General features: G+C 37.3%; 56 protein-coding genes and 1 riboswitch (2 of these 57 cut by a window edge). Of the genes, 26 read left to right on the forward strand and 30 right to left on the reverse strand.

Annotation, left to right across the window (positions count from 1 at the left end):
* The 4 genes from CKK03_RS09410 to CKK03_RS09425 all read right to left on the reverse strand — a co-directional run.
* Positions 1–388 carry the beginning of a TIGR04053 family radical SAM/SPASM domain-containing protein gene (locus tag CKK03_RS09410; protein ID WP_099362340.1) on the reverse strand. Its footprint begins 737 nt before the window's first position, so only the first 388 of its 1125 coding nucleotides appear in the window; the start codon lies at positions 386–388; the stop codon falls past the left edge of the window.
* 140 nt (positions 389–528) lie between these two features.
* Complete coding sequence (locus CKK03_RS09415) at positions 529–822, reverse strand: DUF5316 domain-containing protein (RefSeq protein WP_099362341.1); 294 nt, start codon at positions 820–822, stop codon at positions 529–531.
* A gap of 167 nt (positions 823–989) precedes the next feature.
* The gene (locus CKK03_RS09420; protein WP_180271209.1) at positions 990–1595 is read right to left on the reverse strand and encodes a molybdenum cofactor guanylyltransferase; all 606 of its coding nucleotides are present in this window, start codon (positions 1593–1595) and stop codon (positions 990–992) included.
* A gap of 151 nt (positions 1596–1746) precedes the next feature.
* A complete protein-coding gene (locus CKK03_RS09425) occupies positions 1747–1977 on the reverse strand; it encodes a DUF2249 domain-containing protein (RefSeq protein ID WP_099354248.1) in 231 nt (76 codons plus the stop codon).
* Between the two features lie 207 nt (positions 1978–2184).
* Here CKK03_RS09425 and CKK03_RS23660 point away from each other — a divergent pair, with 207 nt between their 5' ends.
* From CKK03_RS23660 to CKK03_RS09455, 7 genes are all read left to right on the forward strand, one after another.
* Positions 2185–2322 (forward strand): hypothetical protein, encoded by a 138-nt coding sequence (locus CKK03_RS23660; protein WP_180271210.1) that lies wholly within the window; start codon positions 2185–2187, stop codon positions 2320–2322.
* Positions 2323–2480: 158 nt separating this feature from the next.
* Entirely contained in the window at positions 2481–3170 is a 690-nt protein-coding gene (locus CKK03_RS09430) for a Crp/Fnr family transcriptional regulator (protein WP_099362343.1), read from the forward strand.
* 120 nt (positions 3171–3290) lie between these two features.
* On the forward strand, positions 3291–3530 hold the full coding sequence (locus CKK03_RS09435; RefSeq protein WP_099362344.1) for a DUF2249 domain-containing protein: 240 nt from the start codon (positions 3291–3293) through the stop codon (positions 3528–3530).
* A complete protein-coding gene (locus tag CKK03_RS09440) occupies positions 3530–3736 on the forward strand; it encodes a DUF2249 domain-containing protein (protein WP_099362345.1) in 207 nt (68 codons plus the stop codon). Before CKK03_RS09435 ends, CKK03_RS09440 begins: the two co-directional genes overlap by 1 nt.
* A gap of 14 nt (positions 3737–3750) precedes the next feature.
* Positions 3751–4992, forward strand: a complete 1242-nt coding sequence (locus tag CKK03_RS09445; RefSeq protein ID WP_099362346.1) for a heme-copper oxidase family protein — start codon at positions 3751–3753, stop codon at positions 4990–4992.
* A 15-nt stretch (positions 4993–5007) separates the two neighbouring features.
* Positions 5008–5307 (forward strand): metal-sulfur cluster assembly factor, encoded by a 300-nt coding sequence (locus CKK03_RS09450; RefSeq protein ID WP_099362347.1) that lies wholly within the window; start codon positions 5008–5010, stop codon positions 5305–5307.
* Between the two features lie 90 nt (positions 5308–5397).
* Positions 5398–5706, forward strand: coding sequence for a metal-sulfur cluster assembly factor (locus tag CKK03_RS09455; RefSeq protein WP_099354254.1), 309 nt, complete (start codon positions 5398–5400; stop codon positions 5704–5706).
* A 46-nt stretch (positions 5707–5752) separates the two neighbouring features.
* Here CKK03_RS09455 and yjfP read toward each other — a convergent pair whose 3' ends face one another.
* A complete protein-coding gene (gene yjfP / locus CKK03_RS09460) occupies positions 5753–6520 on the reverse strand; it encodes an esterase (RefSeq protein ID WP_099362348.1) in 768 nt (255 codons plus the stop codon).
* A 153-nt stretch (positions 6521–6673) separates the two neighbouring features.
* Between yjfP and CKK03_RS09465 the strand changes: the two genes are divergently transcribed.
* The 3 genes from CKK03_RS09465 to CKK03_RS09475 all read left to right on the forward strand — a co-directional run bounded on the left by CKK03_RS09465 (position 6674) and on the right by CKK03_RS09475 (position 7953).
* Positions 6674–7495 carry a Cof-type HAD-IIB family hydrolase gene (locus CKK03_RS09465; RefSeq protein WP_099362349.1) on the forward strand — a complete coding sequence of 274 codons (822 nt, stop codon included), beginning with the start codon at positions 6674–6676 and terminating at the stop codon, positions 7493–7495.
* Positions 7496–7604: 109 nt separating this feature from the next.
* Positions 7605–7754 (forward strand): competence protein, encoded by a 150-nt coding sequence (locus CKK03_RS09470; protein ID WP_099354257.1) that lies wholly within the window; start codon positions 7605–7607, stop codon positions 7752–7754.
* Position 7755: 1 nt separating this feature from the next.
* On the forward strand, positions 7756–7953 hold the full coding sequence (locus CKK03_RS09475) for a DUF3813 domain-containing protein (protein WP_099354258.1): 198 nt from the start codon (positions 7756–7758) through the stop codon (positions 7951–7953).
* Between the two features lie 59 nt (positions 7954–8012).
* Here the strand turns inward: CKK03_RS09475 and CKK03_RS09480 are convergent, their stop codons facing one another.
* Positions 8013–8894 carry a BsuPI-related putative proteinase inhibitor gene (locus tag CKK03_RS09480; RefSeq protein WP_099362350.1) on the reverse strand — a complete coding sequence of 294 codons (882 nt, stop codon included), beginning with the start codon at positions 8892–8894 and terminating at the stop codon, positions 8013–8015.
* A 49-nt stretch (positions 8895–8943) separates the two neighbouring features.
* Positions 8944–9786 carry a YitT family protein gene (locus tag CKK03_RS09485; protein WP_099362351.1) on the reverse strand — a complete coding sequence of 281 codons (843 nt, stop codon included), beginning with the start codon at positions 9784–9786 and terminating at the stop codon, positions 8944–8946.
* Positions 9787–9943: 157 nt separating this feature from the next.
* Here CKK03_RS09485 and CKK03_RS09490 point away from each other — a divergent pair, with 157 nt between their 5' ends.
* Both CKK03_RS09490 and CKK03_RS09495 read left to right on the forward strand, forming a co-directional pair.
* Positions 9944–10807, forward strand: coding sequence for a DegV family protein (locus CKK03_RS09490; protein ID WP_099362352.1), 864 nt, complete (start codon positions 9944–9946; stop codon positions 10805–10807).
* Positions 10808–10871: 64 nt separating this feature from the next.
* Positions 10872–11003, forward strand: a complete 132-nt coding sequence (locus CKK03_RS09495; protein WP_099354262.1) for a DUF3941 domain-containing protein — start codon at positions 10872–10874, stop codon at positions 11001–11003.
* Between the two features lie 41 nt (positions 11004–11044).
* Here the strand turns inward: CKK03_RS09495 and CKK03_RS09500 are convergent, their stop codons facing one another.
* Entirely contained in the window at positions 11045–11908 is an 864-nt protein-coding gene (locus tag CKK03_RS09500) for a CvfB family protein (RefSeq protein WP_099362353.1), read from the reverse strand.
* A 169-nt stretch (positions 11909–12077) separates the two neighbouring features.
* On the opposite strand from CKK03_RS09500, the gene CKK03_RS09505 reads away from it, so the two are divergent.
* On the forward strand, positions 12078–12569 hold the full coding sequence (locus CKK03_RS09505) for a YajQ family cyclic di-GMP-binding protein (protein ID WP_099362354.1): 492 nt from the start codon (positions 12078–12080) through the stop codon (positions 12567–12569).
* 34 nt (positions 12570–12603) lie between these two features.
* On the opposite strand, the gene CKK03_RS09510 is transcribed toward CKK03_RS09505, so the two are convergent.
* The 8 genes from CKK03_RS09510 to CKK03_RS09540 all read right to left on the reverse strand — a co-directional run bounded on the left by CKK03_RS09510 (position 12604) and on the right by CKK03_RS09540 (position 19342).
* Positions 12604–13044, reverse strand: a complete 441-nt coding sequence (locus CKK03_RS09510; protein WP_099362355.1) for a YtoQ family protein — start codon at positions 13042–13044, stop codon at positions 12604–12606.
* A 47-nt stretch (positions 13045–13091) separates the two neighbouring features.
* Positions 13092–13601, reverse strand: a complete 510-nt coding sequence (locus CKK03_RS09515; protein WP_099362356.1) for a GNAT family N-acetyltransferase — start codon at positions 13599–13601, stop codon at positions 13092–13094.
* A gap of 388 nt (positions 13602–13989) precedes the next feature.
* The gene (locus CKK03_RS09520; RefSeq protein ID WP_099362357.1) at positions 13990–14193 is read right to left on the reverse strand and encodes a hypothetical protein; all 204 of its coding nucleotides are present in this window, start codon (positions 14191–14193) and stop codon (positions 13990–13992) included.
* A 16-nt stretch (positions 14194–14209) separates the two neighbouring features.
* Positions 14210–14356, reverse strand: a complete 147-nt coding sequence (locus CKK03_RS23665; RefSeq protein WP_180271211.1) for a hypothetical protein — start codon at positions 14354–14356, stop codon at positions 14210–14212.
* A gap of 13 nt (positions 14357–14369) precedes the next feature.
* Positions 14370–16085, reverse strand: a complete 1716-nt coding sequence (locus tag CKK03_RS09525; RefSeq protein ID WP_099362358.1) for a M56 family metallopeptidase — start codon at positions 16083–16085, stop codon at positions 14370–14372.
* A gap of 9 nt (positions 16086–16094) precedes the next feature.
* A complete protein-coding gene (locus CKK03_RS09530) occupies positions 16095–17171 on the reverse strand; it encodes a LolA family protein (protein WP_099362359.1) in 1077 nt (358 codons plus the stop codon).
* Between the two features lies 1 nt (position 17172).
* Positions 17173–18636 (reverse strand): HAMP domain-containing sensor histidine kinase, encoded by a 1464-nt coding sequence (locus tag CKK03_RS09535; protein WP_099362360.1) that lies wholly within the window; start codon positions 18634–18636, stop codon positions 17173–17175.
* Positions 18626–19342, reverse strand: coding sequence for a response regulator transcription factor (locus CKK03_RS09540; RefSeq protein WP_099362361.1), 717 nt, complete (start codon positions 19340–19342; stop codon positions 18626–18628). Before CKK03_RS09540 ends, CKK03_RS09535 begins: the two co-directional genes overlap by 11 nt.
* Before the next feature lie 155 nt (positions 19343–19497).
* Between CKK03_RS09540 and CKK03_RS09545 the strand changes: the two genes are divergently transcribed.
* On the forward strand, positions 19498–20364 hold the full coding sequence (locus CKK03_RS09545; protein WP_425432852.1) for an SDR family oxidoreductase: 867 nt from the start codon (positions 19498–19500) through the stop codon (positions 20362–20364).
* Between the two features lie 38 nt (positions 20365–20402).
* Here CKK03_RS09545 and CKK03_RS09550 read toward each other — a convergent pair whose 3' ends face one another.
* Complete coding sequence (locus CKK03_RS09550) at positions 20403–21788, reverse strand: alpha-amylase family glycosyl hydrolase (RefSeq protein WP_180271212.1); 1386 nt, start codon at positions 21786–21788, stop codon at positions 20403–20405.
* A gap of 212 nt (positions 21789–22000) precedes the next feature.
* On the opposite strand from CKK03_RS09550, the gene CKK03_RS09555 reads away from it, so the two are divergent.
* Both CKK03_RS09555 and CKK03_RS09560 read left to right on the forward strand, forming a co-directional pair.
* Positions 22001–23371 carry an MATE family efflux transporter gene (locus tag CKK03_RS09555; RefSeq protein WP_099362363.1) on the forward strand — a complete coding sequence of 457 codons (1371 nt, stop codon included), beginning with the start codon at positions 22001–22003 and terminating at the stop codon, positions 23369–23371.
* 138 nt (positions 23372–23509) lie between these two features.
* Positions 23510–24073 (forward strand): DUF2777 domain-containing protein, encoded by a 564-nt coding sequence (locus CKK03_RS09560; protein ID WP_180271213.1) that lies wholly within the window; start codon positions 23510–23512, stop codon positions 24071–24073.
* 38 nt (positions 24074–24111) lie between these two features.
* On the opposite strand, the gene CKK03_RS09565 is transcribed toward CKK03_RS09560, so the two are convergent.
* The 3 genes from CKK03_RS09565 to CKK03_RS09575 form a co-directional block, all read right to left on the reverse strand.
* Positions 24112–25545, reverse strand: coding sequence for a putative bifunctional diguanylate cyclase/phosphodiesterase (locus CKK03_RS09565; RefSeq protein WP_342744905.1), 1434 nt, complete (start codon positions 25543–25545; stop codon positions 24112–24114).
* Between the two features lie 129 nt (positions 25546–25674).
* Positions 25675–26034, reverse strand: coding sequence for a YisL family protein (locus CKK03_RS09570; protein ID WP_099362366.1), 360 nt, complete (start codon positions 26032–26034; stop codon positions 25675–25677).
* Positions 26035–26170: 136 nt separating this feature from the next.
* On the reverse strand, positions 26171–27076 hold the full coding sequence (locus CKK03_RS09575; protein WP_099362367.1) for a fumarylacetoacetate hydrolase family protein: 906 nt from the start codon (positions 27074–27076) through the stop codon (positions 26171–26173).
* Positions 27077–27306: 230 nt separating this feature from the next.
* On the opposite strand from CKK03_RS09575, the gene CKK03_RS09580 reads away from it, so the two are divergent.
* Positions 27307–27474, forward strand: a complete 168-nt coding sequence (locus tag CKK03_RS09580) for an aspartyl-phosphate phosphatase Spo0E family protein (RefSeq protein ID WP_099362368.1) — start codon at positions 27307–27309, stop codon at positions 27472–27474.
* A gap of 14 nt (positions 27475–27488) precedes the next feature.
* Here CKK03_RS09580 and CKK03_RS09585 read toward each other — a convergent pair whose 3' ends face one another.
* Positions 27489–28685, reverse strand: coding sequence for a DUF418 domain-containing protein (locus CKK03_RS09585; protein WP_099362369.1), 1197 nt, complete (start codon positions 28683–28685; stop codon positions 27489–27491).
* A 226-nt stretch (positions 28686–28911) separates the two neighbouring features.
* Between CKK03_RS09585 and CKK03_RS09590 the strand changes: the two genes are divergently transcribed.
* The 6 genes from CKK03_RS09590 (at position 28912) to CKK03_RS09615 (ending at position 30914) form a co-directional block, all read left to right on the forward strand.
* Complete coding sequence (locus tag CKK03_RS09590) at positions 28912–29133, forward strand: spore germination protein (RefSeq protein WP_099354279.1); 222 nt, start codon at positions 28912–28914, stop codon at positions 29131–29133.
* Between the two features lie 14 nt (positions 29134–29147).
* A complete protein-coding gene (locus tag CKK03_RS09595) occupies positions 29148–29366 on the forward strand; it encodes a spore germination protein GerPB (RefSeq protein WP_099362370.1) in 219 nt (72 codons plus the stop codon).
* Positions 29367–29433: 67 nt separating this feature from the next.
* Positions 29434–30060: a spore germination protein GerPC gene (gerPC, locus tag CKK03_RS09600; RefSeq protein ID WP_180271214.1), complete on the forward strand. Its 627-nt coding sequence runs from the start codon at positions 29434–29436 to the stop codon at positions 30058–30060.
* Positions 30057–30236: a spore germination protein GerPD gene (locus CKK03_RS09605; protein WP_099354282.1), complete on the forward strand. Its 180-nt coding sequence runs from the start codon at positions 30057–30059 to the stop codon at positions 30234–30236. The genes gerPC and CKK03_RS09605 overlap by 4 nt, the downstream gene beginning before the upstream one ends.
* A 5-nt stretch (positions 30237–30241) precedes the next feature.
* Positions 30242–30625 (forward strand): spore germination protein GerPE, encoded by a 384-nt coding sequence (locus CKK03_RS09610; RefSeq protein WP_180271215.1) that lies wholly within the window; start codon positions 30242–30244, stop codon positions 30623–30625.
* A 70-nt stretch (positions 30626–30695) separates the two neighbouring features.
* Positions 30696–30914 (forward strand): spore germination protein, encoded by a 219-nt coding sequence (locus tag CKK03_RS09615; RefSeq protein ID WP_099362373.1) that lies wholly within the window; start codon positions 30696–30698, stop codon positions 30912–30914.
* A 1048-nt stretch (positions 30915–31962) separates the two neighbouring features.
* Here CKK03_RS09615 and CKK03_RS09620 read toward each other — a convergent pair.
* The 4 genes from CKK03_RS09620 to addB form a co-directional block, all read right to left on the reverse strand.
* Positions 31963–35349, reverse strand: coding sequence for an AAA family ATPase (locus CKK03_RS09620; protein ID WP_099362374.1), 3387 nt, complete (start codon positions 35347–35349; stop codon positions 31963–31965).
* Positions 35346–36530, reverse strand: coding sequence for an exonuclease SbcCD subunit D (locus CKK03_RS09625; protein ID WP_099362375.1), 1185 nt, complete (start codon positions 36528–36530; stop codon positions 35346–35348). The genes CKK03_RS09620 and CKK03_RS09625 overlap by 4 nt, the downstream gene beginning before the upstream one ends.
* Positions 36531–36660: 130 nt before the next feature.
* Positions 36661–40422, reverse strand: a complete 3762-nt coding sequence (gene addA, locus CKK03_RS09630; RefSeq protein WP_099362376.1) for a helicase-exonuclease AddAB subunit AddA — start codon at positions 40420–40422, stop codon at positions 36661–36663.
* Positions 40415–43903 (reverse strand): helicase-exonuclease AddAB subunit AddB, encoded by a 3489-nt coding sequence (gene addB, locus CKK03_RS09635; protein WP_099362377.1) that lies wholly within the window; start codon positions 43901–43903, stop codon positions 40415–40417. Before addB ends, addA begins: the two co-directional genes overlap by 8 nt.
* A gap of 218 nt (positions 43904–44121) precedes the next feature.
* Between addB and CKK03_RS09640 the strand changes: the two genes are divergently transcribed.
* Positions 44122–46788 (forward strand): cation-translocating P-type ATPase, encoded by a 2667-nt coding sequence (locus tag CKK03_RS09640; protein WP_099362378.1) that lies wholly within the window; start codon positions 44122–44124, stop codon positions 46786–46788.
* Between the two features lie 102 nt (positions 46789–46890).
* The gene (locus CKK03_RS09645) at positions 46891–48042 is read left to right on the forward strand and encodes an MFS transporter (protein WP_245864078.1); all 1152 of its coding nucleotides are present in this window, start codon (positions 46891–46893) and stop codon (positions 48040–48042) included.
* Here the strand turns inward: CKK03_RS09645 and CKK03_RS09650 are convergent.
* From CKK03_RS09650 to CKK03_RS09660, 3 genes are read right to left on the reverse strand one after another with little or no spacing between them, the layout of a single operon-like run.
* On the reverse strand, positions 48039–48494 hold the full coding sequence (locus CKK03_RS09650; RefSeq protein ID WP_099362379.1) for a flavodoxin domain-containing protein: 456 nt from the start codon (positions 48492–48494) through the stop codon (positions 48039–48041). The genes CKK03_RS09645 and CKK03_RS09650 overlap by 4 nt on opposite strands.
* Positions 48495–48496: 2 nt before the next feature.
* Positions 48497–49543 (reverse strand): ribonucleotide-diphosphate reductase subunit beta, encoded by a 1047-nt coding sequence (locus tag CKK03_RS09655; protein WP_099362380.1) that lies wholly within the window; start codon positions 49541–49543, stop codon positions 48497–48499.
* 15 nt (positions 49544–49558) lie between these two features.
* Complete coding sequence (locus tag CKK03_RS09660; protein ID WP_099362381.1) at positions 49559–51847, reverse strand: ribonucleoside-diphosphate reductase subunit alpha; 2289 nt, start codon at positions 51845–51847, stop codon at positions 49559–49561.
* A gap of 143 nt (positions 51848–51990) precedes the next feature.
* Positions 51991–52188, reverse strand: a riboswitch (cobalamin riboswitch).
* A gap of 219 nt (positions 52189–52407) precedes the next feature.
* On the opposite strand from CKK03_RS09660, the gene CKK03_RS09665 reads away from it, so the two are divergent.
* Entirely contained in the window at positions 52408–52818 is a 411-nt protein-coding gene (locus tag CKK03_RS09665; protein WP_099362382.1) for a VOC family protein, read from the forward strand.
* Between the two features lie 33 nt (positions 52819–52851).
* Here CKK03_RS09665 and CKK03_RS09670 read toward each other — a convergent pair whose 3' ends face one another.
* Both CKK03_RS09670 and CKK03_RS23985 read right to left on the reverse strand, forming a co-directional pair.
* Positions 52852–53391: a GNAT family N-acetyltransferase gene (locus CKK03_RS09670; RefSeq protein WP_099362383.1), complete on the reverse strand. Its 540-nt coding sequence runs from the start codon at positions 53389–53391 to the stop codon at positions 52852–52854.
* 138 nt (positions 53392–53529) lie between these two features.
* On the reverse strand, positions 53530–57671 hold the 3' portion of the coding sequence (locus tag CKK03_RS23985; RefSeq protein WP_245864080.1) for a 5'-nucleotidase C-terminal domain-containing protein. Its footprint extends 2881 nt past the window's final position; 4142 of the gene's 7023 nt are visible here — the last part of the coding sequence; its start codon lies off the right edge, out of view — the gene reads right to left on this strand; it ends in the stop codon at positions 53530–53532.

Consider the following 57671-nt stretch of genomic DNA (forward strand, 5'->3'; position numbering starts at 1 on the left):
GGAAATGGTCATGAATTTCAGCAGTTGGACCATCTAAGCTAAATGCCCAACGAGCTAATCCTACTTCTTTCGCCTTTTGAATGGCTTCTTTTGTAACATTGGGTGTTGCACTTGGTGTCATGGAGACGCGCACACCTTTTTTAATTGCATATTCGGCAATATCATAGACGTCAGGTCGCATTAATGGGTCCCCACCTGTGAACACAAGCATTGGATTATTCATCTCATATATTTGGTCGATTAGCTTTTTCCCCTCTTCAAAGGAAAGCTCTCTAGGGTCTCTTTTATACTGAGCTTCAGCACGGCAATGTAAACATTTTAATTGGCAAGCCCTTGTAAGCTCCCAAATCACAATAAATGGATCTTGGTTATAGTCTCTTTCAAACATGAGGCAGACCTCCTTTATTAATGTACACATTTTAGCACTATAGAATAGTGAGCAATGTGAGGTACATCACAGAAAACGGAGGTGTTTAAAATTGTTCACAAATATGGAACTATAATGAGGTAATCACTTGATTGAAGAAATTAAATGTAATTGAGGGTTAACACTACAGCTACAAGTAGGTTTGGAGCCCCCAAGAGGAAAAACAAATAGGAATATCGAAATCTTTTTTTGCGGTCTTTTTTGCTTTCGGTGTAATAGTTCGCTCTTGCCCGATCGCCACTTATAAAGGTATCAGATACAATTCCTGCAAGCAAAAAGCATATTATACCCAGGGTCCCAGAAATAACTGAATATGTTTCAAATTGACGAGTAGACAAACCAATTATTAGTAGAAGTCCAGAGGTTACTGTACCTAAAATTAAGCCTACTCTCAAACATAAACCCTCCTTCCAGATAACTCTATATTCCTATTTTATCACATTTTTCTGAAAATTATGAGTGATAGGCTTGAATTATAAAAGCAAAAACCTTTCGTTATTTGAGGAAAAAAGACGTTGCCACGTCCAATGGAAACGTCTTTTTGACACATATCATGTGGTCCTCAAATTGGCTTCTGCTTTATTTTTTCATATTCAGTTTTGTTATTGATATTCTCAAATTCCATACCTTGAAGCTGAAGGTCTTGATCGGTTATAAATTTAACGTTGCAAGTGTCTAATAACTGGCTCATTTTTAATTTATTTTCTTTAAGTAATTGTTCTATTTTATTTGCAACCCTAGCATGATACACGGCAATTAATGGTTGTTGTCTGTCATTGATAATAGGTACGATTGCATCGATACGTTGATCCTTGGTAAAAGAAATAAGCTGCTTAACTAGTTTGTCTGTAACAAAAGGCGTATCACAAGGTAAAATTACATACCACTCTGAGGAAGTTTTTTGCATGACTGTGAAAATACCAGCAAGTGGTCCATTTCCCCGAAATTCAGGTAAATCCTGAATAATAGAAACCGTGGCTTCGTTTCGAAATTGCTCTGCTATTACAGGATGGCTCACAATATAAAGTTGGTCCACGTTATCTTTTAATGCATCAATTGCATATTCGTAAAAATATTTATTTTGAAATTGGGCAAATGCCTTAGGGCTTCCAAATCTCCTTGATTCCCCACCAGCCAAAAGAACACCTAAGATTGTCGGTATTTTCATCATTAAACACCCTTTTGCTTTTTTCTTCATAGTAGCATGATTGGAACACCCTACCAAACGAAAAATCAAAGTGAACGATAAAAAAAGCGTAGGCAAAGTCTTTAAAGACGATGCCTACACTATGTGAGAGATCGGAATCTGTGATTGATTATTACTTTTTACCGATAGCAACGCGCCATACTTCTGGGCCTTGTTCAAGGTATTCCCAAGTGAATGCATCACCGCGCTCCATCATAAACTGATATTGGAGTGGTCTTGGATCATGGTCATTTGATAGTTCCATGATTTCACCTGGTTGTAAACTATCAAATGTTCTAAATATTGTTGGGTGCTTATCCTTCGGTGCATAATCTGGTGCGTTTACTTTCGCTGCAAATACCATATTAATATTCCTCCCTTTTGATTTATGGGTCCATTGTACCCGAGTCTTTTTAGATCATGTAGTGAAGCTAATCACTAAGTACGTATGTTTTTTATCATATGTGCCGAAAACTATGCGATAATTAGATTGAACATGAATATCCCACGTAAACATCTTGTCATTCTTCATGATTGTGGAGTTTAAAAGAAATAACGGGGTGAAGAATATATGAAGGAATTTGTAGGAAAATGTAAGGAATGTGAAAAAGAAATTTATTGTTTAGATGGTTTTATAAATGGTGTTGTATTAGATGATAAAAATGGGATACTTTGCTTTGATTGTGCTGAAGAAAAGCAAGCTAACTAAGCTAGGAGTTTTGCTCCTAGCTTTTTTGTGTCCATTTTTCGAACATTGATTGTCATTCTCACCGACTATGATTTAAATCACTGTCTTAAAAAGTGGAATTGTTACACTAAATGTTGAGTAACCGCATCTATAGTTTATTTGAACAAGGAGTGAGACAGATGGGACTACCATCGATTCGTGAACAATTGAAAGGAGTACCCTTGTTTCGGGAACTAACATCAGAAGAACTCGACCCAATTGTAGAAATTTCACAGTCACGATTATATAGACAAAAGATGTTTATCTTTATGCAAGACGATCCACTTGATCGTGTATTTTTCATCCAATCCGGAAAAGTAAAAATTTATAAGTCTGATATGCACGGGAAGGAACAAATTGTTTCCGTTCTAGAAGCAGGTGAAATGTTTCCTCATGCTGGTTTTTTTCGAAAAGGCGGATATCCCGCACATGCCGAATTAATCGAGGATTCAAATATCATCTTCACCCCCATTGATAAGTTTGAAGAGATATTGCTAAAGAATCCTGAGCTTTGCATTAAAATTTTCAAAGTGCTTGGTGAAAAAATCATAGACCTTCAAAAACGTCTAGAAGAACAAATTTTATTAAGCACCCAAGAACAAATCATTATGCTTTTACTTCGTCTTTGTAGGAGTAATGGTGAAAAGACTGGAAATCGCTTTAAACTTACAACTCATTTTACAAATCGAGAACTCGCTAATATGATCGGAACAACACGTGAATCGGTAAGTCGAACGATCTCTGTATTGAAGAAGAAACATATTGTTGACCTGACTACTGATGGTTATTACTTATTAGATCATATGAAATTGCATGATGAAATTTTCTGAGCTAATTCCAGCCTGATGGACAATCCTAAATAAAATTTGCGTTTGTGATTCATGTCACAACGTTTCTCATTGAAAATGATTATCATTAGGTTATAAACGTTAGATAAGGGGGACTCTCAAATGGAATCAAAAATAGTAGAAGTAGATGTTAGGGAAGATCTTAAAAATAAAATTGAGCCTTTTCAAAAGATTATGGAAGCCGTTAAACCTTTACAGGATGGGGATACCTTCATATTACACGCACCTTTTAAACCAACTCCTTTATTTCCTATTTTAAAGGCAAAAGGATTTTCAAACGAGGTAGAGCAAATTGATAAAAAACATTGGAAGGTTACCTTTACTAAACGAGGTGACAAATAATGCAATTAGATAATCGAGGTCTTGAGCCTCCTACACCAATGATGAGAACATTAAAGGCTCTCGAGAAACTAAACAAAGGTGAAACATTGACGATTATTAATGATCGTAGACCCATGTTTTTATATGAACAGCTTGAAGAACTTGGCTACAAGCACATAACAGAACCACATCCTGAAGGCGGCTTTCAAATCGAGATTACAAAATAAGGAGCTGCTTGATAATGATACCTCAATTATCAAATGAAACAAATATCAGGCTACCGCTTTCATTCATTATTTTTAGTATTGTGGCATTGGTATCATCCCAAGTCATCCTCCTATTCAATGGACATATGGTGATTGATGGGATCTTTAGAACCCCTGCCATCCTATCATCAGCTCATTTACTCATTCTTGGTTGGGCCTTAATGGTTGCGATGGGGGCAATGTATCAGCTTGTACCGGTAGCCTTTCTAACTCCGATTTGGAGTGAAAAATTCGGATTTATTCAATTTTGGATAACGGCAATTGGTTTTGGTGGATTTGGTATTACTCTATCTTTTTCACCTACCATTTCTATTTTTACAGGTTCACTTGCTGTAATTGGAATTTTATTATTTCTTGTTCAAATGTTTATGACAATAAAAAAACAGGCAAAGAAAAACATTCTAACGGCATTCGTTGGTAGTGCTCTAATTTGCTTGCTAGTCACTATTTCACTAGGAATTCTATTAATCGTTAATTTAGGAGCTGGAATAGCACACCTAGACCATTTTGCTGTTCTAAAAAGTCATATGCTACTAGGTGTGGCAGGATGGTTTACATTTTTAATTTTCGGCTTTTCCTATAAAATGGTCCCTATGTTTTCGTTAGCACATGGATTTTCGATGAAACTATCAAGTTGGGTCTATACTGTTTACGCCATTGGACTAGTCGTAACCACTTGCAGCTTTATTACTGAAGTGAACTTATTGTTACAAGTTGGTATGGCCTTGCTTTTTGCAGGTTTCGCCTTATTTTCTTACCATATTTCCACTATCATCAAGGTTAGATTAAAGAAAAAGCTTGATAAACCATTTATTTTTTCATTAATTGCCATTTGTTTTGGCTTAGTTATTCACTTTTTCGGAATGGTTCTCGCATTCCTACCAGGGCATTACGAAATTTATGGCGTCCTTGTCTTTCTTTATATTTTCTTGTGGATTGCGGGTAGCATTCTTGGCTATTTATATAAAATTATTCCTTTTCTTTGGTGGACACATAAATATAGCAAACTGATTGGTAAAAGTGATGTGCCTACTTTAAAACAAATGATTGATGAAAAAATGGCAATTCCCATTTTTATAGGTTTCGTTACTGGATGTGTTGTCGTAATTTTAGCCATTGCAACTAGACAATTGCTTATCTTTTCGATTGGTCAAAGTATTGTTGTCGCTTCAACCTTCTTTTTCAGTTACAGCATTATTAAGGTTCTATTTAAATAAAAGGGGAGAATCACAATGGAATTAAATGAGAAAATTCTTGAGCAGTTAAAACAAGTGATTGATCCTGAATTAAATATTAATGTTGTTGATTTAGGACTTATATATGAAATCAATATTAAAGAAAATAATAATGTATATATTGAAATGACGCTAACTACTCCCGGTTGTCCACTACATGATAGTATTACCAGTGGAGTGAAGCATGCAGTTGCCTACCTTGAAGAAGTAAATGATATTGAGGTTTTAATGGTCTGGCATCCTGCTTGGTCTCCTGAACGCATGTCTGAAGCTGCCATGAAGCAACTCAGAGGTTAAACTTTATTCAGCAAAATGCAGAGGATTTCACATTCTTAGTTTGTTTCGTTATACTTTAAATAAGCTATTTCTCGAAAGGAGAGGTTTTAGATGGATGAAGCTTTAAAGGAAAATATGTTGGGGGCACTTGAACAAGTTGTTGACCCTGAATTAGGTATTGATATTGTTAACCTAGGTCTTGTCTATGATGTGGATATGAATGATGAGGGTGTCGCTCAAGTTTCGATGACGTTAACATCAATGGGATGCCCACTTGCTGGAACGATTGCAATGGACGTAAAACGCGTTCTTACTGAATTACCAGAAGTAAAAGACGTAGATGTTAACATTGTTTGGAATCCACCTTGGAACAAGGATATGATGAGCCGTTACGCAAAAATCGCTCTAGGAATTAGATAAAACAAATGGAAAAAGAACGTGTCGACTATGACACGTTCTTTTCTTTTTATAGGTGCTTTTTAAACCATTCAACTGATGCAAGTAGTCCTTCTCTTGTCACTTTATGATCTGCTCGTGTGTCAGCAATAAAAGCTAGATTCTCCTCTTTTCCCTTATACAGTGGTTTAATTTCTTGGTAAAATTCATACGTGTATTTGAAAGGAACCATCCTGTCTTTTTCACCATGCCAGAAAAACAATGGTCTTCCGTTTACTTTTTCAGGTTGCATGCTTAAATCATATTTCCGTAATTCTGCATATTTTTCTTCCAACTCAGCATCTGAGAAAGGAAGTTCAATGTCATGTCGCTTCAATTCCTCAATTTGCCCCCGACAGAACTCCTCATAATATGGACTCCCCATTAAACTTACTGCAGCCTTAATCCAAGGATATTGGGTCAATGCCCCTAACGTCACGATACCTCCCATTGAAGTACCTGCCACACCGATTCTTGCCTCATCAATTTGGCCTTGGTTTTGTAGTTCGTCCTTAATGATTTGAAGTTCTTTAATTTCATTGACAACGATATCCCAAAACTTATAATCCATTTCATGATTATCTATGCCCTTATCTCTTTCACCATGATAGTCTGCTTCGGGCAATACTACACGAAATCCTTGTTCTGCATAAAGATAGGCATAGTGTAAATTATGTTCTTTCGCACTACCAAATCCATGAACAAAGAGGATCAACGGCAACGCTTCGTCTTTTAACTGATTTTTAACAATATGTAATGCTGGTATTTCTGCATATTTCTTATTTTCAATAATAATCATCTTTTGTATGTACTCCTTTTATGAAAACTTTAGCCATCCTCTAGTGTATCATTTGTTGGAAGTTTATTGAAAAATATTGACTTTTCAATTGACGATTATTTTAATATCTGTTTAAGTTAAGGAAAAAGATAATAGGTTCACAAGGAGATTGATATGACTAAACAACACTTAATTGCACTTGACCTAGACGGCACTCTACTAAAAGATGATAAAACGATCTCAAAAAGAACAAAAGATACGATTGAAAAAGCCAAAAAAGCCGGCCATATGGTGATGATTGCAACAGGAAGACCTTTCCGTTCGAGCTCAATGTATTATCAAGAACTTAGTCTTACAACACCAATCGTTAACTTTAATGGGGCCTTTGTCCATCACCCACTTGATCAAAAATGGGGAGTGTACCATGATACACTCGATTTAAAAACGGTAAAAGAAATTGTTAATGTTGCTGATGAGCTCCGTGTAAAAAATATTTTAGCGGAAGTAATAGATGATGTGTATTTTCATTTTCACGATGAATCGATGTTAGATATTTTTGGAATGGGAAAACCAAATATTGAAACGGGTGATTTACGAAAAATTTTAAAACATGATCCAACTTCACTACTCATTCACCCTGATGAAGAAATAGCAGATAAAATCCGAAAGTATCTTTCTGACATGCATGCTGAAGTAGTCGATCACCGCAAATGGGCCGCCCCTTGGCATGTGATTGAAATTGTTAAATCAGGATTAAATAAAGCTGTTGGTATTCAAAAAGTCGCTGACTATTATCAGATTCCAAAAGACAGAATTATTGCTTTTGGAGATGAAGACAATGATTTGGAAATGATTGAATACGCTGGTCACGGGATTGCCATGGGGAACGGGATTGACGAGCTAAAGAGTATTGCTAACCATGTAACAATGACTAATGAAGAAGACGGAATTGCTCTTTATTTAGAGGATGTTCTAAAATTGGAGAAAAATAAGTAGGTTGGTTCAGAAATAATTACCTGATATAACCCAAACGTAAAACTCAAACAATATAACTAGTGCTACAAAGAAGCACTTCTTTTAAAGCTGTTAAAGGGGGAATTTACGGATGGGTAGTAATAAATCAAAACGATTTGTTCATCAAGGTGCAGATGCTGTTCAACAACATGCTCAGCGCTTTCCTTACCGTTCCACTCTAGCTGAAGCAGAAGCAAAGAAAAAAGCGAATGTCGAAAACTCATCACTTGGAGGAATTTAATATGGGAAACCGTTTATTCCAAAAGGCTCGTGAAACCGTAGAAGTTGCGAAATTAGCGAGTGCGGGCCAAAGTGATACATCCTTACAGGATGCCGTTTCGGTTGCTAAAAATGCACTTTCTTCTGCATATGCTAACTCTACAACAGCCGAAAAAGAACAACTCCGCGAATTGCAAAATGAATTAGACCAACTTCAATGACCTTTGGCTAATTCAAGAAAAAATAGGGTCAGACTTAACGTCTGACCCTTCCCCTATTTTTATTGGAATTGCTGTAGTTTTGCATGATAAAGATTTGTGATCGAACCGTCTTTTGCACTTCTTTCATATAAATGAAGAATCAACGCTCCATTTGTTGGAATTTTATCCTTAGGAATTGAAATGTTAATTTCAAATGGTGCCCATGCTGGTGCACCCTCTGATGCCGTTTGAAGTGTTTCAGGAATTACATAATCATGCCCATCCTCTACAGCATAGAAGAAGGTTGCTTCAAATACTCTTACTTCCCCAGTTACCGTATATTCACCATTTTCACCAAGTACCTGAACATTACGAAATGCTGTATTTCCTTCTTCAGGAATTGTAAAACTCTCTTCTGCCTGTAATGCATTGTTTTCAATTTTTTGTCCATTAACTTCTGATGCTGTTATGAAAATATGTGCTTTGTATTCTCCAGGAGCAAGCCTCGTTCCATCATTTGATGTGTAATCCCATGGCTCTTCCCAAACCTTTTCTTGACCAGGCTTTAATTCCATTTCCTCTATTGACTGGATAAACATTTTATCAATTGAATAGCTGTAAACTTCCTTTCCATCTGCATTCTTCACAATAATTTCATATTTTTGACCAGATGGTATCGTCAGTTTTACTGAATTGTCGCTTGTGTTTTTGATTGTAATAGTAAAGGTTGCTTCGTTTTCTCCTGTTTTAATTGAAAGGTCAGTTTGCAGTTTTTCAACCACGTTCTCTTCACCTCCAGGTTCTTCACCCTCTTGTGCTGGTGGTGTTTCTTTTTCTGTATCTACTTCTTCACCACCACCAGAATTTACTGGAAGAGCCTCTTCGGTTTCCGTTGAGCCACATCCTGTGATGATAAATAGACTCATTACAAATACTAAAGTCACTAGAAGCCATTTTCTCATGTTTGTCACCCCTTTACTCTATTTGTCGAAGTCTCCTACTAAAAAGTTACTACTCTTTGCGAAATAATCCATAAACGCCAATTGTTTGTACAATATTTGTAAATGCATGAGGGTCAACTTCTTTTATGATACGCTCTAAATCATATAATTCATATCTTGTTAAAACAATCATTAACATGTCCTTTGTCTCACTTGAAAATGCTCCTTTGGCAGGGATCAACGTAATTCCTCTTACTAAATTTGAATGAATTGCACTTTTCAATTCGTCCGCATTCTTTGTAACAATCATCGCTGTAACCTTAACATGACTTGTATGAACTGTATCGATAACCTTAGTCAACACATACAAAGCAACAAGTGTATATAATGCCTTTTCCCAACCAAATAAGAATCCTGCAGTAATTATGATTAGCCCGTTAAGTGTAAAAATATAGGTACCAATTGGCTTATCTTTTGATCTTGATAATACAAGCGCTATTATATCAAGACCACCTGTAGATGCTCCCCACTTTAAGGTAAGTCCGATTCCAATGGCTTGAATTACAGCACCAAAGACAGCATTTAGTAAAATATCATTAGAGATACGTTCGAGTGGGATAATCGCCAAGAATAAAGTTGTCAACGCAACTGAAATAAAGCTATAAAGGGTAAATGACTTACCTACCTTCTTCCATCCCAAAATCGCAACGGGTATGTTTAATAATAGTAATATTACACCTGTTGAAATATGAATTGGCGTGTAATCTCCAAGGATTCTAAACAACAGCTGCGATATGCCGGTAAAGCCAGAAGAATAAACATCAGCTGGAATTAAAAAAAGATTTAGGGCCGCAGCATTTAGTAGTGCACCAAAAGTCACAATCAATATTTTTTTCACTTCTCTATTCACCATTCAAATAGTCCTCCTGGAACAACATTCTTCAATCCTAGTAGTAAATTAGTAGTCATACAAAATTTTTCCTCAATTGTTGTATTTTTATCCAATTCTCGCTACACTTACGATAGGCAAGTTTGTTTCAAATTTGACCAAAGAAAAGAAGGTGAGACTTTTGACCGTTAGAATTCTTACTGATAGCGGTAGTGACCTACCACTTCAATTTTTTAAAGAAAATAATGTTACATTATTCTCCTTAGGAGTTCATCTAGATGGGCAAGATTACGAAGATATTGCAACGATTAACCCTGTAAAAGTATTTGAAGCGATGCGAAATGGAAGTGCTCCAAAAACATCCCAAGTTCCTCCACACCGTTTTAAAGAGGTTTTTACTGAAATTGCAAAAGAAAAACAATCTGCTGTCTATATTTCCTTTTCATCACAATTGTCAGGAACCTATCAAACAGCAGTAATGATGAGCGAGGAAGTAAGAGAAGAGTACCCAGACCTTGACTTAACAATTGTGGACACAAAATGTGCATCCCTTGGCCAGGGTCTTGTTGTTAAAGCTGCTGCTGAGCTTGCTAGCAAAGGTGCTTCAAAGGATGAAGTTGTGAACCTTGCGAAATTTTACAGTACTCATATGGAGCATCTTTTCACTGTGGACGACCTTGAATATTTAGCACGTGGTGGAAGAATTAGTAAAGCATCCGCTTTTGTTGGTGGACTCTTGAACATAAAGCCACTTTTAAATGTTGAAGATGGAAAGCTTATTCCACTTGAAAAAATTCGTGGTAAAAAGAAAGTGTATAAACGAATCGTTGAGTTGATGGAAGAGCGCGGGACTGATTTATCAAAGCAAACGATTGGAATTAGTCACGGAGATGTAGAAAATGAGGCACTTGAGGTAAAGAAGTTATTTGAAGAAAAATTCGGATGTAACTCCTTCTTCATTAATGTAATCGGTGCTGCGATTGGTTCTCATGCTGGTCCAGGAACGATTGCAATTTTCTTCTTAGACGAATTGCCAAATAGCTGATCTTACATAGTTTGAAAAACGACTGGATATCCTAAATTTGAACGGATTGAAGGGAGTGTTATTTATGCCAAAAACAAGTGACAATGATAAAAAAGCAAAAGATAACAATGCATTACGCCATGAAAAGAATATGATGAGAGAAAAGAATCGTCAGGCGGGCAAACATCAATATTCAAAGAAAACAGATCATCTTTAAAATGAAACGAAACGCATCGGTAACAGCCGATGCGTTTTTCTTTACTCTTCTTTTTTAAAATATGTCCAACCATCCTCTTGGTATACTTTTCCTTCTTTCATTAGCTTACCAATTGCTCGTTTAAACGCTGCTTTACTCATATCAAATCTGGCTGAAATATCTTCAGGAGAGCTTTTATCCCAATATGGCATAGCCCCACCACGGCTTTCCATATACTGATAAATTTTCCCAGCATCATCATCCATTATTTCATGACTGCGGCCCAGTAGCGACACATTTACAGTCCCATCTTCCTTTACGTCAATAATTCGCCCTTGCACCTTTTCTCCGACTCTTGGTTCCCTTATTCTTTGAGACTCGTGGATAAAGCCGAGGAACCCTTCCTCTGAAATCATAAAAGAGCCAACCATTAATAATCGGTACACAGTTCCAGATATGTTTTTATTAAAATCTTTTCTTGTAGCTGGTTTTGAAATAGAACGAATGACATCTTCAGTTGCAAGCTTTCCAAAGAGTCGTCCGTTTTTATCTGTTCGCAATGAAATATATAGTTGATCGCCTGGCTCGGGCCAAAGATCCCACACCTCATGCAAATCATCCTTTGAGACTAATATATCCTTGCTAATCCCAATATCAACAAAAACGCCCAATTCACGTTTGACTTCAACTACACTGGCCCAATCATAGGAACCGATTTGAATAGTCGGTATTGTCATAGAGGCTGCTAGTCTTCCTTGATGATCTTGAAAAAGAAAAACAGTTACGTCCTCTTCCGGATCGAATCCATCTATAATTTCATTTTCATGTAAAAGCACATCTTCTTCACCGTTTGTTAAAAAATAGCCAAACGGAGCGTCTCTATCCACTCGTAAAGTTACAACCGTACCCGGTATTAATTCATTCATTTATTAAAGCCCTCTTTCTCATGTACTTAGCTTATCTGCTATTGCTATTGTCTTACATAGTATAGACGTTTACGACCATCATTTACTAGTATTGTTTTGGAAAAAGTTGTCCTAATTGCTAAGATTGACTATAATCAAGGGAAATAAACTATTTTTTTGGAGGTTGGCAATGGCAAAGGAAAGCTCATTCGATATTGTGTCAAAGATAGATTTGCCTGAAGTAACAAATGCAATAAGTATTGCAAAAAAAGAGATTCAAACTCGGTATGATTTCAAAGGTAGTAAAAGTGACATCACGCTTGATAAGGAAGAACTCGTTTTAGTATCTGATGACGAGTACAAACTGGAGCAACTGAAGGATGTCCTGATCAGTAAAATGATTAAGCGTGGGGTTCCCACTCGTAATATTGATTATGGAAAAATTGAAAATGCATCTGGTGGAACCGTACGTCAACGCGCGAAACTTATTCAAGGCATCGACAAGGAGAACGCGAAGAAGATTAACACCATTATTAAAAACAGCGGCCTAAAAGTAAAGAGCCAGGTTCAGGATGATCAAGTTCGTGTAACCGGAAAAAGCAGAGATGATCTTCAACAAATTATCAACGCCATCCGTGAAGCCGATTTACCGATTGATGTGCAGTTTATAAACTACAGATAATAAAAATGCAGCGGACTAAACCCGCTGCATTTTTTTATTCAAATATGTAAGTTAACACTTCTAATGCTTGATCAACCGTTTCGACAGTGACGTTGGCCTTATTTGATAATTCCTTTAATGGATGAATCAGTGATGGTGGTCTAACAATAATGGTTGGTTTATTCATCGTAATGGCTGCACTCGCATCCATGGCTGTATTCCACTGTTTGTACTTTTCCCCGAACAAAGCAATGACCACGTCAGATTTTTGCATTAATACTTGTGTTCTGAAATTATTAATCGCTGATGCTGCATCGTCCTTGTAATAATTACCAGGTTGTTCGCCCAAAATTTGTTCTCCAATATCATCAGACTTATCATGGTCTGTTTGTGGTCCAACAAATGTTAACGGAAGATTTTTTGATTTCGCTTTATCCTTAATTTCCTCTCGCCAATTGTCATGAATTTGCCCAGCTAAATATACTGTCAGTTCCATGTTTTCTCCTCCTATTACCTTTTCATTATCTTATCATACATCTATAGTTATTTTACAAATTTATACATTATGATTTCATCTTCATAATGTGTATCACTAAATTTAACAAACTTAACTTTTCGCCCTTCCTCTTGGAAGCCAAATTTTTTATATAGATGGATTGCTCTATGATTATGTGAAAACACCTCGAGACATACCTTTTCAAGTCCAGGCTCTTCCTGTGCCCAATCAAACAAATAACTCATTAGGTTGCTGCCAATTCCCTGATTACAATATGCTTCTTGAATACTAATTCCAAAGTAACCTAAATGAGAGAGACGCTTCCGTTTCGATGTCTTGAAATTTAAATTGCCAACAATTTTTCCATCCTTTTCGGCTACTATAATTAAATTCCCTGGTTTTGAATGCTCCTCAATCCATTTTTCCTCATCCTCAATACTGGAATTAAATTCTTCAGGTGACGTCAGCATGTATGTGGATTCATTAAGAATGATTTTTGTATGTTCAATTAATTGAAATGCATCCGCTTCTCTAGCATGTCTAATATTAATTCCCATAAAAACCTCCATCTCGAATCAGTATTTATTATCTATTTCTTTAAATATAATGGAATTCCTTTTTATTAAAGGGGATTTCGAAAACATTGTTGTTTGAAGTGAATGGTTCGAGCCTTTGAATATGAAATGGATATCGAGGAAAAGTAAAAAATCTTTGTTTATGGTTGGACTTTTAGAAGTTTATGGAAATACATATTGCATAAACACCTTTTATGATTGTACTTTTGGTTGATTCTGGAAAAGTCCATGGAATAAACATCACTTATAAATAGACAGTTGGATTATTATGGAAAAACACATTGCATAAACGCCTTTTTTGACCTATTGTACTCTTTCCACAAAGCAATAAAAGAAGACCTCCCCTTGAGGAAAGTCTCCTGAATTAAACTTAGTAAAAACCAACAACTTGCAAAACAATCACGCCTACGATTGATACAATACTGCCTGTAAAAAGAACTATAAGAAGAGTTTTTAATTTCCTTGTATCTATCCAAACGACGCCACCAACCAAAATTGTAAACAGCAATCCAAAAAAGAGAGATGCATATGGACTTGTTGGAGTTATCCAATCGTTAAGACTTAAGAAATCCATTTTCTCAACTCCTACTCTATGATTGTATAGCAGGTGTACTCAAGAAAACTGTAAGTCCCGCTGCAATCGCCAAAACCACTCCAACGGGGGTATATGACGATAAATAAATACCTAACGGAAAAACAAGCGCCCCAAGGACAAATAATACCTTTGCGATTTTCATAACCTCACCTCTTCTATCTAGATACTGACTCCTTTAAACGATCAACCATCCAGCGATTTCGGATTTTTCTCCCCCAGCCCGCTTTGTTTTCTCTTAAGGACTGGACTCTCCAATACATCGGTGGGTGAAGCATGAATTGAAATTCAACAAACCTCCATAAAAGTGAATCTCGCTCAATTGATGACTTTGTCTCATCTTTCTCGCCCTTTAGAACCGTACTATATGAGAGTGATTTATTAATCGCTTCGTCCTGTTTCTCTGCTAAAGCGATCAAACTGGTTGACATTTGCTCACTTCCCCCATCCAGCAGCGATGCTCCAAGGTGATCTGCACGGACTTCCATCCACTGCGAACAAAAAGATTGGATGATCGGGAATAGAATCATTAAAATCCATATTAATAAAAAAATAGGAATACTATATTCTTCAATGTTTGCAATATATTCTTGAATGGCTAAAACCACACCAAGAACGATTAGCAAATAACCTAGTCTCCAAAGTTGACCCCACAACACATCTCGCTTTTTGACATGAATTGCTTCATGGGCAAGGATACCTTCTATTGCTGCAGATGGTAGTTTTAATGTAGCACTAGTTAGGGTAACCATCGCTTTACCAATATTCATACCTGTCGCAAGGCCATTATACTCGCTGCTTTCGGTTTCATAGAGTCGGATATTCGGAATACCGGCCTTTTCAAAAATCCGTTGAGATATTTCGATTAGTTGTGGATTCGTAGTCTCCTTTGCATCCATTGCTACTTTTAAAACCTGATCCGAAATATAGAGATTAAAAAGCCAATAGGCTAAAATGACGGTAACCATAATCCAAGGCGCAACTTCGAAATAATATAAAAGGAGAAGTAAACCTGTGTAGGCTGAAATACCTTTTACTGTTGTTGCAAAATAGAGCTTTCCAATTAATCGTTTTACATTTTTTCGATGCCAAAATGGTAAAACGATTTGTGGCTCTTTCACAATTTCCTCAAACTTGGTCATTTCCTCGAACGTTCTTTTCCATTTTTCCGGTTCTAAAATCGTTAAATAAATTGTTTCACCAGGTAAAGATAGACGTAATACCTTCTGAAAGTTTGTTGTTAAATCAGTATTAGAAGAAAACATTGTAAATAATGGATGAAGCTTTAACATGTCTACATTCGTTTCTAGCTTCACTTCCTCCAAATCATCTATTGGAATTTTTCGAGATTCAAAGCGTGAGGTGAGATATAATTGCTTTCCTTCTAAGTCGAAAAATATTTTTACAGTTGCATAACTGCCTATTCTTTTTATAACTTCTGTAAATGTACTGACCAGTCCGAAAACAATAATGTATTTTAACGGACTATATTCAGGACCAAAGATGTAAAACATGATACCACCAAACACAACTAATCCAGTCATTAATATATCGGATGCAATTCTCCTCAAATTACGTTTTAAAGTGATTTCCTCCACCACTATCTGACGTAATTCTTTTTCAATTTCAATACGTTTTTCATCTCCTGTAGTTAGCGAGATTGCAAGAAAATAGCCACTTGAAATAAACGCGATATAGATGAACCCATTCATAAAGGAAAATTGATAAAACACAAATCCTATCGAAAGTAGACCCAGGATTATTTCAATTGTCGTACCTACTTTTTTATTTAACTTCCCGAAAATCAAACCTATGATTTGGATTCCGGCCCCTACTAATATATACAATACGATCAAATTCCAACTTGGTAGCAAAGGCCCCACCTACATTTCATTATTGAGTACCATTTTTTCCGTCATTTTGAGAATATCTTCCATAGCAAGATCAGGATTTTGAATGAGAATTGTATAACGCAGTCCGTTCTCATCCCAGCTTAAGGCATCAATAAAATCATCATATTCTGCATTCTGGCCCCGCACTTGCCATTTTCCAGGTTTAATTTCCGTTCCTGCTTCTTCTGGAGTTGGAAAGATTGAAACTAATACAGAAGGGACAGCTTCATATAAATAATAAACAGTAATTTCTGGACGATTAACTACACCTTGAAGGTTTACAACTTCAACATTCTCGACAGTCAAGTCTTCTCCCGAGAAAACAAGGAATGGTTGTGCTAATGCTATTTGTGCATCTTCAAGTGACCCATAAGATGGTTCAAGTTGTGACTCAATTGGGGTTATTGTCACATTTTCAGGTATATCTAAAGTGAATGTATCCTCTTTAAAATTCGGTGAAAAATCGAGCACTTTGTATTCAAACACAGATTTCGTATCTCCAACGACAGACATCGATTTCACTACAAACCAAGTCTTTTGATCAATCCAGAATTCAACTTCTCCAAATAAATTAGAATCAGTATTCGGCGTTGCCTTTATATGATATACATCTAAATCTACTAATTTTTCTTCACCAACAATTTCATATTCATGTGTTTTTTTAATAGCATCTAGCGTTGTCATGAGTTGTTCTTTCGGTGAGGAATCTAACAACGGCATACCTTCCTCTGTTAAATCGATACTTAATGCCGTTTCACTCCCCGTTTCATAGGAGATCACTTGTTTTCCGTCGTTTAACACATATGATTCAAGGTCATTCGTAAGACCTGTTGTAATGATTTTTCTTTTTCCATCTTCTGCAGCGTACTCTTTAAAACTAGCATCTTCTGTGACCTCACCATTTGTCTCAAGCTTAATGACACCTTCTCCATAATAAGAAAGCTTACCTTCCTTTGCTGATAAGACTTTTGTGACAATTTCTTCTGATGACACAGCCATATCCCCTTTACAACCTGATAAAATCCCCATTATTAGAATAGAAATTAGCAAGAATCGTTTTTTCTTCATATTAATCCCTTCCTTCCCTAATCCAGCAAGCCAGTAATGTCCCATCTTTTTCCGCTGACCAGATTCCAATTTTTCCGTTTTGTTGTTCTATTAACATTTTTGAAATACTAAGTCCTAACCCAGAACTTCCACCATTATTTCTAGCATCCTCTGCCTGATAAAAGGGTTGAAATACTTTGTCCAGTTGTTCTTTCGGGATTCCTTTTCCCTCGTTTTGAATTAAAATGACGGTGCCTGCTTTTCTCCATGTTTCAAGTTCTATCTGAAATTCTTTAAATACCCAATCTGGTAGTACTGTGTCACTTGAAACAGCAGCAAGCCAAATTTGTTTTCCTTTTTCAGTATGTCGAATGGCATTACTCATGATGTTATCTACAACCCTCACCATTTGTTTCGGGTCAACCTTATAGGATTTTTTTACAGATTGAAGTACATGTAGTGAAACGTCTTTTCGAATACATGGTTCATCATATCCTGATAACAGCATCTCAAAATATTCTTCCCCTTCTACTTCAACAAGCTCTGTCCGTTGTTTAGAGGATTGTAATGCAGTATACATTGTTAAGTCATCAAGCATACGTTTCATGTACTCAAGCTTCTTAAATAAGATTTCCTTATATTCTGCCCTTTCATTCTCGGTTAGCGTTCTATCATTCTGGAGGACTTCAGTATAAGCATGTATCACTGTTAAAGGTGTTTTTAAATCATGTGATAGTGACGCCACAATAAATTCTTTTTCCTTTTGTTGAACAGCTAATGCCTCTTGTGTTTGTTCAATCTGTGCTTTCATTTTCCAAAAATGTTTAATTAAATCCCCTATTTCATCATTTGATTCACGAATTTGAGTTGAAGAACTTTCCCCATTTGCAAAAGCTGTCATTTGAGCTTGCAACTGACTTAAAGGACGATTCAACTTTCGATTTAATAGAATTACTACAATCGTATAGAGTAGGATAAAAAAGATACTAAAAATTACACCCAAATAGAAATATCGGTTTGTTACCCCTTCTATCCATTCGTCTCTAGCAATGGATATTTCAAAAATTCCAACAACATTGCCATCTTTACTAACAGGTTTTTTCAACGAATAAGTACGAGCATTCTTTTGGAGATCATTTAAATTTCGATATACCTGTTCCATGTTTATCGTAGGAAATCCATATGAACCTGGTTCAGGCAAACTAGAAAATAAAACGACTCCATCAGCTCGATATAATGTGATTTTGATAGATTCATTTGTTAAAGCCTGAACAGGATCATACATTTCTTTTGATTGTGGTCTGTATAAATTAGGATCCAGGAGCTTTGGCTCAATTTCCTCCATTTTATTAGTCATCTCTACGTATTCCACAAAAGCTTGCTTATCATCGAGATTACTTATACTTACATATAGAAAATAAAGAGCGACAACCGGAAGGAGCATCACAATAAAAAAGCTGACCATCAACCATTGTTTAATTCTCATACAAGTTTTCTCCTATAAAACGATAGCCAACGCCCCAGACCGTTTGGATAAACTTTGCAGATCGTGTATTATCCGTTAATTTAGATCGTAAACTTTTAATATGAACAGTGACTGTATTATTTCCGTCGACATCCTCCTGCTGCCAAACATGCTCGTAAATCTCTGTCTTCGAAAAAGTTTGTAATGGATTTTTTGCTAAGAGAAACAATAACTCTCTCTCCTTAGAGCTTATCTGAACAACGTCATCGTTTAAATAAACAAGATTATTTGTAAAATCAATGGTCAATCCATTCATATAAGTAATGCGATTATCATTTACTGTCTTATTGTTGTATCTTCTGTATCTTCTTAAATGGGAGCTAATTCTCGCACTCAATTCCTCAAGACTAAATGGCTTTGTGACATAATCATCAGCCCCAATATTTAAGCCTTTTATTTTGCTTTCATCCTCATTTCGTGCACTTAAGATGAGTAAAGGAATTTCACTTTCCAATCGAATGGTTTTACATAATGTATACCCATCCATTTCAGGTAACATTAAATCAATTAAGGCAAGATCAAAATGATCCGCTTTAAAATCCTCCCACCCTTCTTTTCCAGTCGATGCCCATGTTACGGTATAGCCTTCTTTCCGTAAATGATCACAAACAATACGGGCGATTTCCTTATCATCTTCAACAAGCAGAATCTTTTCAGGTTTTTCCATGGATAACCCCTCTTTCTATCTATTTTCATTATATCGGATGTTTGTAGCGCTTTTTGATTTTTTATATTTACTTTATATTTATCCTAATGTATATTAATTGCCCTTTTATAAAAAAGTAAGTAAGGCACAGTTACTACATAAAAGAGGTGTTTATTTTGTCTAAAAGTCAAGGGAAGAATATTTTGCCTCCACAACATCAAAATCAACAACCTGGAACAGAAACGGAAATGGTACCAAGACCTGTCTCCGAGGACCATTCTTATCAAGGCAGCAATAAGTTAGCAAATAAAGTTGCCATTATTACAGGTGGGGATAGTGGAATAGGAAAGGCAGTTGCGATTCATTATGCAAAGGAAGGCGCAAATGTTGTCATCGTATATTTAAATGAACATGAGGATGCTAAGGAAACAAAGCGCCAAGTAGAGGAAGAAGGACAAAAATGCTTACTTTTATCTGGTGATATTGGGAATGAAGAGTTCTGTAAGGAAATAGTAAAGAAAACAATTGATACATTTGGAAAGCTAGATATTTTGGTCAATAATGCAGCTGAACAGCATCCCCAAAAAAGTATTTCTGCTATCACAGCTGAGCAGCTTGAAAAAACATTCCGAACCAATATCTTTTCTTATTTTCATTTAACGAAGGCCGCTCTTCCCCACTTAAAACAGGGTAGTTCAATCATTAATACAGCATCCGTTACAGCTTATAAAGGGAATGAACAACTTGTTGATTATTCTGCAACAAAAGGAGCCGTTGTCTCTTTTACAAGGTCACTTTCCATGCAATTGGTCGGTAAGGGAATCCGTGTCAACGGAGTAGCTCCAGGACCGATTTGGACGCCACTTATTCCATCTACCTTTACAAGTGATCAAGTTGCGAAATTTGGTTCGACAACACCGATGAAACGTCCTGGACAGCCCGAGGAAGTCGCTCCATGCTATATCTTCCTAGCTAGTGATGATGCTTCCTATATGTCAGGACAAATCCTTCACGTAAACGGGGGAGAAATAGTTAACGGATAAAAAAAGCATCATCCGCTGATTGGATGATGCTTTCCTTATTATTCTGGTTTTGGGCGTCCATTCCTTTTTTTATTTAAATAAATGAACCCAATCATTAACACTGGTACGATAAAAACAGCAAAGAATAAGGTATAATTAATTTTCGTCGTGTCCCGAACCACGAATACCTCTGAGATATCACGATTTACAACAACAGGAAATTCACCATCTGTTGGACGGATAAGGTCCTCTGTAATCAGTCCGGTTAATTCTTTGTCTTCACCAACTAGATCGGTTGTTAGGGTAAAGCTTTGAGTTTTCGTTGTATTATTAATCGCCACAAACGCTATTTGCCCCTCAAACTCTCTTTTAAAAACTAATAAACCTGCATCATTTTTAACCAATTCGACGGATCCCTTTGTTAAAGCAGGTACTCCTGAACGGATCTTTGATAACAATGTTATATATTCCACAAGCTCTTGGTCTGTTCGAAAATCCATTAATCCAAGATTGTCTGGTGGCTCACTCCCATTTAATGCTATTTCCGTCCCATAAAATACAATAGGAATTCCAGGTGTTGTATACAAATATGTTAATGCTGACTTTATGCGCGGTGCTGGGTGTTCATTCGCTTCTGTTGCCAAATATGTAAATCGAACCGTATCTGTGTAATCCATATAATTAATTAAGGAATTGGTATTTTCAAATTCTTGATTCCGATCCCATATGGATTCTACATTGTTAAAAGGTTGATCTGGAACACTAAAACTTGTGATTCCTTCATAAGGTGTCGGATTGAAAACTGAATCAAGTCCTGCTGCTTCATACTCACTTAGATTATCTAGACCAGCAGATTCACCTATTAAGATCAAATTTTCTTTTTGGGATTTAAGCTCTGTTGATAATGTTGATATATAATTTGGTGAAGTCCCTTCTGTGAGGTCTACTTTATATCCGTCAATATCTGTTTCTTGAACCCAGCTTAATGCTGTCTGTACTAATTCACCATCAAGAGGACCTTCGTTTGAATTGATTCCAAGGTCTAGAATAATCTTCATATCCTTCTCATGTGCTTCTTTTACAAGTTGTTTTAAGTCATCTTTCGTACCAAAATGCTTATTGATTTCTTGTCTGTCAGTTACATGATACGGATAAAATGTATTCGAATTACTTTCAAAAACAGGAGATAATAATAGTGAGGTAAACCCCATATCCTTTATGTAATCGAGTTGGCCAATAATCCCCTGAATGTCTCCTCCATGGTAGGCAATTGGATTTGAACGATCCACATCAAGATCATTCGTGCTGTCACCATTATTAAACCGATCAACCACTATGTAATAAATACTTTCTTCTATCTTAAAATCATCAGCAGCCACAACAGGCATGGCTAACATAAGTAACAATGGTAGTAGAAACGCTACTATGTATAACTTCTTCTTCATCATTTAACTCCTATCGTATTAGTAATCATCATACTTAAAAGTAACCTTTTCCCCCCTAAAAATCAAATATAACAACGGTTTGTTCAAATTTTGTACAAATTTAATATCTAAAAAATTCGGGATTATTCCCAAAAAAATTACGTACCTTTCCCCCCTTAAACTGTGATAAACTAATATAGTTTTACACCTATGAAACAAAGGGAGTGGACCGCTTGGCAACTTCAATCCATACGAAAAAATTAACACTGTTTGCATTGACATGGCCAATTTTTATTGAATTACTTCTACATATGTTAATGGGGAATGCAGATACATTAATGCTAAGTATGTATTCTGATAATTCAGTTGCGGCTGTTGGGGTTGCAAACCAAATCTTATCATTAATTATTGTCATGTTTGGCTTTATCGCAACCGGTACTGCCGTTTTAGTCGCCCAACATTTTGGTGCAGATAATGAAAAAAGCGCTGCCGAAGTTTCGGTTGTCTCAGTTATTGCGAACCTGATATTTGGTCTTATTTTAAGTCTAATCGTTTTTGTTTGGAGTAAGAAGCTTTTGCTATTAATGGATTTGCCTGTTGAATTACTAGACGAAGCAGATAGCTATCTGAGAATAGTAGGTTTATTCTCCTTCCTCCAAGCACTAATTATGACGATTGGGGCTGTCATACGAAGCTATGGTTTTACACGGGACACCATGTACGTAACGATTGGGATGAATATCCTTAATGTGATTGGTAACTATATTTTTATCTTTGGTCCTTTTGGATTTCCAGTACTCGGGGTTGAAGGGGTTGCTATTTCTACTTCTGTCAGTAGATTAGTCGGCTTACTGGTTATCACCTATCTCTTAATCAAACGAGTTGATCATGGTCTTCCATTTAAAAAGGTGTTCACTTTACCAAAACAGCATATCCATAACCTTCTTAAAATAGGGATACCTTCTGCCGGTGAACAACTCTCTTATAATTCATCCCAGATGATTATCACCTATTTCATTACAATTATGGGGACACAAGCGCTGACGACGAAGGTATATGCACAGAACTTAATGATGTTCATTTTTTTATTTAGTATTGCGATTAGTCAGGGAACACAGATTTTAGTTGGACAAATGATCGGAGCCCGGCAGATAAACGATGCATATCAAAGGGCAATAAAAAGTCTAAAGCTCGCCATTTTAATCTCAGCTGCAATGGCTATTATATTTTCAATTTTTAAAGATCCACTGCTCTCTATCTTTACAAATAACCAAGAGATTATAAAAACCGGTGGAGTCCTCATTCTTTTAACCATTATTCTTGAACCCGGCCGAGCCTTTAACCTTGTCCTTATTAATGCACTAAGGGCGGCTGGAGATGTTAAATTACCGGTTTATATGGGAATTCTTTCGATGTGGGGGATTTGTGTACCAATTGCCTATGTGCTTGGAGTTCATTTTGAATTAGGATTAATAGGTGTTTGGATTTCCTTTATTGTGGATGAATGGCTCCGTGGTATCGTAATGCTGTGGAGATGGCGTTCTCGGGCGTGGGAAAAGAAATCATTTGTTACACCTGTCGAGAATGCAAACATAACAGCCTGAATGAATCAGGCTGTTTTTTTATGAAGGAAATTATCTAAACTATGGGTAAAATCCTTGGTTATAAATTTCCTTCTTTTTGTCTAAAAAGAGGATAACACAACTTATTATAGATAACACATGATGGATGGAGGATTTGCATTGGATTTACAACAACGTCTCGGCAGCATAAATGAACAAAAACGCTCTTTTATTATGGGAACGACCGAATGTATAAATGACCAGTGGATCTTCTTTGATGCAGAAACAGATGAAGCATCTATGCTTGAAGAAATGATTGGGAAGGAAGTAGAAGTTTTCACTCTGAACAAATGGGAAAAAGGCATTTTTGTGGAGGATGGCCTTATCCAAATGAATAATTTTTTTTACAAGCTTGATAATGGGGACTGCCTTCGTTTTCGCAAAAAATTATCCCTAGCTTATAAGGAACTTTTGGAGAATTTCTCAGAAGATCAGTTTTTACGCTTTACGTCTACCTTAAATAAACTTTCCTTTTCATTATATGATTGCATCCATTGTCATAATCAATTGATGTACCAACAAGACAATGGTGAAAATGAGGGTGTTAATTTTATCATGTTTGATAATACAGAAATGCTTCTATCAGTCCACCATCACTTTTCACGAGGAAAATTAAAGAAGGATCGTTTTGAATTTACGTTAGCAAATGGAAAAAGAGCGGTACTTTCAACATTATGCAAATAATAATAGGACTGTTCATCCGTGAACAGCCCTTTTTATTTTTACAATGCCTTAAGTTTAGCTAATCCATTCTCAAATTCTTCACTTTTCATTGGTTTGTCGATATAAAATCCTTGTGCATAATGGCAATCAAGTTCTTTTAGTAATTCGATTTGTTCATCGGTTTCAACACCTTCAGCCACTACCTTCACAGATAAACCATGTCCCATCGTAATAATCGCCTTAACGATCGCGATGTCAGATGTATTGACCTTCAGATTATTAATAAAGGTCCGATCAATTTTCAAAGTATTGATTGGTAAATCCTTCAAATAACTTAAAGATGAATAACCCGTTCCAAAATCATCAATAGACACCTTTACACCGAGCTTTTGCAGTTCTTTCATCACATATACACTGTGAGTGATATTTCGAAGCATCACACCTTCTGTGAGTTCAAGTGTTAAAAATTCCGGAGAAAGACCTGTTTCTAATAATGCCTCCTTCACCTCATCGATAAAGCTAATTTGTTGAAACTGATTAGCAGATACATTAACGGCAATGGTTAAATAATCATACCCCATATCATGCCATTTTTTATTCTCCCGACAGGCTTTTGTTAAAACCCATTTGCCGATATCATGAATCAAACCTGTTTCTTCAGCTAACGGAATGAATTCCCCTGGTGAAACTAGTCCAAGCTTTGGATGTTCCCATCTTAAGAGAGCTTCACTGCCATAGACCCTTCCTGAGGCCAAATCAATAAGGGGCTGGTAGCATAAATGAAATTCATTTTTCTCAAGGGCTCTGCGCAAATAACCTTCAAGCTCAAGCTTATACATGACTTGGTGATTCATTTCTGCCCGATAGAATTTCATTTTGTTTCCCCCTTGCTGTTTTGCAAGGTTCATCGCGGTATCAGCATGCTTAAAGAGCACTTCAGTTGTTATACCATCATTAGGATAAAAACTAGCCCCAATACTACCCGTTAAAAAGAACTCACGTGCTTCATACATAATTGGTTTGGCGATATCATGCAAAAGATTTTGTCCAAGGTCAACAATCTTTTCAACCTCAACATCATTGGTTATTAGAATTGTAAATTTATCACCGCTAAATCTTGCAAGGTAACTCTTATTGGGGAGTAACGCTTTAATCCGATTTGCAAGTTCCTTTAATATAATATCCCCTGCATAATGTCCCACTGTATCATTAATGATTTTAAAACGGTCTAAATCTATAAATAACACAGCAAATTTATTATGTTTCTTTTTCTGCTTAAACCTTTTCACATATTTTTGTACTTGATTTGTAAAATGCTGACGATTCGGCAAGCCAGTGTCTGTATCATAAAAGGCTAAACGCGTAATCTTTTCCTCAGCTTTTTTTTCATAAAAAGCCTCAATAGTTTTAAATTTTTCGGTAGTAAGTTGGTGTTGCTCTATTAATTCAATGATATCTATCAATTGTTTATATACAAAGCTATTCGTTCTCAATATGAGATTCACCACTCTTTTTCCCTCAAGAAGTATGTATATCTATTCATAAAGATAGCATAGATTTTGTCGAAAAACATAGAAAAAAAAGAAAAAGCTACCCCGAATGGTAGCTTTTTCACAAAATTTTTAGAAACTCCACATACCGAGTGGAAGTTTTGCTCCTAACACAATGGTTAAGATTAATACAATTATAAACAATACCCAGAAGAGTCCAGTTGATTTTCCCTTGCCGGAACGTGCTAAAATCATTTCCATAAATCCAATCGTTAATACGCCAAGGATTGCTTTCCCTATGTATTCGCCGTCAATCTCAAATACACTAAATAAAAGCAGTAAACCAGTTGCTAAAATGAATAGATAAAATAAACGTAATGTCATTTTAACAATCTTTTGTGACTTTTCTTTTCCTGCCTTATTTAAAACTGTTGCTGCAATCACAAATAGAATAATAGCAACTACCCAAGAGGTAACATGTGCATGTGTCATGTACTACTCCTCCTTTTCTTTTTTATTCCAGAGATTATCATAGCACGTTTATCAGGAATTTCAAAAGGTTACATCTATCCTTTTTCACTATCCACATAGTAAATATGTCTTTTTTGTGAAATCGTATTCCTTTCAATTATTCCTCAATTTTATTTCGCAATGTTCCAATGCCGTCAATTGTAATTTCAATGACGTCTCCACCTTTTAGGAAGCGTGGCGGATTAAAGCCTTTACCCACTCCGGATGGTGTACCTGTAGCAATAATATCTCCAGCTTCCAGCGTCATTCCTTGTGAAATGACCGAAATAATCGTTTCAATCGGGAAAATCAATTGACTTGTATTACCTGACTGACGAACCTCCCCATTCACCTCCGTTTTTATGGACAGATTACTTGGATTTGGGATCAACGACTTATGTACTAGCACTGGACCCATTGGACATGTCGTATCTAGGCTCTTTCCAAGAAAAAATTGTTTATGTCTTGATTGAATATCACGGGCTGTTATATCGTTTAATATTGTATATCCAAAAACATAGTCAGAAGCTTCACTTTCTCTAATCCCTCGACCCGTTTTGCCAATAACAATAGCTAACTCTCCCTCGTAATCTAGCTGTTCAGTGATATGTTTATGATTTAGTACAGTTTCTTCTGGACCAACTACTGTTGTTGGTGTTTTTGTGAACATTACAACATGCTCAGGGATATCCTTTGCACTTCCCATTTCAATGACGTGTTCTGCATAATTTTTGCCGACACAGAAAATATTTTTGCGCGGTCTTGGAATCGGAGCCTTTAATGTCATTTCTTCGATGGGATAAACACAATCTGTATCAGGATTTTCGCGGACCCACAATTCAATTTCCCGAACTCTCTCAAGACACTCTTCCCCTTGAACGATCGCTTCAATCATTGTTTCTGGAATAGTTGTTGTGCCATTCATTTTCATCTCTGCAACTTTTACATCTATTACTTGATTAAGCGCCTCGTTTACAATTCCAATAAATTGTTTTCCATTCTTTTCAGCTGTTACAAACCTCATTTTCATCACCTCTTATTTAGTCTTTTACTTTATTCTATTTTCGATGTTGAAATTCCTCTTTCTATACTTTTTGTAGAATTTTGTATGTTTTTGTAACATTTTAAGAGGTTTTAGCGAACTTGTTTTAATCCCTGTAAAGGCAGGTATAATAATGGTACAAAGCTTGTATGTACTACTTTAGTCTAAGCGTTCATGATTATAATGTACTAAAAAAAAATGGAGAAATGAAAATGTTCATGTTGAAGATTGCAATTGAATTAAAACGCCGAAAAATGACAGTTTTAGCAAATCGGCACGGCTTTACTGCTTGGGAGACAGTAAAGTGTAGTCAAGAGTTAGATCAATTATTGAATATTTATCAAAAGACAAAACAAAAAAAACTAAAGATGGTAAATTGAAAAGACTATTCGCATTAGCGAATAGCCTTTTTTCTTATATCAACCTTATTAGCATATGTTAATGTTCTCCAAACCCATTCAAATGGACCGAATCGGAATTTTTTCAACCAGAAATAACTTAGGATGACTTGAACAATGTAAATACCAATAGTTAGAAGGAAACCTGTAAATGGCTGTAGCTTGCCATATAATCCAAAACCATAGCCATAAAACAATAAGGTACAGACTATTGATTGGAACAGATAATTACTCAGCGAAAGCCTTCCAACAAGAGCTAGTGGAGATAGCAGCATTTTCCAAACGGGTAATCTCATTAACAGGACTATCGACGTTGCATATAATAAGGCTGTGCTCGGACCACCGATTGTATCCTGTAAATAATCAGTTGCCGGATTTTTAGCCGCGTAATAGGGTAGCAATTTCATTGGAACCCCAATTACCAGTGAGATCAACCAAAGAATCTTAACCTTCTTAACATCCTGATCACGGCCTTCAAACCATTTTTTCTTAGCGATAAAGGACCCTAGGAGGAACATTGGTAGCAATGTAATAATCATTACAAAAATGCTTGCAACGTTATTCACGAAATACCAATCTTGAAATCTTTGAATTGTAATCTCCCAAAATCCACCGGTTGCATAAATTTCTGCTGATTTTAAAGCAAGCTGTTCATTATACATAACGGCATTTAATCCTGGTTCAAACAAGACCGCTACAAACATAAGTCCGCCGAGAACGACATTTGGTACAAAGATTAGGACTAATGCCCAAATAAGTAAGGTAATCGGCTTTGCTTTATGGAATAATAGTAAAATTGCGCCAATTACAGCATACGTGATTAAAATATCACCGTGCCAAACAAAGAATGCATGTAAACATCCAAATAGTAATAGCACAATTAATCTTCTTGAAATCAACGGATAAAATGAATAACCTTTAGCAACTGCTCTTTCCTTAAACAAAATAAAACCAAAGCCAAAAAGAAATGAAAATAAAGTATAAAAACTGGCTTGTGCAAAAATATCAATGATACTATTTGTCCACTGATTGAGTTCCCCTGTCCACCATGTTGCTGGATTTAAATAGAGAATGGGTGCAAAAAACGATGGCATATTAACAAAGAATATCCCTAATATTGCTAACCCTCTTATCACATCAATTGAGTGAATCCGCTCTGCTCCTAATACGGGACTTAATCGATCGTTACTCATTCGTACAACTCCTTACCACTTTTACATATATTCGATTATAAGAGAACTAAATTGGAAACACTAGAAAAATTTTCTAATATTGGTTTTAGCCTTCAGAGGATGGACCTTATGTTAAAAAATCACATCTTCTGGGCAGTTCTCATAGAATAAAAAAACTGTTTATATACGACCAATGATATCACTATTCGTAATTCTTCAAATTCGTTTTGTAAAAGGGTGTTTTTGTATGCCAGCAATCGTAGGAGCCGTAAAAGTAAATAGTGTTGGAAATAGCAGTGTTTTCAATATTGGTGATGTCTTTCAAATCTCCCCAACCAGCACTGCTAAGACTTTTGCAGGGGCTGGCTCATTTAATACCGGGGATGGTCTTCGAGTCTATAATAATCAAAGTGTTACGAACACTTACGATACAGATAAAATTGACAATGTCATTGTTGGGAATGCTTAAGGAGGGATGAGGACATGAACTTTTATATTAACCAAAGTATTTGTATTCATTCTTTACGTGTGAACAGCGTTAGTAATTCATCGGTATTACAAATTGGAAGCGCTGGTCTGATAAAGCCATCATCTCACCTTTATAACACAGGAGAATTTACGGAACCAGCTCCAGAAATCGAAGCTAAAACCTCACCTGGTTCAAAACCAAACGTTCCACTTGTTGCACCAACTCCTTCATAGGCATTCACCCATGTTAATGTTCATGCATACTATAGACCATCATTGTTTATAGAAAGGGTGAATGCCGTTGTACACTTATCCTTATGACATCAACTCTTATATTCGAAGCCTTCATTACTATATCGAACAACAGAATCAACGAATCTCACAATTAGAAGAGACACTGCAGCTCATCCAGGGAGAACTTAAAGAAATCAAGAATAAGCCAACAACTCATATAGAAAAAATTGAATACAAATTTGATCAACTTAAGGTTGAAACGTTGGAAGGTACATTAAATATCGGACTAAACCCTATGAACGGAGAACAAATTGAAGACTTTGCAGTTTCACAAAGTAAGATGAATAAACCTGACGTCCGACATACCCATAAAGACTTAGTTGGTGAAATTGAGAATGAAATTGATGAATACTTAAGTAATGATTGCTCGGTTTATATCCAAAGTAAGTTAAACCAACAAAGGACTTCAATCCCTGACGAGCATGTCCAGTTTGTTGTGGAGGATATTCGTAAGCAAATCAATGAACGGATTATTTTTTATTTAGAACAAAAGCAAGATGAACTCCAAGATCCTACACGAATACATGAGGTATATTCAGCCATTGTTGACAGAATAAAAATGGATATTCAAAATTCAATCACAGCTTATCTGAATAATCTTCCAGATAATTTGAAAGAAGGTCAAGATACATGAACTTTACGGTTGTAAATAAAGAAATCCATGTTGGGAATATTGAAATCGTTGGAGTATCCACTTCATCTGTTTTTATTATCGGGGACGCTAAAACAATATCAATGGCATCTGCCTTTGATACTCCACCGGAATCACTGATTATTGGACCATACGTTCCATTAGCACCACAAGGTTGATGTCCATGTATAGAATATCCGTTGTTGACCTTATTTATGTCAATTCTGTATCTTTTAGTAGTATTTTAGAAATTGGAGACTCAAAAAAAATCACCCCTGTTTCTCAGGCACTTGCGGTACAAAGAGAGGTTCCACTTTTTTTCACAAATGAAGGGGATTTTTCACAATATCCTATTTTTTCAAGGGAACTTCCGAAAGTAAAAGTGACCGAAACCGTTAATATGGAGGTATTTAATCAAAACCCAGTTATCAAGGTAGATTCCATAAAGGTCAATGGGGTTTCGTCGGCTGCCGTTATGCAAATTGGTTCAACGGAAACCATTCACACTGAATCAAAGGTAAAGCATATTCGAAAGCTCCTTGATGACAAATCAAAAACGAACAGGTAACGAAATACCTAGTTTTTCATAAAGTAATAGTATGAATAATTAAATTGTACACTTAAAAGGATGACGCGATATGCCCTCAATAGTAGGACCAATCAAAATAAATAGTGTCGGTGGTGGAGTCGTGAATTTCGGGGACTCCTTCTATGTTTCACCAAAGAGCACAGGCAAGACATATTCAGGCTCTGGCTCGTTTAATACAGGTGACTTTATCTGCACAAATAACGGTTTGAATGCTACAAATACAAATGATGAAGATTTTGCAGACCAACTCATTAAAAAGAATGCGTAGAAAAATACTAACAGTAAGTAATTTTAACACGATGCGATGGCTAGATTCTTAAGCTTATGCTTTATTCGGTATACTGCCATATTGTTTTTCGATAAATGCTATATCGATTTGGCTCTAATCGGTATAACTCCTCATCGTTTTTCGATAAATGCTATATCGATTAAGCTCTTTTCGGTATAACTCCTCATCGTTTTTCGATAAGTGGTATATCGATTTGGCTCTATTCGGTATAACTCCTCATCGTTTTTCGATAAATGCTATATCGATTAAGCTCTTTTCGGTATAACTCCTCATCGTTTTTCGATAAGTGCTATATCGATTAGGCTCTATTCGGTATACCTCCTCATCGTGTTACGATAAATGCTATATGGATTAAGCTCTTTTCGGTATAACTTCATCTCGTTTTTCGATAAATGCTATATCGATTAGGCTTTATTCGGTATACTGCCATATTGTTTTACGATAAATGCTATATCGATTAAGCTTTATTCGGTATACTGCCATATTGTTTTTCGATAAATGCTATATCGATTAGGCTCTATTCGGGATAACTCCTCATCGTTTTTCGATAAGTGGTATATCGATTAGGCTTTATTCGGGATAACTCCTCATCGTTTTACGATAAATGCTATATCGATTAAGCTCTATCCGGTATAACTACACATCGTTTTTCGATAAGTGGTATATCGATTAGGCTCTATTCGGGATAACTCCATCTCGTTTTTCGATAAATGCTATATCGATTAGGCTCTATTCGGTATACTGCCATATTGTTTTACGATTAATGCTATATCGATTAGGCTCTTTTCGGTATAACTCTACATCGTTTTTCGATAAATGGTATATCGATTAAGCTCGTTTCGGTATACCTCCACTTCGTTTTACGATAAATGCTATATCGATTAAGCTCGTTTCGGTATACCTCCACATCGTTTTTCGATAAATTGTATACCGCAACGGCCAAATGAATATATTTTGCCTACGACTGTGCCGGCTACTACTTGCATTATTCAGAAGAAAAAGGCCATTTCTGGCCTTTTTCATATTTCTATAAAGTTTCTAATTTAATAAGCGTTCCTCTGCCCGAAGGCTCTGCTGGTTCAACAATTAGACGTTTTGGCAATCTTGCCCTTAATTCCTGGACATGGCTAATGACGCCTACTGCTAACTGTTTTGAGTGAAGTTTTTCGAGTGCAGATACAACCGTATCCAATAGATCGGCGTCCAGTGTTCCGAAACCTTCGTCTAGGAAGAAGAATTGTAATGGATATTCTCCCCTTAGCTGGATTTGAGCAGATAGTGATAATGCCAACGCCAATGATGTTAAGAACGTTTCTCCACCGGAAAGGGTTGTCACAGGTCGTCTAACACCACCATTTGCATCATCCCTCATAATAAATCCACCCTGCGAATCAACTTCAACAGCATAACGCTGCCTTGTTAAAATACCAAGTCGTTCTGTAGCATCATGACTTACTTGAACGAGTTGTTCTTCGGCAATATATTCTACGAAGCTATTTCCTTTGAATACGGATTGTAGCTTATTGTATTGTTCTACTAATTTATCTAACTCAATTCGTCTATCTTCAAGCTCGTTGAAACGCTCATGTTTATCTAAAAGCACTTGGAGAGCCTTTAACGCAGCTCCTTTCGCTTCTACTGCTTGATTTAGCATCTCTCTCATTTCGGTACGAATTATTTGGATTTCTTCCCATTTTTCTTTTGTTAGTTCTTCACCATTAAGTAAATCATTTACTTTTTGCAAATCAGTTTGGATTTGCTTGAAACGATCCCAAAACGTCTCGATTTGTTTTTGTAGCTCTTCCTGCACATGTTTGGAGAGAAGTGATTCCTTCACATCGGAAATTGTATTAAAACTTGTAGTCTCAAGCACATCTGTCCATTTTGCTGTTGCTTTTTCACTTCGAAGCTTACCGTCTTGTACGGCCTGTAAGGCGGCATGGGTTTCGTTTTCGAGTTTTTGACATTGTGATTGGACCATTTGCCATGCTTCATACGCGATACTCTCAGTTTCTTCAAGCTTTTTTACCATTTGCTCGGTTTCAGCCATTAGCTGCTTGATGTTGTTGTCCCCAACTTCTTTTGATAGCTTTTCATGTGCCTCTGTTAATGCCTCGAGTTTACCCTTTAAGGTTGAATTGATTTCAACAATTTGGCGATCAATGGTATTACAGTCATCCTGATATTTCTTCTTTTCCTGTTCTTTTCGTTCTAATACATTATTTGCATTTTCGATTTCAACAGAAAGACTTTGTGCCAACTTATCATTATTCGAGATTTCTCCAAGCTTTGCTTCAACTGTTTCAAAATCAAGTTGCGGGAAAGTTCGCTTCCAATTCATGAACTGTTCCTTCATTTTTTCTTGTAAACTCGCAACACGCACTTCCAGTTCATTATAGGATTTCGTGCTCATTGATATGGTCTGTTCAAGCTGACTTACTTTTTGCATGACCGCTCGAATCTCTTGGATCACTTTTCTTCCTGTTTCTTGAATCTTTAAGTAATCCTGATGTAATGATTTTTGTTCGACAAGTAGAAATTGTAGTTTTTCGGTGACATCCTCCATTTCCAGATCGTTTACGACCATACTAGCTTTTGGAGGGATAGTCATTTCACCCGGATATTCTTGTACAAGCCCCCCAGAAATTTGTTCAAGTTTAATTTTTAATGTAGAAAACTCCTGTTTCACATTACGTGCTGTCGCGATCTCATTTGTCAATTTTTCAATTTGTGTTTCTAAGGCATCTCCATGATCCTCATGAATAACTGGATTTGGGTGATGGGTAGATCCACAGACTGGACATGGTTGCCCAGATTGAAGCTGACTAGCCAGTCTGATAGCAAGATTATTTCTACGGCTCTCCTCTAATTCTTGTTTGAGCCTAGATAATTTAACCTCAGCAAATCCTATCACTTTATCGCATTCTCTATCCCGTTCACATACCGTTTCATATGTTGATGCATTTTTTATAAAGATGGTTTCCATTTTGTGTTTAGCTTGGGCAAGGGTCTCATTTTGAGAATGTAGCTTTTCTTGCGTTTGCTCAAGCTGAACGCGACTCTTTTCCAATTCCGTCTGTTGATCCTTAAGGTTTTCAGTGGAAAACATAATGGATTGTTTTAGTTGATTCGCTTTTTGAAGCTCATCACGAACATCCGCTGAAACAGTTAACTGAGACAGTTTTTCTCTCCGTTCTTTTTGCATTTCTGAGTCTGAGTTAATGGAAACTGTGATCACTTCAATCTGATTTTGTTTTTCACGTACAAGTGATTGTAAGTTATTCACCTTTTGTTGTAGTTCATTTACTTCCTTTTCAAGACCGATTGCTCTTTCCTGAACAATGATTGCATCTGAAAGTTTCTGTTTCTTGGTTAGATAATACGGTAGCTTTTCAGTCTTTTCCTGACGTGCCTGATGATATTCATTAGCATTGATTTCATTTTCCTCTTTTTTTGCCGTTAACTGGGTTTGTAGGGATTGATAACGAACAGTTGCTTTTTCGAAAGCATCCTTCGCCGTTTCGTATTCCTCAAGATATGGCAGGATAAGAGCAGCTGTTTCTGAGTTCTTCCGTTTTTCTTCTAGCTGAAGAATTTGCGGTTTTTCTTGTTCAATTTCAACTAATTTTTGCGATAGAGCACTCTTTTCCAGCTGCCATTGCCATATATTTTTACTTTTTTCAAAATCAGCATCTATCTTATTAACTTCGTTTTGACGTTTATTAAGAAGGACCTCTGTTTCTTTTAGCTCTTGTTCTGCAGCTTTAATTGCTTCTGTTGAAGCATCCCCTAGACCAGCCTGCTCAGCTGTTACTTCGTTCAATTCGTTTTTTGCTGTCGTGAGCTTATTCTTTAACTTTTTATTAAGCTTGTCCCCATATTGTTCAAGATTGAATAGACGCTGAAGCATTTGTCTACGGTCCGCACCCTTTAGTGATAAAAATTCAGAGAATTTTCCTTGTGGTAACACGACTGCTCTTGTAAAGTCATCAATCGTCAAGCCTAATAAATCCTGTACGCACTGATTGACCTCACCAATTTTATCAGCTAGGACAACAGATTCCTCACCTACTTCAATGATCCGACTCACTGAAGATTTGACCTTTAAGTCGTCCTGACGTTTAAAGCTACGTTCAATCATATATCGCTTTGTTCCTTTGGCATTTTCAAGTTCAAATATAAAAGAAACATGAAGCTGATTTTCTGCATGATTCAGAATCCCATGGGTATTATTCGATGCGCGCTCCACCTTTCCGTACAAGGCGAGTGTCATAGCATCAAGGATTGAGGACTTTCCACTTCCAGTCGGACCAAATATCCCAAAAACTCCACCTTCACAAAGGGAGCCAAAATCAACAGTTTGTTTCTCTCGGAAGCTATGAAGTCCCGCTACTGTGAGTGTAATTGGTTTCATGCTTCGTCACCTTCCTCATCTTCGTCTTCGGTTATGAGTTCTAAAAACAATCGGGTAAGTTCAGGCTCTGGTTTAGCCCCACCAGTTTGTTTTTCATAAAAACGTGCAAAAAGTTCATCGATTGGGGTATTCGTACTTACTGTCCGTTCCAGTTTATCTTTTTCAAGTTCTTCAAATACTGGCCGAATATGGATCAGGCCACTATGATACTTACGCAATCTATGAATCTCTTCGATTGATAACGCATTTGTTACATGAATTTCAAGGTCAATCCATGCATTTGCATCCTTGCCTTCATCAAGCCAACTGTATACTTGAGCAAGCCCTTCTTTTGCCTTCCATCTTACAAGTGGCCTTCCACTTGATAAAAATACCTCAGACATTTCAACCGGCTGGCCTGGTTTTGCGTCTAAAATTGTGACTGACTTCGCATAACCAGCTTCTGAGAAACTATAGGCTAATGGTGAACCTGAATATCTTGCCATGGTTTTCGCTCTTGATACCATTTGCGGGCGATGCAAATGCCCTAATGCAACATATTGTGCTGATTCCGGAAGGCTTGTGGCTGCAACAGTGTACGCTCCGCCAACTTCAATTGGTCGCTCAGAATCAGTACTACTGCCACCTGTCACATAGATATGACTCATTGCGATATTAATCGTTTCAGGTGTGAAAGCTTTACTCATTTGTTCAAAGATCCCTTGAATCCGTTGGTCATATTTATCGCGAAGCATTAATTCTTCATGAGATTCAGATAGTACTTCAGCCAATCGTGACTCAGACGGGTATGGTAATGCTGCTAGTTTAAGAGTTTCATTTGTAGAGGGTACATAGATGGTTTGGACATCCATCGTTGGCAAGCCCAGTAATTGAATTCCCTGACCGTGTGCAAGTGGTGATGCTGCTGACAAGCGATCAGGATTATCATGGTTTCCTGCAATAATTGATATGGGTCTCTTACCCCCATTTGATAAACGAGAAATACTTTCATAGAATAAGCTTTCAGCTGCAGCTGGTGGATTCACTGTATCGAAGGCATCTCCAGCCATTAGCACAACATCGATTTTTTCTTCCTCGACAATTTTTACAAGTTCATCCAAGAATTGTGCTTGTTCTTCTAATCTACTTCTTCCCTCAAGTGATCGACCTAAATGCCAATCGGCGGTGTGAAGAATTCTCATTTGAAAGTCCCCTTTCTAAACCGTAATCCAGTACTATTATTTTAACATAGGAGGCTGGCTGGAAATGGTAGAGTTAACTGGAAATTGATATAAAAAGTACTGCCCTTAATTAAGAGCAGTACTTCTTAAACTACACCTCTAACAAATGGCCACCATCAAAAAAGTATAAATACTTTTCTGTAAGTGGTTTTCTCCAAATGTGTTCGATGGCCTTACTATATAATTCAAGCTGTACACGATAACGGTCTTCAAGCTCAGGCTTTGCATCTTCAAAGCTTCTGAACTTCCCCGTTATCGTATCTGTTTTATAATCAACTAGAACAATTCCTTTATCATCTTCAAAAATACAGTCAATGACCCCTTGGATAAGGACATTTTCCTGTTGTTCATCAGACCAGTCCGCATAGGCTTCAATAGCTGGAATAGCCACACTAAATGGAACTTCTCGTCTTACATTTTCAGCTGTAAGCATACGCTTTGCGAGATCCGATTTAAAAAATCCCAAAATACTCGTTACATCAATTACATCAGCCTGCTCCTGTGTTATTAATTCACGATGAACCATTTTTTGAATCTGCTCGCGAATTGATTCTTCATTTATTGGTTCACGAAGGCTAATATGCTGCATAACCATATGCATCGCTGTACCACGTTCTGCAGGTGTTAATGATTTTTGCTGCATGAACCTTGGTCGGTCTGCAGAGCTTGAGCGGAACTTTGGAAGAAAGAGTGTATCACTTTGTTCATCCAGGCTCTCTCTTTGTCTTTTGATTTCTGAAACAGATTGTTTGGAACGCTTATTCGCCGCAGATTTAAATGGGTATTTCCAAGTTAATTGATGTTCAATTCTTTCTAAAAGTTCACTACTAACTGGAATTGGCTTTCCATCTTTCATTGCTGCTTCTATTTGTTCTTGCTTACTTTCTTCCCCAACCTCAATTTTTTGTAGCTCTACAGAAGGGATTGTCCGAATCTCCCATTTTGCTTGATGATTTACGATATCGGCTGGGAGTTGGTCTACAGATTCTTCCCCTCGTAGCAACACGGTATCCTTATGTCGAATTAAACCGTGGCCGATCCAATCTAAATAGGATTTTGCACCTGCTCTTAAATGGTCTGCAATTAACCATTCTTTGTTTTGAAGTGTAGCCTGCCATCTACCAATTTGCTTTTCTACATCCTTCACCGTACCTACAAGATATAGCTTTTCCTTTGCTCTCGTAAGGGCAACATAAAGAACACGCATTTCTTCTGAAATCAGTTCTAGATGCATTTTCTTCTTGATCGCAAGCATTGGTAGAGTTGGATAGCTAATCCGAAGCGTTGGATTCACATATTTCGTTCCAAATCCAAGCTCTTTATCTAATAAATATTTTTTATTTAAATCCATCATATTAAATTGCTTTGAAAGTCCACCAACAAACACAACCGGGAACTCTAGTCCCTTACTTTTATGAATTGTCATAAGGCGGACAACGTCCTCTTGTTCTCCAAGGGCTCTAGCTGTACCTAAATCATCGCCACGATCCTGCATGCGTTCAATAAAACGCAAGAATCGGAATAATCCTCTAAAGGATGTTGCTTCATATTGACGGGCACGGTCGTACAGGGCACGAAGGTTTGCTTGACGTTGCTTTCCTCCAGGCATGCCCCCTACAAAATCATAAAAGTACGTTTCTCGGTACAATTGCCAAATCAAATCAGATAATGAACCTGTTCTTGCTCTTGTACGCCAGCTATCTAATTTATGATAAAAATCGGATACTTTCCCGTGTGTTGCATCATCAGAAGAGACTTCCTTTAGAAATACTTTCAACGCCTCATAGTAAGGACTGTTTTTCTCATACGTTCGAATTTTGGCAAGTTCATCGGCTTCAAGTCCAACAATTGGTGAACGTAAAACGGATGCGAGTGGAATATCCTGGTATGGATTATCAATCACCTTCAGTAAGGACATCATAACGCTGACTTCTGTCGCATCAAAATAGCCGGTTGAAAGATCGGCATAAATCGGAATACCTTGTTGTTTGAATTCCTCCATAATTTGAGGAGCCCATGGCATTGAACGCATCAAAATGACAATATCGCGATAAGTTATACCCCTCATCCGGTTTTCTTTACGATCATACACTTGGAACCCAGAAGAAATCATGTCCTTGATTTGCTTCGCCATCGCGCGAGCTTCAAGCTGGGCTGTTTCAAGCTCTGCTTCGTCAAAGAGGATCATTTGCTCCTCATCGTCTTCGTTATTCTCTGGCTCATAACTTGTCACTTCTTGGCCATTCTTATCAATTAACAATAGTTCAGCAGCCATTTGATTACTTTCGGGATAATCAGCGCCTAGTTTTAGCTCAGCATCATCGTCATATTCGATTTCACCAACGGCTTCACCCATGATTTGTTTGAACAAATAATTCGTTCCGTCCAAGACCTCTGCACGGCTACGGAAGTTTTTCGATAAATCAATTCTTAATCCAGTATCTTCCCCTAATTGGGTAAACCTTTTATATTTACTTAAGAACAACATCGGTTCTGCAAGCCGGAAACGGTAAATCGACTGCTTCACATCCCCAACCATAAACATATTTCCAGTTGCTTCTCCGTCTTTTGTAACGAGCTTTAAAATGGACTCCTGTACCATATTGGTATCTTGATACTCATCCACAAAAGCCTCTTCAAATTGGAGCCGGTATTCAAGCGCTGCTTCGGAAGGCACTAACTCGTCTGACGAAGTCCCACCTTTTCGTAGTATCTCAAGGCAATAATGCTCTAAATCAGAAAAGTCAACTAGCCCCTTTTCTTCTTTTACCTTCTGAAATCTGTCACCGAATTCAATTACAAGTTCAACAAGCATCTCGATCGAAGGCTGCATTTCTTTAATGTTGTCTAAATAGCTTTCTGGCGGACGGCTGAACAAATCTTCCTTTATTTTTTCAACCAGCTTTTTCGCGTCATCTCTGAGCTTTGAAACCTGTTCCTTCAGATTTTCATCATACTCATCACCCTTAACAGGCTTCGCTCTACCAAACACTAGAGTCTGCATTTCATGATAAAGAGCCGTCCATGAGTGGTTCTTCGCATGTAAGAGTCGATGGATCTGCTCAAGGTCTGCTTCAATATTTTCTGCCCTTGGAGCAGGTCCCCCAGGCATTCGAATTAAATCCATCGCATGTTCTAAATTAGCTTTTGCCCCCTCAAGCTGAAGAGAAATATCCGCTAACAAATATGGAATATACGGGGTTTGATCCAAACTCTGATCATTTACTCGGTAATCTTCCACAATTTGCTTAAGCCACTCATTAGGCGCTGGATGTGCTCGTGAAAATTCATATAGTTTCCGAATCATATTTTGCAATTCAACATCGGTGCGGTCATTCGTAAAGCGATCAACTAAGTCAAAGAATTTCGTGTTTTCGAGTTTACTGTAATGCTCTTCAAAAAGTTCCTCCATTACCTCGTCTCGCATTAACTCTGCCTCAGTTGAATCTGCTATTCGAAATCCAGGGTCAATGTCAATTAAATAGTAAAACTTCCGGATGACCTCCAAACAGAAAGAGTGAATCGTTGAGATTGAAGCACGATTGAGTAAGCTAAGTTGGCGTCTAACATGTAAGGAGGCTGGATCTTCCTTTAATGCTTTTTCTAGTGCTTCTCCAATTCGATTCCTCATTTCAGCCGCAGATGCATTTGTAAAAGTCACAACAAGTAATCGGTCAACATCAACCGGATGTTCCTTAGATAATATCTTTCTGATAATCCGCTCAACAAGGACTGCCGTTTTACCAGAACCCGCTGCAGCTGCGACTAAAATATCTTGACCACTTGAAACAATCGCTTTCCATTGATCATCCGTCCACTGACTTCCTTCTGGTTTTGGTATGAGATTAGTCATGAATTTTCACACCTCCATTCCGAATTTTCTCCAGGATAACGTCTTTACTTTCATTTTGGAGTACTCGGTACTTATTTTCCTCTAAACTTTGGTCAAACTGACAAACAGATTTAAACGAACAGAACGTACAAGGCGTTTTATCCTTAAGCTTATATGGTGCAATATCGATTTCACCATTTGTTATCCTGTTTCCAGTGTTTTTAAAGACTCCACGTACATGGTTGCGAAGATATCCCAACTCTTCTTCACTTGCCACTTGCGAATTAGAATAAAAGCTACCGTCCTTCTTAATGGCTGCAGAGACAATTTGGGAGTAGCCTGTCCCGAGTGATTGGTCCATTAAACGAACAGATTCCTCATCCCCTAATAAGAGTCCTTTCATTTTAAATCTCTTAAAAATTTCCTCTTCAATTTTATCCTCAGACAGTACTTTATTTGAATGAATTAATGGATCATGGATATGGAAATATAGAACTCCTGCAGGTTTTGCAGCAGTACCGATCCAATCTTTCGAATGAGTAATGATTACATCTAAATACGTTAACATTTGTAAAGCAAGTCCATAATAAACCTCTGAAAGATTAAGTGCCTTTTGACTAGACTTATAGTCGATCACTCGTAAAAGCACACCATTTGAACTTTCTGCTTTATCAACGCGGTCTATTCTACCTATGAGCTCCATTGTACTGCCATTATCCAAATTAAAACGAATTGGTGGAAGTGGCCCCTTCTTGCCGAAGCCTAGCTCAATTCCTACTGGCGCAAAGCCACTTGCTTTCGCATGGTCACTTAAAATCTTTGATGCACGACTGATGATTTTTTGTAATTTATGCATGATATAGTGATAACGGTTTGAGCTTAATAAAATTTCTTTCTGTAATCGTGGAGCTAATTCTTCTACTGCTTTTATCGCTAACTTGTCACATTGCTCTTTTGTTAAGTCCCGCCAGTCGATACTATTCTTTCGTAAAAATTCGGCAATATTCTTTAAAGCCGCATGGAATAAATCACCGATATCTGGAGATTCCAAGCGAAATACTTTCCGTTCTTTCAACTGAAGTCCATAGCTTGCAAAATGCGAGAAAGGACAGCCCTGGAACACTTCCATTCGAGAAACGCTCCCTTGAATATGGTCACCATATAGGGCATCCGTTATTTCTTTTGATAGCTTTTTCGGTTTGTTTTTATAAAATAAACTACTTAATACAAGCTGACTTTTATCTTTCATTTCATCGTGGTTTGCAAAATAATTGTATACATCCCACCATAACTCCTGAATTGGATACTGCTTTTTCCAAGCCTGTAATTGTGTTGCCAATGAAGATAAGGCAACATCAGGATTCACAATGTATTCTAACTGCTCTACAGCTGGTAACTCTGAAGGTTCATTCATGTAAAACTTTTCTTCTGCATTTGGGAATAGATCCTTCAGACGTTTTATGAGTGGTGATGGAAGAAGTGACTTTCCTTCTTCGTTAGCTAAAGGATAGCTAATATACAAAGCTTCCTGTGGACTAGTTAGTGCACAATAAATAAGGAAATTTTCATCTAAAAGAGTCTCTCGACTTCCTGGCGCTAATTGTAAACCAGCATCACCTAATGTTTCTCGGTCTGATTCCGAGAATACACCTTCTTCATTTGGACGTGCAGGAAGGACACCATCATTCGCACCGATAATAAAGGTACATTTAATGTTTGATAATCTAGACCGTTCCAAGCTTGCGACTAGGACTTGGTCTATCGCAGGCGGCACTAGTGCAAATCGCATGCTTTCCAAACCAGTTTCAATCATGTTACTAAACGTAGTAAGGGAAACTTTTTCGTCACCAACGATTTCAACATATTGATCTAGTAGTTCTAAAACCGCATTCCACACCTGATCATTTTCTCTTGCTTCCGAAAGTCGTCCAGCGAGTTCTGCGTTCAATTTTAACTCTTCCATTTTTGCAGGGATTTCAAGATCCTCTAAATAAAGAAAAAGTGCCTCACACATCCCTCTACCGTCCTTCGCCTTTTGGAGACGTTTCCCGAGGGAAAGTAACGGGCGGGCTATCATGTCACGAAGGTCATTTAGCTTTTCCTCATATTCACGTTCGTTGTCTGTTTGCGGAAGGTCAGAATCCTCTAAACCCCTTATGCGTTTATATTTCCATCTCTTATCATTTGTCCATTTATAGCCTTGAATCCCGTACTCAAGTACATAGTTTTCAAGCTTGTCCATGTCCTCTCGGAGTGTTGAAATCTCTTCACCAAAAGGATACAGGAGATCTGTTTTGACACAACGAAATACAGACTCATAGCGCCAATTGCTATTTACGACCTCAAGACTTGAACGGATCAATTCAATTAATGGATGATTTAACATCGATCGTTTTTGGTCAATGAAAAATGGGATGTGATAGTCTTGAAAGATCGTTTCAATAATTTCATGATAATCACTCGCATTTCGAATCATAATCGCAATATCACGATATCGATAATTTTTATCCCTTGCTAATTTTTGAATTTCACGCGCAATCCCTTCAATTTCAGCACGTCGATTCACCGCTTGGCTTAGTGTGATTGACGTCTGACCTTGATATGGAACTGTTGGTCTTTCATCAAAGTATCTTTCTAAATGTGCTAACGACGGTTCAGAGGAGTATCGATATTGATTTGTTAACAAATTGGGCTCCTCTACCTTTATGCTATTTTCTTGAGCGAATTGAATAATAGATTGATAGGTTTTTCCAGTCATTCGGAAAAGACTTAAATCATGTGGCGGAACTTCATACGCCTTATCAATTGTTAAAGCAATTGTTACTTTCTTTGAGACTTTCATAAGCTGCCCTAAGACTTCAAGCTCCTGTGGGGTAAAGCTATGGAATCCATCAATTAAGATTTCTGCTTCTTTAATATAGGTAGATTGAGGAATTTTTTCCGCTAATAGTCGTAAATAATCTTCAGAATCTACGTATTTCTCAAATAGATGTTTTTCTAATTCTTCATATAAAAGTTGAAGATCATGTAATTTATCTGAAAGTACTTTGTTATCAGGTGCAGCTGTTTGTTTTTGTTCTTCAAGAGTTTCAGGAGTGACACAATATCGTTTAAACTCCGCGACCATTTCTTCCATTTGAGTAATAAATCCATTTTTATCAGCAGCACGTGAGAAAACCTTAAGGTCCTGTTTTTTGGAATCAATAATTTTACGTAGAAGCATATTCACTCCAACATTATTCACATGATAACGGCTCATTCCCCCTGTTTCCTGCAACACTCGCCATGCCAATCGAGTAAAACTGAATACTTGAGCTCTCATCATACCGCCAATTCCAGGGGTGTTGATTAAATCATATTCTGATTGGAACGTCATTTGGTCTGGAACTAAATACACAATCGGAAAACCTGTTGGGTCGTCAAGAAGCTTTGAACGAATCTCTTCAAGACATGTGTATGATTTCCCTGTACCAGCACGTCCCAAAATAAATTGTAATGACATATAGTAACCTCCTAAAGAGAGAAGAATATTTCGTTTCATTCTTATCCTCTAATTGTATCAAAAAAAATGTCGAACAGTGAATTGTATCACCATCCAGATTCTAGAAAGTGTCAAAGAACGCTCACAATCTGCTATTTTTCAGGATGTTATAATTTTTGTAAGGTACTTCCAATACATTTGAATGAGTAGATTTTATTATGTAGAAAGAAGTGATGATAATGTCACAATGGTACAAGAAATCCATAGCAGATGTAGAATCGGAACTTACCACAAATATTGAAGCAGGACTTTCAGAAAGTGAAGCATCGGAACGACTTCAAAAATTTGGTCCAAACCGCTTTGAAGATCACGAAAAAACTTCGATTTTAAAATTGTTTTGGGTTCAAATTAATAGCATGTTAATCTACATACTAATAGCAGCAGCTGTTATTTCGGCTTTTGTTGGCGAAATAGCTGATGCGACCATTATTTTTATCGTCATCCTTCTTAATGCTGTAATTGGGGTTGTTCAGGAGTCTAAAGCTGAAAAAGCTTTAGAAGAACTAAAGAAAATGTCCACACCAAAAGCGATTGTCAAAAGAAATGGGAGCCTGAGGGAACTTGCTTCTGAAGAAATTGTCCCAGGTGATATTGTCATTTTAGATGCCGGGCGCTATGTCCCTGCAGATTTACGCCTCGTAGAATCAGCGAATATGCAAATCGAAGAATCTGCTTTAACAGGGGAGTCTGTTCCAGTTGAAAAAAGTGCTACTTTAATCACCAGTCACGAGGCATCCATTGGGGACCAACGTAATATGGCGTTTATGACAACTCTTTCAACATACGGCAGAGGAATTGGCATCGTTGTCGATACAGGAATGAATACGGAAATTGGAAAGATTGCTAGAATGCTTGGCAAACAACAAAAAGAAACAACCCCTCTTCAAAAGAAATTAGACGAATTAGGTAAGTTCTTAGGAATAGGCGCGATTATAGTTTCCATTGTCATCTTTTTCATTGGTTTCTTTCAAGGAAGAGAACCGTTGGATATGTTCCTTATTGCTGTAAGTTTGGCGGTCGCAGCGATTCCAGAGGGTCTTCTTGCAATTGTGACGATTGTACTCGCTATGGGTGTCGGGCGGATGATTAAGCATCATGCGATTGTACGTAAGCTACCTGCCGTGGAAACTTTAGGTGCAGTAAGTGTGATTTGCTCAGATAAAACAGGGACACTAACGCAAAACAAAATGACAGTCACCACTATATTTATGGATGATCGTTATCGGGTGATTGGTGAGGTTCCTTCTGACTTCGCACAAAGCCATCCATTTTTTCATGGGATTATATTATGTAATGATGCCCAGGTTTCTGGTGATCAAAGTACAGGAGATCCAACCGAAATTGCACTTGTTCAAGCGGGATTGAACATTGGCTTGCATAAAGAGAAACTTGAAAAGTCCTTCAAACGGATCTACGAACTACCCTTTGACTCTGATCGAAAAATAATGACAACTGTTCACGAAGATAACGATAGGATTGTTTCCTTTACAAAAGGGGCTTTGGAGAGCATTTTACCTAGGGTAACAGCTATTTATAAAAATGGGGAAGTTACCCCTCTTACTGATATTGATCAACAACGTATTCAACAAGCTGCAGGAAAAATGTCAGATATGGCCTTACGTGTTCTAACTGTGGCTATGAAAAATGTATCAAAAGATGACAGCCTTGATAACAACTTAGAAACAGATTTTATTTTCCTTGGCCTAATCGGTATGATAGATCCTCCTCGGGAGGAAGTGAAAGCATCGATTGCCTCTTGTAAAGATGCGGGCATTCAGACCATTATGATTACGGGTGACCATCAAAAGACAGCATTGGCAATCGCGTCAGAACTCGGAATAGCTAACCATGAGGCACAAACGATGACTGGCCAAGAACTACAAGCACTTAGTGATGTGGAACTACAGGAAAAAGTGAAAAATGTTCGCGTATTTGCACGAGTTTCTCCCGAGCATAAGGTGCGTATTGTAAAAGCATTAAAAGATAATGGACATATCGCCTCAATGACTGGTGATGGTGTGAATGATGCTCCTTCATTAAAGCAGGCTGATGTGGGAGTAGCCATGGGGATCACAGGTACAGATGTTGCAAAAGGGGCCGCTGATATCATCCTTACAGATGATAATTTCGCTACAATTGTATCAGCTGTCGAACATGGAAGAAATATCTACCAAAATATCAAGAAATCGATTTTATTTTTACTCTCTTGTAATCTAGGAGAAATTACTGCGTTATTCATTGGTATTTTACTTGGCTTACCCGCTCCATTGACAGCCGTACAAATTCTATGGGTGAATCTAATTACAGATACCCTTCCCGCAATTGCATTAGGGATGGATCCTGATGATCCCGATGTAATGAAAGAAAAACCGCGGGATCCAAAGGAAAGTATCTTTTCCAAGGGGAGTGGAAGCTTCACTGTATTGAATGGGTTATTAATTGGTTTCATTACCTTATTTGCATTTGTAGAAGGTCTGCGTTTCTATTCTGGTGCAAGCTCTGTCTTTTCAATTGATTATAGTAACATTACAACAGATGCATTAATTCACGCTCAAACAATGGCGTTTACCACATTAAGTATTTCTCAATTGTTTCATTCTCTCAATCTCAGAAGTCGTAAGAAATCGATTTTTAAGGTGGGACTATTTACAAATAAATACTTAATTGCTGCTATTTGTTTAGGTATTGCCATTCAAGTGGGGCTTGTCTACATCCCGTTCTTCAACAATGTATTTGGCATTCATTTCCTTACTGGCAAGGATTGGCTTCTCATTCTTGGACTATCCATTGTACCTGTTATAGGAAATGAATTTATGAAGGTTTGGAAACGAATATTTTCTGCTTAAACATTCAAGAAGGTCCAGTGCATGATATTTCTGCACTAGGCCTATTTTTTTAGAACCCGCATTTTAAGTTAGGCATATGTTAAAAAGAGGTGGTGGTTTATATTGAATCGGTTATTTCTTGTAGCATTTATGCTTATTATTACGGGCGTATTTGTAGCCTCCAATATCTATACTTTGATTCCAATTTACCCTAACATTTCAGCTTCCATCAATATTACGATTGAAAAAGCCGTGCTTGGAGGGAGCATTTTTTCATTTTTCTATGCGATTGGGTTACTAACCTTTGGTCCACTATCTGAAAGAATAGGTAGAAAAAAAGTGATCGTCTCTGGGTTATTCTTTTCAATTGTTACGACCTGGTTCGTTGGTTTTTCCTTTAATGAGGCAAGTCTATATGTTTTTCGTGGATTACAAGGGATTGCTCTTGGAAGCTTTGCACCGGTTGCGTTTGCCTATACATTTGAAATATTTCCAGTGCGACATCAAACCCTAGTTCTTGCCCTTATCAATAGCGGTTTTTTAATTGCAGGAATCCTTGGACAGCTCATGAGCTCAAGTATCACTTATTTTTATGGGTGGGAGTATGTTTTTTATTGTTTTGCTGGGATCTATCTTGTCCTTTTTATAGGTAGTCTGTTTATATACCCCAGTGTGCCAGTTATGAAAAAGGCAGATGCCTCCCTCTTACAAGACTTTTATAAAATTATAAAAAACCCTTCATTAGTCATATGCTATATAATCACTTTTTCAATTTTGCTTTCCTTTATTTCATTTTATGATGGTATTGGTCAGTACTTAAAAGGACGGCATGGGGTCGACGAACAGACATTATTCAAGATCAGGGCAATTGGCCTTATTGGTGCGTCTCTGTCTCTATTCACCGGAAAATTGGTTCAACAATTCGGGGACCGTCGAACATTATTAATTGGATTAAGTTTAGCTACCACTAGTCTTATTTGTCTTTTAATGTCCAAAACACCAGGAGTTATTGCTGTTTTAAGCATACCTTTTGTTGCTTCAATATCATTGCTCTTCCCTTCCATCATATCCCTAGTAGGCAAATTGGGAGAACACGCACGTGGTTCCGCTATTTCATTATATTCCTTTACATTATTAACCGGCGCTAGCTTTGGTCCGATTATAGCCTCAGCTTTAGATTTTTCTATTTTACTAGTAAGCCTTATTGGAGTGTTTATCTTCAACATAGCCTTAAGCATGCGGTTAAAATTATCCTATGAAAAAGGGTACCACTAGACAGTGATACCCTTTTGACTATTAACTCGTTCTGTTACAACTCGGGCAAAGAGCTCGAACCGAGGTTCATCGATTCGCTGTGGCATTAATTCAATTTTTAAGGTCGCCGCTAACTTCGAGTGTACATAAAGCATATCGCGAAATGCATCAACCGCCCCACAAAAATTCGGATAGCATTGGTCTCCAGTACCAAAAACCCCTGTTACAATACCATTTGTAGGGCTGTTCTCAATGGCTCGATAAAGCCGAAGCATTTCGTGCGGAATTTCCCCATTCCCCCATGTATAGGTCCCTATGATCATGACATCAAATGATCCTAATTCGTAATAAGGAAAGTGTTCCACCTGATAGACATAACACTCAGTTGTATACCTTCTCATATAATAGTTGATGTTTTTTGCCGCTTCCTCTGTATTGCCTGTTATTGATGTATAGACAATGGCGACTTTCATACTTATAGCTCATCAAATCCATTGGATTGGGATACCTTTGTATACGTCCGTGATTTTTGCTCGAAGAAGTCAGATTTGGTATCATTCATCATCTCATCACTAAATACCTGAATCCATGGCATTGGGTTTTCTTTTTCTTCATATAGATTTTGAAACCCAAGTTGACGGAAGCGCTTGTTCGCAAGGTACTCGACATACTCATCAAATTCACGTAAATCGATTCCATCAATGTCTTTTAAAATATAGCTTGCCCACTCTTTTTCAAGCTCTACTGCCTGTCCAATTGATTTATAAACATACTCTTTGTTTTCTTCGGTATTCAATTCTGGGTTCTCTGAAAAAAGAATTCGAACAAATTGTGCAATGAAATATGCATGCTGCATTTCATCCCTTTGAATATAGCTAATCATTGTACTAGTCTTAAGCATTTTTTGTTGCCTAGCTAGATTATAGAAAAAGGCAAAACCTGCATAAAAATAGATGCCTTCTAGATTAATTGAATTAATTGCTAACTTAAATAAGTTTTCCGGAGTTGGATGTTCCCTAAAACCTTCGTAAGCCTCTAAAATCAATTGATTCCTTTTTCGGACAATCGGGTCTTCCTTCGCCTGATTAAAACGATCCTTTTGTTCATTTAGTGGTACTAATGAGCTCAAAATATAGGAATATGATTCATTATGTACGGCTTCCTGTTGCGAAATCACTGCAAAAATGGCTTTAAAACTAGAGTCCGTCACATAATCCATTACCTGGTTCATTGTCGGTGTTTGCAAACTATCTAATGATGCAAGTTGCGTGTTAATTCGTAAAAACACATCCTTTTCAATAGAACTTAGTTGATCCCATTGCTTGATATCATCCTGCATATTGATTTCTTGTGCTTTCCAAAAATTCGAAAGCAAGGTTTGATAGAGTGTATACATTTGTGGATATGCGATATCGTTCCAATTCAATAGTCCTGAGGTTTCCCCATTAATGATTCCTGTTGATTTATTCGGAAACTCTGGATTAAACAATTTTATTTTTGTTAATGGCTGATTACTCGTCATCGTCTTGATTCCCCCTTAACTATGGCATAGTTCACATTCTTCAATTTCTGCTTGTGACGTGCTTCTCACATAATACGTTGTCTTAAGTCCTTGTCTCCAAGCCTCTAAGTGAAGCTGTAAAAGATCCTTTGCTTTAATGTCATGTCTCACATACAGATTGAAGCTAATTCCCTGGTCGATATGACGTTGGCGTGCTGCATTTTGTCTAATGCTCCAAACCTGATCCACCTCATGACGTGCTTTTCGATAAAACTCGTACGTCTTATGATTGATATCAGGTGCGGTAACTTTAAACTTAAAATTCTTTTTTTCCTCCGCATATTCAGCCGCATAGATTGGGTCAATTCCATCTGTGGAACCTCCTATTTTAGCTGTCGATGAATTTGGCGCCACAGCCATTAGCCAGCCATTGCGCACACCATGTTTTGATATATTTTCTTGAAGCTTACTCCATCGTTCCGACGAATACTTTCTGCGAGTAAAATAGATGCCCGATTCCCATTCAGAACCTTTAAATTTACTATAGGCTCCTTTTTCCTTCGCTAGCTCCATCGATGATTGGATTGCATTGTAAGCAACTGCTTCATATAGTTCATCTGCATATTGAACAGCTTCATCAGATTCCCAGTAAATACCCTTTAATGCTAAAAGATGATGCCAACCAAAGGTACCTAATCCTACTGCTCGAAACTTCTTATTTGTGAGGTCGGCTTGTTTAACCGATATCGTATTTAAATCTACAACATTATCAAGCATCCTAACCTGGATTCGAATTATTCGTTCAAGGACATCGTCTCCGATAGCTCGTGGGAGATTGACAGATGACAGATTACAAACCACAAAATCACCTGGTTTTCGAATGATCACAACATTTCCTTCATCGTCGATATACTCTTTCGTAATCGCTGTTGCTGACATATTTTGTGCGATTTCTGTACATAAATTACTGCAAAATATCGAGGTTCGTCCTGTTCCTAAAAGGTGTTTGTTCGGATTCTGGCGATTTACTTCATCGCGATAAAACATGTAAGGTGTTCCTGTTTCTAATTGAGCAATCATAATCCTTGCCATGACATCCATAGCGCGATAGGATTTACGTGGTAAAAGTGGATGATTCACAGCTTCCACGTATTTTTCAGTGAAGTATTTTTCATCCTCTTCATCGTAAAAGTCCTCGAGTCCTAATGGGTTTCCGTTCTCATCTTTCCAACCCAGGATTTGCTTTACTTCATGTGGACAAAAAGTGTGCCACTCCCCAATACTTCTGCCGTTCTCATCTACCTCTTGCAGCTTTTCCATAAATAAATCAGGTACGGAAACCCCTGTAAAAATATCATGGGCCTTACGGCGTTCGTCTCCATTATTTGTTTTTAAGTCAAGAAAACCGTTCATAATATCTTTGTGAAAAAGGTCTAAATAGATGGCAATTGCTCCTTGGCGTTGTCCTAATTGATCAACGCTTACTGCTGTATCGTTGATCAGGCGAATCCATGGAACGATCCCAGAAGAATTCCCTTTGAATTTCTTTATGTCAGAGCCTAACGCGCGAACTTTGCCATAGTATACGCCAATTCCGCCACCATCTTTTGATAATCTAGCAATATCCCAGTTGTTTAAATAAATGCCATCAAGTGAGTCTTCAACAGTATCAATGAAACAAGAGGACAACTGACCAAAACTTTTACCTGCATTTGATAGAGTTGGAGTGGCGACTGTCATGTATAAATTACTTAATGCCCAATAGGCTTCTTTCACGTAAGCAAGACGAACTTCCCTTACCTCATGCTGCATTAATGTCATCGCAATTATCATGAATCGCTCCTGTGGAAGTTCGTAAATATTTCGTTCGTAGGCCCTTGCAAGATAGCGATCCGCTAATAAAAATAAACCAATGTATGTAAATAAATGATCCTTAGAAGAATCAATTACATCTCCTAGTTCAATTATTTCATCCTTAGAATAGGAGTTTATTAATTCATTAGAATATATTCCTTTTGATGTTAGTTCCTTTAACAACTCATACAAACTGCCATATTTTAGAGCACTGTTGTAATTTCGATTAGTTGCAGCTTTTTCATACAGTTCATTTAAATAGAGATTAGCCGCTAAATATGTCCAGTTGGGTTGATCCATGGCAATTTTGTTTAAAGAATAAAAAAGTGCATGCTGGTTCGCTTCAAATGTCTTGAAATTCATTCCCTGTAATTTGTTTCGAATTTCTGTCGTGTCGAGCTGGTAGGTACTTTCTGCATATTCAAGCGAGTGTAAAACTGAATCCAATTCCCCTTGTGTTGTAATATTCATCTATTTCTCTCCCTTAACAATTTATTCGCTAAAATAAAAAATCCGCCCAATTGAATTGAGCGGATGAAACGATAACATCAAGAGAGCACAAGAGTTGCCCTACCTGTCGCCACCGTTTCATCTTCCCAATCCCCGAAGAAGGTGAAACATCTTAAGAAAAGACAGGTCTCCTGACTAATGCGTCACTCTACTTTGAACCCTTCCCATATAAGCACCTTTAATTAAGTGATCTTATACAGTGGTCTGTTCATTTCGTCAGCATTTACAGTTGCGGGGGCAGTTCTGGATTTTCACCAGATTCCCTTTTAAGCACAAATGGCATCTTTTTCCCAAGGCTAAACACAATATGTAGTTGTTAATATTCAAAATCTATCAATATATACTATTACATTTAATAATAAGGGACACCTACTATTTTAGCAAGACAAAAAATGACAATTATTTCTCGAGAAATAATACCTTGTACTTTTTCTTGTGGGGAAAAAGTGTATGATATCTTTAGTAAATAGAAATCATAGTGTAGGGCAACTTACTGATTATAAAAAAGGAGTGTTTTGTGAATGAAAGGACAAGCGACACCTTATTTAATGTTTAATGGGAATGCGAAAGAAGCCTTGGAATATTATCAGGAAATATTTGAGGGTGAAATATTGGATGTTCAAACATATGCTCAGGCAGGTTATGAAACTCAGGACTGGGCTAATAACCGACTTATTCATGGTAAATTCAAAAAGAACGAATTCTTACTAATGGTATCAGATGACTCTCCCGACCAAAGTGTAACCTTTGGAAACAATATCTCTTTAGTTATAGAATTTGAAGGTGAAGAGGAAATTACGAAAACTTATAATGACCTAAAGCAAAAAGGCACTGTGTTCATGGAATTACAGGATACATTTTGGGGTGCAAAATATGCAAAAGTAAAGGACCAATTCGGGATCATTTGGGACTTAAACTATGAAATGAAGTAAATGAAATTCCCCTAGCACCTAGGGGAATTGTTTTTATTTCTTCCATTCATGTTTTAGCAGACCATAAAAGTACATATCAAATCGCTTCCCGTCACGTTCTAGAAATTCTCTTGAGGTGCCTTCTCTAACAAATCCTAACTTTTCATACAATGCGATGGCCCGCTCATTGTACTGAAAAACGGATAATTGGATTCTATGAAGATTTAATTCTTGGAAAGCAAAATCCAACACGAGCTGCATGGCTTCGTATCCAAGCCCTCGATTACGGTTTCCTTCTCCACCTATTGCAATTGCTAGCCATGCATTTCGATGCGGCCAAATAATACTGTCAATGTCCACAAATCCAACTAATTTATCAGTCTCCAATTCTTTAATGCCAAATACAAACTCTTTCTCGTTTTTCTGCTCAACCCACTCTTTAAAAGCTGAAGGATGTTTAGGAAAGGATGGTAAAGTGTCTAGATTTCTAAGAAACTCTTGATCCTCATACCAACTTACAATGGACGGAACATCTTCTTCTTTAATTCTAACAAGCTGGACTTTTTTTCCTCTTAACAAATTGTACGTAATCATCGAATTACTCCCTTATTTTTACTATGAGAGTAATTCAACATTTTTGGTAAAAATCCTTTAGAAATTTTTTTCAGGTCATATAAAAAACGAGAGAAAAACACTACGTTTTTCTCTCGTTACTAGCTTTTTGATAGTCTATTAAGCTGTTTTTCTCCTGTTTACATAGAGGAGACCAACAGCTACTAGGATTAGCGAAAGTCCAATCACTAACATGTTAGCCATATTCGTAGCTGTTATAGGAAGTTTTTTCCCTCCATTAGAATTCTTCGAGTCAGAGTCTTTTACAGTTGAGTCATTTGTATCAGAATCTTTCACTTCAGAACCTGGAATTTCCTTAGTCTCTTCAACTTCTAACACACCAAATGTACTAAAGTGATCGGTAGTAGCAGTAATTTTGCCATCTTTGTATTCGCCACCGACCAATTCCCATTCCTTACTTTGTGGATTCCAATAGAAAACCTTCACTTTTTTCGGATCATCCACTGTTTTAGGGTCAATCGAAAAAGTCATTGTGACTTTTTCGTTAAACTTGTGATAGCCCTTGCCCTCAGATTTGATTGTAAAATCATAGGCAACTAAAGCATCCTTACGATTGTCCTTCTGTACTTTAATTTCCGTTTCACTATCAGGTAAGATAGATGAAGGAATTTGAAGGTCAACCACGCCATTTGAGATGATTAAAGTTGCATTTGCTGCTTTAAGTTTCGCAATGGCTTCAGGGCTCAATGATACAAAAATTGTATTTTTCTTTTCAGGAACTTCAACTCTGACAATAGCACCATCTTTTAGATCACCTAAATCATCTGCAGATACTACATATTTGTTTCCTTTTTCGACTTCTGGAGTAACAACAATAATTTGCGGTTCCTCCTCGCCAGGTGTTGGTTGCTCCTCGCCTGGAGTTTCCGTAACATCAACGATTCTATCTTCAGTTTCAGTTGGGATTCCCTCACTACCAAGACTTACTAAGTGATCACGGAAGTTTTCCCAATCCGAAAGTCCTAAATCTGTTACACGGCCTTCTTCGTAGGCTTTTGCAAATACATCATAGCCGTCTCCACCTTTAGCAGTGAAAGCATTTGTAGCAATAATATAGGTAGCATTATCATCAACAGCTACTAGATTTCCATTAGCATCTTCGATATAAACTGCAACTACACGTTCGCCCGCTGGTTTCGTAGAATCGAATTCTACCTTGCCTCCTGCAACATGTAGGAAACCACCATTCTCACCCGGATACTTGCTAACAGAAATTTCAAACGCTTCTTTCAGCTCAGCACCTGTTAATTCCATCGTAGCTAACGTGTTACCAAATGGAAGAACTGTGATTACTTCACCGACTGTGATTGGGCCTTCATTAATTGCTGCACGAATGCCACCGCCATTTTGTAATGCCATCACTACATTTTCACCAGTAAATTCTTTTGCTTTTTTAAGCATTCCATCTGTAATTAAGTTTCCTAAGATTGTTTCGTTTTTACGTACACTTGGTTTTGTATTATCACCATTTGTACGTGGGTTTGCTAATTCTATAGGAGTGGATACTCCGATTTCCTCTTGTGCTACTTTGTCAACCTGGGCTTTGTACGGTGCTAAAACTTCTGCTGCTTCAGGGTCAGCCTCTTGATCACCGATTGAAATTAATTCACCAGCATGTTCAATCACTACACCTTTTTCATCGAATACTACATCTAGCACACCTAGGTTGCTATTCGCATTACCTGTTTGAACGATTACTGTAGGTGTTGCATCTTTTGCAACAACGGATGGCACATCCAATGCTGTATGACTATGTCCACCTACAATAACATCAATGCCTTCTACTTGTTCAGCTAGGATTAAGTCGTTATCAACCGCAGCATTATCATCATAACCAATATGTGTTAATGCGATAATTTTGTTGACACCTTTTGCTTCAAAAGCTTCAACAGCTTTTGCAGCTTCTTGTAGATAGTTTTCAAATGCTATTGAACCTGGGCTTGAAATGTCAGCAGTTTCTTCTGTTGTTAAACCGAAGATACCGACTTTCTCACCGTTAACCTCTTTGATGATCCCATTGTAAATTTGTCCGTTATCAATTTCAGATGCGATAGAATCATTGAAAATTCCATCAAATTTAGCATCCTTCGAGAAATCAACATTGGCACTGACAAATGGGAACTTAGCTCCCTTGATAAATTCAACTAATTTTTGATGTCCTTCAGATGAAGAACCTAAGTCAAATTCATGGTTACCAAAGGTCATTGCATCGAAGCCCATTAAATTCATCATGGCTAAATCTGCTTTTCCAAGGAACTCATTAAAATACAGTGTTCCTGTAAATGCATCTCCTGCATGAAGAAGTAGTGCATTCGGATCTTTCGCTCTTTCATCTTTCACTGCCGTTACCGTTTTAGGCATCTTATCTAAGGCAGCATGCGTATCGTTTGTATGCAGTACCGTTAAGTTAAATTGACCTTCCACATCAACGATTCTACCTTCAACCTCAGTTGGAATTCCCTCGCTTCCAAGACTTACTAAATGGTCACGGAAGTTTTCCCAATCAGAAAGACCTAAGTCTGTTACACGGCCTTCTTCGTAGGCTTTTGCAAATACGTCATAGCCGTCTCCACCTTTAGCTGTGAAGGCGTTAGTTGCGATAGTATACATCTTCTCATCTTGTACTTCGATATACTCACCATCTTCGTTCAGGTAAGATACGGATACCACGCGTTCATGTTCTGGTTTAGTCGAGTCAAATTTAACTTTACCGCCAGCAAGATGTAAAAATCCACCATTTTCTCCAGGGTACTTGCTTACGGAGATTTCAAATGCCTCTTTCAATTCAGCACCAGTAATATCCATTGTTGCTAACGTGTTACCAAATGGAAGAACTGTAATTACTTCACCAGTTGTAATTGGGCCAGCATCGATAGCAGCACGGATACCACCGCCGTTTTGTAAAGCCATTATCACGTCTTTACCTGTGAATGATTTTGCTTTTTCAAGCATACCGTCTGTAATTAAGTTCCCAAGAATCGTTTCGTTTCTACGTACGCTTGGTTTTGTATCATCACCACTTGTACGTGGGTTTTCTAATTCAATAGGAGTTGAAACTCCGATTTCTGTATTAGCCACTTCTTCAACTTTTGCCTTGAATGGTGCTAATACGGACTGAGCTTCTTCATCAGGAACTTGTCCTTTAATCTCAATTAATTTACCATCATGTGTCTCTACGACACCATTTTCGTCGAATTCAACATTAAGAACACCTAAGTTGCTGTTTGCATTACCTGTTTGAACGATTACAGTTGGTGTTGCATCTTTTGCAACAACGACTGGTTCAGCCAATACTGTATGGCTATGTCCACCAACAATAACGTCAATTCCTTCCACTTGTTCAGCAAGAATTAGATCGTTATCAACCGCAGCATTATCGTCATAACCAATATGAGTTAATGCAATAATTTTGTTAACATTTTGTGCTTCAAAAGCTTCTACAGCTTTTCTTGCTTCATTAAGGTAGTTTTCGAATTCAATCGAACCTGGGCTTGAAATGTCAGTTGTTTCTTCTGTTGTTAAACCGAAGATACCCACTTTCTCACCGTTTACTTCTTTGATGACTCCATTGTAAATTTGTCCATTTTCAATATCAGATGCAATAGAATCATTGAAAATCCCATCAAATTTAGCATCCTTCGAGAAATCAACATTGGCACTTACAAATGGGAATTGTGCACTTTGGATAAATTCGACTAATTTTTGATGTCCTTCACTTGAAGAACCTAAGTCAAATTCATGGTTACCAAAGGTCATTGCATCGAAGCCCATTAAATTCATCATGGCTAAATCTGCTTTTCCAAGAAACTCATTAAAATACAGTGTCCCTGTAAAAGCATCTCCTGCATGAAGAAGTAGAGAATCAGGATTTTCTGCTCTTACTTCCTTCACTGCAGTTACCGTTTTTGGCATGTTGTCTAAGGAAGCATGAGTATCATTTGTGTGCATGATTGTTAAGTCATAATTAACTTTTAGGTCAACTTGAACCATAACCGGGTCATGGTCACTCGCACGCCCCGCCATATCTGTAAAGTCTGCATTAATGTGTAAAATATCAATTTCAGTTCCAGGTACTAAGTTATTTGATACCACAATGTGATCTAAAACTTGTGAGTTACCTTGGAACAAATATGTGTAACGATCACTTTGTTCAACATGGTTAATCATGTTGGTCATTAAGTCGCCTTCATGGATTTTAAGGGACTCAGCGAACTGGTAATCGTTAAAATCACCAACTGATA

It is taken from the genome of Fredinandcohnia onubensis (genome assembly GCF_002734215.1).
In the GTDB taxonomy this organism is placed as follows: Bacteria; Bacillota; Bacilli; order Bacillales; family Bacillaceae_L; genus Ferdinandcohnia; species Ferdinandcohnia onubensis.

What these genes read in the sequence shown, in the direction of transcription:
- CKK03_RS09420 (WP_180271209.1), bottom strand. Translation starts at nt 1,595, where the DNA reads ATGAAAATACCGACAATCTTAGGTGTTCTTTTGGCTGGTGGGGAATCA.
- CKK03_RS09425 (WP_099354248.1), bottom strand. Translation starts at nt 1,977, where the DNA reads ATGGTATTTGCAGCGAAAGTAAACGCACCAGATTATGCACCGAAGGAT.
- CKK03_RS23660 (WP_180271210.1), top strand. Translation starts at nt 2,185, where the DNA reads ATGAAGGAATTTGTAGGAAAATGTAAGGAATGTGAAAAAGAAATTTAT.
- CKK03_RS09430 (WP_099362343.1), top strand. Translation starts at nt 2,481, where the DNA reads ATGGGACTACCATCGATTCGTGAACAATTGAAAGGAGTACCCTTGTTT.
- CKK03_RS09435 (WP_099362344.1), top strand. Translation starts at nt 3,291, where the DNA reads ATGGAATCAAAAATAGTAGAAGTAGATGTTAGGGAAGATCTTAAAAAT.
- CKK03_RS09440 (WP_099362345.1), top strand. Translation starts at nt 3,530, where the DNA reads ATGCAATTAGATAATCGAGGTCTTGAGCCTCCTACACCAATGATGAGA.
- CKK03_RS09445 (WP_099362346.1), top strand. Translation starts at nt 3,751, where the DNA reads ATGATACCTCAATTATCAAATGAAACAAATATCAGGCTACCGCTTTCA.
- CKK03_RS09450 (WP_099362347.1), top strand. Translation starts at nt 5,008, where the DNA reads ATGGAATTAAATGAGAAAATTCTTGAGCAGTTAAAACAAGTGATTGAT.
- CKK03_RS09455 (WP_099354254.1), top strand. Translation starts at nt 5,398, where the DNA reads ATGGATGAAGCTTTAAAGGAAAATATGTTGGGGGCACTTGAACAAGTT.
- yjfP (WP_099362348.1), bottom strand. Translation starts at nt 6,520, where the DNA reads ATGATTATTATTGAAAATAAGAAATATGCAGAAATACCAGCATTACAT.
- CKK03_RS09465 (WP_099362349.1), top strand. Translation starts at nt 6,674, where the DNA reads ATGACTAAACAACACTTAATTGCACTTGACCTAGACGGCACTCTACTA.
- CKK03_RS09470 (WP_099354257.1), top strand. Translation starts at nt 7,605, where the DNA reads ATGGGTAGTAATAAATCAAAACGATTTGTTCATCAAGGTGCAGATGCT.
- CKK03_RS09475 (WP_099354258.1), top strand. Translation starts at nt 7,756, where the DNA reads ATGGGAAACCGTTTATTCCAAAAGGCTCGTGAAACCGTAGAAGTTGCG.
- CKK03_RS09480 (WP_099362350.1), bottom strand. Translation starts at nt 8,894, where the DNA reads ATGAGAAAATGGCTTCTAGTGACTTTAGTATTTGTAATGAGTCTATTT.
- CKK03_RS09485 (WP_099362351.1), bottom strand. Translation starts at nt 9,786, where the DNA reads ATGGTGAATAGAGAAGTGAAAAAAATATTGATTGTGACTTTTGGTGCA.
- CKK03_RS09495 (WP_099354262.1), top strand. Translation starts at nt 10,872, where the DNA reads ATGCCAAAAACAAGTGACAATGATAAAAAAGCAAAAGATAACAATGCA.
- CKK03_RS09500 (WP_099362353.1), bottom strand. Translation starts at nt 11,908, where the DNA reads ATGAATGAATTAATACCGGGTACGGTTGTAACTTTACGAGTGGATAGA.
- CKK03_RS09505 (WP_099362354.1), top strand. Translation starts at nt 12,078, where the DNA reads ATGGCAAAGGAAAGCTCATTCGATATTGTGTCAAAGATAGATTTGCCT.
- CKK03_RS09510 (WP_099362355.1), bottom strand. Translation starts at nt 13,044, where the DNA reads ATGGAACTGACAGTATATTTAGCTGGGCAAATTCATGACAATTGGCGA.
- CKK03_RS09515 (WP_099362356.1), bottom strand. Translation starts at nt 13,601, where the DNA reads ATGGGAATTAATATTAGACATGCTAGAGAAGCGGATGCATTTCAATTA.
- CKK03_RS09520 (WP_099362357.1), bottom strand. Translation starts at nt 14,193, where the DNA reads ATGGATTTCTTAAGTCTTAACGATTGGATAACTCCAACAAGTCCATAT.
- CKK03_RS23665 (WP_180271211.1), bottom strand. Translation starts at nt 14,356, where the DNA reads ATGAAAATCGCAAAGGTATTATTTGTCCTTGGGGCGCTTGTTTTTCCG.
- CKK03_RS09530 (WP_099362359.1), bottom strand. Translation starts at nt 17,171, where the DNA reads ATGAAGAAAAAACGATTCTTGCTAATTTCTATTCTAATAATGGGGATT.
- CKK03_RS09535 (WP_099362360.1), bottom strand. Translation starts at nt 18,636, where the DNA reads ATGAGAATTAAACAATGGTTGATGGTCAGCTTTTTTATTGTGATGCTC.
- CKK03_RS09540 (WP_099362361.1), bottom strand. Translation starts at nt 19,342, where the DNA reads ATGGAAAAACCTGAAAAGATTCTGCTTGTTGAAGATGATAAGGAAATC.
- CKK03_RS09550 (WP_180271212.1), bottom strand. Translation starts at nt 21,788, where the DNA reads ATGAAGAAGAAGTTATACATAGTAGCGTTTCTACTACCATTGTTACTT.
- CKK03_RS09570 (WP_099362366.1), bottom strand. Translation starts at nt 26,034, where the DNA reads ATGACACATGCACATGTTACCTCTTGGGTAGTTGCTATTATTCTATTT.
- CKK03_RS09575 (WP_099362367.1), bottom strand. Translation starts at nt 27,076, where the DNA reads ATGAGGTTTGTAACAGCTGAAAAGAATGGAAAACAATTTATTGGAATT.
- CKK03_RS09580 (WP_099362368.1), top strand. Translation starts at nt 27,307, where the DNA reads ATGTTCATGTTGAAGATTGCAATTGAATTAAAACGCCGAAAAATGACA.
- CKK03_RS09585 (WP_099362369.1), bottom strand. Translation starts at nt 28,685, where the DNA reads ATGAGTAACGATCGATTAAGTCCCGTATTAGGAGCAGAGCGGATTCAC.
- CKK03_RS09590 (WP_099354279.1), top strand. Translation starts at nt 28,912, where the DNA reads ATGCCAGCAATCGTAGGAGCCGTAAAAGTAAATAGTGTTGGAAATAGC.
- CKK03_RS09595 (WP_099362370.1), top strand. Translation starts at nt 29,148, where the DNA reads ATGAACTTTTATATTAACCAAAGTATTTGTATTCATTCTTTACGTGTG.
- CKK03_RS09605 (WP_099354282.1), top strand. Translation starts at nt 30,057, where the DNA reads ATGAACTTTACGGTTGTAAATAAAGAAATCCATGTTGGGAATATTGAA.
- CKK03_RS09610 (WP_180271215.1), top strand. Translation starts at nt 30,242, where the DNA reads ATGTATAGAATATCCGTTGTTGACCTTATTTATGTCAATTCTGTATCT.
- CKK03_RS09615 (WP_099362373.1), top strand. Translation starts at nt 30,696, where the DNA reads ATGCCCTCAATAGTAGGACCAATCAAAATAAATAGTGTCGGTGGTGGA.
- CKK03_RS09620 (WP_099362374.1), bottom strand. Translation starts at nt 35,349, where the DNA reads ATGAAACCAATTACACTCACAGTAGCGGGACTTCATAGCTTCCGAGAG.
- CKK03_RS09625 (WP_099362375.1), bottom strand. Translation starts at nt 36,530, where the DNA reads ATGAGAATTCTTCACACCGCCGATTGGCATTTAGGTCGATCACTTGAG.
- addA (WP_099362376.1), bottom strand. Translation starts at nt 40,422, where the DNA reads ATGACTAATCTCATACCAAAACCAGAAGGAAGTCAGTGGACGGATGAT.
- addB (WP_099362377.1), bottom strand. Translation starts at nt 43,903, where the DNA reads ATGTCATTACAATTTATTTTGGGACGTGCTGGTACAGGGAAATCATAC.
- CKK03_RS09640 (WP_099362378.1), top strand. Translation starts at nt 44,122, where the DNA reads ATGTCACAATGGTACAAGAAATCCATAGCAGATGTAGAATCGGAACTT.
- CKK03_RS09650 (WP_099362379.1), bottom strand. Translation starts at nt 48,494, where the DNA reads ATGAAAGTCGCCATTGTCTATACATCAATAACAGGCAATACAGAGGAA.
- CKK03_RS09655 (WP_099362380.1), bottom strand. Translation starts at nt 49,543, where the DNA reads ATGACGAGTAATCAGCCATTAACAAAAATAAAATTGTTTAATCCAGAG.
- CKK03_RS09660 (WP_099362381.1), bottom strand. Translation starts at nt 51,847, where the DNA reads ATGAATATTACAACACAAGGGGAATTGGATTCAGTTTTACACTCGCTT.
- CKK03_RS09665 (WP_099362382.1), top strand. Translation starts at nt 52,408, where the DNA reads ATGAAAGGACAAGCGACACCTTATTTAATGTTTAATGGGAATGCGAAA.
- CKK03_RS09670 (WP_099362383.1), bottom strand. Translation starts at nt 53,391, where the DNA reads ATGATTACGTACAATTTGTTAAGAGGAAAAAAAGTCCAGCTTGTTAGA.